This is a genomic window from bacterium (genome assembly GCA_035370465.1).
In the GTDB taxonomy this organism is placed as follows: Bacteria; Ratteibacteria; UBA8468; order B48-G9; family JAFGKM01; genus JAGGVW01.
Window position 1 is genome coordinate 1 of the sequence record DAOOVW010000003.1, and the last position, 53,398, is coordinate 53,398.

The 53,398-nt window shown below is 29.8% G+C and carries 48 protein-coding genes and 1 tRNA gene; 16 read left to right on the plus strand and 33 right to left on the minus strand.

Annotated features, from left to right (window positions below):
• Positions 1-156 precede the first annotated feature (156 nt).
• From PLW95_00700 to PLW95_00715, 4 genes are all read left to right on the plus strand, one after another.
• Entirely contained in the window at positions 157-1,221 is a 1,065-nt protein-coding gene (locus PLW95_00700; GenBank protein ID HOV21188.1) for a transglutaminase domain-containing protein, read from the plus strand.
• Positions 1,222-3,672, plus strand: a complete 2,451-nt coding sequence (locus PLW95_00705; GenBank protein HOV21189.1) for a hypothetical protein — start codon at positions 1,222-1,224, stop codon at positions 3,670-3,672.
• Positions 3,673-3,725: 53 nt separating this feature from the next.
• Complete coding sequence (gene hypB / locus PLW95_00710) at positions 3,726-4,382, plus strand: hydrogenase nickel incorporation protein HypB (GenBank protein HOV21190.1); 657 nt, start codon at positions 3,726-3,728, stop codon at positions 4,380-4,382.
• Positions 4,383-4,543: 161 nt separating this feature from the next.
• Complete coding sequence (locus PLW95_00715) at positions 4,544-5,941, plus strand: hypothetical protein (protein HOV21191.1); 1,398 nt, start codon at positions 4,544-4,546, stop codon at positions 5,939-5,941.
• A gap of 424 nt (positions 5,942-6,365) precedes the next feature.
• Here PLW95_00715 and PLW95_00720 read toward each other — a convergent pair whose 3' ends face one another.
• The 15 genes from PLW95_00720 to PLW95_00790 form a co-directional block, all read right to left on the minus strand.
• Positions 6,366-7,073 (minus strand): type I 3-dehydroquinate dehydratase, encoded by a 708-nt coding sequence (locus PLW95_00720; GenBank protein HOV21192.1) that lies wholly within the window; start codon positions 7,071-7,073, stop codon positions 6,366-6,368.
• 68 nt (positions 7,074-7,141) lie between these two features.
• Positions 7,142-7,378, minus strand: coding sequence for a hypothetical protein (locus PLW95_00725; GenBank protein HOV21193.1), 237 nt, complete (start codon positions 7,376-7,378; stop codon positions 7,142-7,144).
• A 201-nt stretch (positions 7,379-7,579) separates the two neighbouring features.
• Entirely contained in the window at positions 7,580-8,245 is a 666-nt protein-coding gene (locus tag PLW95_00730) for a histidinol phosphate phosphatase domain-containing protein (protein HOV21194.1), read from the minus strand.
• Complete coding sequence (locus PLW95_00735; GenBank protein HOV21195.1) at positions 8,238-8,615, minus strand: Asp23/Gls24 family envelope stress response protein; 378 nt, start codon at positions 8,613-8,615, stop codon at positions 8,238-8,240. The genes PLW95_00730 and PLW95_00735 overlap by 8 nt, the downstream gene beginning before the upstream one ends.
• A gap of 66 nt (positions 8,616-8,681) precedes the next feature.
• Positions 8,682-10,037 (minus strand): acetyl-CoA carboxylase biotin carboxylase subunit, encoded by a 1,356-nt coding sequence (gene accC, locus PLW95_00740; GenBank protein ID HOV21196.1) that lies wholly within the window; start codon positions 10,035-10,037, stop codon positions 8,682-8,684.
• Positions 10,034-10,459 carry an acetyl-CoA carboxylase biotin carboxyl carrier protein gene (gene accB / locus PLW95_00745; GenBank protein ID HOV21197.1) on the minus strand — a complete coding sequence of 142 codons (426 nt, stop codon included), beginning with the start codon at positions 10,457-10,459 and terminating at the stop codon, positions 10,034-10,036. The genes accC and accB overlap by 4 nt, the downstream gene beginning before the upstream one ends.
• 8 nt (positions 10,460-10,467) lie before the next feature.
• On the minus strand, positions 10,468-11,022 hold the full coding sequence (gene efp, locus PLW95_00750) for an elongation factor P (GenBank protein HOV21198.1): 555 nt from the start codon (positions 11,020-11,022) through the stop codon (positions 10,468-10,470).
• Between the two features lie 596 nt (positions 11,023-11,618).
• Positions 11,619-13,217 carry a TIGR03960 family B12-binding radical SAM protein gene (locus PLW95_00755; protein HOV21199.1) on the minus strand — a complete coding sequence of 533 codons (1,599 nt, stop codon included), beginning with the start codon at positions 13,215-13,217 and terminating at the stop codon, positions 11,619-11,621.
• Positions 13,217-14,302 carry a rod shape-determining protein RodA gene (gene rodA, locus PLW95_00760; GenBank protein ID HOV21200.1) on the minus strand — a complete coding sequence of 362 codons (1,086 nt, stop codon included), beginning with the start codon at positions 14,300-14,302 and terminating at the stop codon, positions 13,217-13,219. Before rodA ends, PLW95_00755 begins: the two co-directional genes overlap by 1 nt.
• Entirely contained in the window at positions 14,289-16,061 is a 1,773-nt protein-coding gene (gene mrdA / locus PLW95_00765; GenBank protein HOV21201.1) for a penicillin-binding protein 2, read from the minus strand. Before mrdA ends, rodA begins: the two co-directional genes overlap by 14 nt.
• Entirely contained in the window at positions 16,031-16,513 is a 483-nt protein-coding gene (locus PLW95_00770) for a hypothetical protein (protein ID HOV21202.1), read from the minus strand. The genes mrdA and PLW95_00770 overlap by 31 nt, the downstream gene beginning before the upstream one ends.
• Positions 16,491-17,162 carry a rod shape-determining protein MreC gene (gene mreC, locus PLW95_00775; protein ID HOV21203.1) on the minus strand — a complete coding sequence of 224 codons (672 nt, stop codon included), beginning with the start codon at positions 17,160-17,162 and terminating at the stop codon, positions 16,491-16,493. Before mreC ends, PLW95_00770 begins: the two co-directional genes overlap by 23 nt.
• Before the next feature lie 27 nt (positions 17,163-17,189).
• Complete coding sequence (locus tag PLW95_00780) at positions 17,190-18,218, minus strand: rod shape-determining protein (GenBank protein HOV21204.1); 1,029 nt, start codon at positions 18,216-18,218, stop codon at positions 17,190-17,192.
• A gap of 11 nt (positions 18,219-18,229) precedes the next feature.
• Positions 18,230-18,493 carry a translation elongation factor-like protein gene (locus PLW95_00785; GenBank protein ID HOV21205.1) on the minus strand — a complete coding sequence of 88 codons (264 nt, stop codon included), beginning with the start codon at positions 18,491-18,493 and terminating at the stop codon, positions 18,230-18,232.
• Positions 18,453-19,892 carry a response regulator gene (locus tag PLW95_00790; GenBank protein ID HOV21206.1) on the minus strand — a complete coding sequence of 480 codons (1,440 nt, stop codon included), beginning with the start codon at positions 19,890-19,892 and terminating at the stop codon, positions 18,453-18,455. Before PLW95_00790 ends, PLW95_00785 begins: the two co-directional genes overlap by 41 nt.
• 127 nt (positions 19,893-20,019) lie before the next feature.
• Here PLW95_00790 and lptB point away from each other — a divergent pair, with 127 nt between their 5' ends.
• The 6 genes from lptB to PLW95_00820 all read left to right on the plus strand — a co-directional run bounded on the left by lptB (position 20,020) and on the right by PLW95_00820 (position 25,973).
• Positions 20,020-20,736: an LPS export ABC transporter ATP-binding protein gene (gene lptB / locus PLW95_00795; GenBank protein ID HOV21207.1), complete on the plus strand. Its 717-nt coding sequence runs from the start codon at positions 20,020-20,022 to the stop codon at positions 20,734-20,736.
• Positions 20,733-21,437: an isoprenyl transferase gene (locus tag PLW95_00800; protein ID HOV21208.1), complete on the plus strand. Its 705-nt coding sequence runs from the start codon at positions 20,733-20,735 to the stop codon at positions 21,435-21,437. The genes lptB and PLW95_00800 overlap by 4 nt, the downstream gene beginning before the upstream one ends.
• A complete protein-coding gene (gene dxr, locus PLW95_00805) occupies positions 21,434-22,537 on the plus strand; it encodes a 1-deoxy-D-xylulose-5-phosphate reductoisomerase (protein HOV21209.1) in 1,104 nt (367 codons plus the stop codon). Before PLW95_00800 ends, dxr begins: the two co-directional genes overlap by 4 nt.
• A 4-nt stretch (positions 22,538-22,541) precedes the next feature.
• Positions 22,542-24,167: an ASKHA domain-containing protein gene (locus tag PLW95_00810; protein HOV21210.1), complete on the plus strand. Its 1,626-nt coding sequence runs from the start codon at positions 22,542-22,544 to the stop codon at positions 24,165-24,167.
• A 12-nt stretch (positions 24,168-24,179) separates the two neighbouring features.
• Positions 24,180-25,295, plus strand: coding sequence for a uroporphyrinogen decarboxylase family protein (locus PLW95_00815; protein ID HOV21211.1), 1,116 nt, complete (start codon positions 24,180-24,182; stop codon positions 25,293-25,295).
• 69 nt (positions 25,296-25,364) lie between these two features.
• Positions 25,365-25,973 carry an MBL fold metallo-hydrolase gene (locus tag PLW95_00820; GenBank protein ID HOV21212.1) on the plus strand — a complete coding sequence of 203 codons (609 nt, stop codon included), beginning with the start codon at positions 25,365-25,367 and terminating at the stop codon, positions 25,971-25,973.
• On the opposite strand, the gene PLW95_00825 is transcribed toward PLW95_00820, so the two are convergent.
• The 17 genes from PLW95_00825 to PLW95_00905 form a co-directional block, all read right to left on the minus strand.
• Positions 25,970-27,025 (minus strand): Gfo/Idh/MocA family oxidoreductase, encoded by a 1,056-nt coding sequence (locus PLW95_00825; GenBank protein HOV21213.1) that lies wholly within the window; start codon positions 27,023-27,025, stop codon positions 25,970-25,972. The genes PLW95_00820 and PLW95_00825 overlap by 4 nt on opposite strands.
• Positions 27,026-27,040: 15 nt before the next feature.
• Positions 27,041-29,128 carry an acetate--CoA ligase family protein gene (locus PLW95_00830; GenBank protein ID HOV21214.1) on the minus strand — a complete coding sequence of 696 codons (2,088 nt, stop codon included), beginning with the start codon at positions 29,126-29,128 and terminating at the stop codon, positions 27,041-27,043.
• A 362-nt stretch (positions 29,129-29,490) separates the two neighbouring features.
• Positions 29,491-31,701 carry a DUF4838 domain-containing protein gene (locus tag PLW95_00835; protein ID HOV21215.1) on the minus strand — a complete coding sequence of 737 codons (2,211 nt, stop codon included), beginning with the start codon at positions 31,699-31,701 and terminating at the stop codon, positions 29,491-29,493.
• Between the two features lie 17 nt (positions 31,702-31,718).
• Positions 31,719-34,823, minus strand: coding sequence for a DUF4838 domain-containing protein (locus tag PLW95_00840; protein HOV21216.1), 3,105 nt, complete (start codon positions 34,821-34,823; stop codon positions 31,719-31,721).
• A 742-nt stretch (positions 34,824-35,565) separates the two neighbouring features.
• On the minus strand, positions 35,566-36,495 hold the full coding sequence (locus PLW95_00845) for a ribose-phosphate pyrophosphokinase (protein ID HOV21217.1): 930 nt from the start codon (positions 36,493-36,495) through the stop codon (positions 35,566-35,568).
• On the minus strand, positions 36,480-37,235 hold the full coding sequence (locus PLW95_00850; protein ID HOV21218.1) for a sugar phosphate nucleotidyltransferase: 756 nt from the start codon (positions 37,233-37,235) through the stop codon (positions 36,480-36,482). The genes PLW95_00845 and PLW95_00850 overlap by 16 nt, the downstream gene beginning before the upstream one ends.
• 16 nt (positions 37,236-37,251) lie before the next feature.
• Positions 37,252-37,322: transfer RNA gene (locus tag PLW95_00855), tRNA-Gln, on the minus strand.
• A gap of 198 nt (positions 37,323-37,520) precedes the next feature.
• On the minus strand, positions 37,521-37,907 hold the full coding sequence (locus PLW95_00860) for a SpoVG family protein (GenBank protein ID HOV21219.1): 387 nt from the start codon (positions 37,905-37,907) through the stop codon (positions 37,521-37,523).
• On the minus strand, positions 37,861-38,784 hold the full coding sequence (gene ispE, locus PLW95_00865; GenBank protein ID HOV21220.1) for a 4-(cytidine 5'-diphospho)-2-C-methyl-D-erythritol kinase: 924 nt from the start codon (positions 38,782-38,784) through the stop codon (positions 37,861-37,863). Before ispE ends, PLW95_00860 begins: the two co-directional genes overlap by 47 nt.
• Positions 38,756-39,331 (minus strand): nucleotide exchange factor GrpE, encoded by a 576-nt coding sequence (locus tag PLW95_00870; protein HOV21221.1) that lies wholly within the window; start codon positions 39,329-39,331, stop codon positions 38,756-38,758. Before PLW95_00870 ends, ispE begins: the two co-directional genes overlap by 29 nt.
• 157 nt (positions 39,332-39,488) lie before the next feature.
• Positions 39,489-40,028 (minus strand): signal peptidase I, encoded by a 540-nt coding sequence (gene lepB, locus PLW95_00875; protein ID HOV21222.1) that lies wholly within the window; start codon positions 40,026-40,028, stop codon positions 39,489-39,491.
• A gap of 31 nt (positions 40,029-40,059) precedes the next feature.
• A complete protein-coding gene (locus PLW95_00880) occupies positions 40,060-41,157 on the minus strand; it encodes a glycosyltransferase (GenBank protein HOV21223.1) in 1,098 nt (365 codons plus the stop codon).
• Positions 41,147-41,764, minus strand: a complete 618-nt coding sequence (tsaB, locus tag PLW95_00885) for a tRNA (adenosine(37)-N6)-threonylcarbamoyltransferase complex dimerization subunit type 1 TsaB (protein HOV21224.1) — start codon at positions 41,762-41,764, stop codon at positions 41,147-41,149. The genes PLW95_00880 and tsaB overlap by 11 nt, the downstream gene beginning before the upstream one ends.
• 1 nt (position 41,765) lies before the next feature.
• Complete coding sequence (locus PLW95_00890) at positions 41,766-42,848, minus strand: DUF3108 domain-containing protein (protein HOV21225.1); 1,083 nt, start codon at positions 42,846-42,848, stop codon at positions 41,766-41,768.
• Between the two features lie 101 nt (positions 42,849-42,949).
• Positions 42,950-45,835 carry a transcription-repair coupling factor gene (gene mfd, locus PLW95_00895; protein ID HOV21226.1) on the minus strand — a complete coding sequence of 962 codons (2,886 nt, stop codon included), beginning with the start codon at positions 45,833-45,835 and terminating at the stop codon, positions 42,950-42,952.
• A gap of 14 nt (positions 45,836-45,849) precedes the next feature.
• On the minus strand, positions 45,850-46,398 hold the full coding sequence (locus PLW95_00900) for a macro domain-containing protein (GenBank protein ID HOV21227.1): 549 nt from the start codon (positions 46,396-46,398) through the stop codon (positions 45,850-45,852).
• 36 nt (positions 46,399-46,434) lie between these two features.
• The gene (locus PLW95_00905) at positions 46,435-46,908 is read right to left on the minus strand and encodes a GNAT family N-acetyltransferase (protein ID HOV21228.1); all 474 of its coding nucleotides are present in this window, start codon (positions 46,906-46,908) and stop codon (positions 46,435-46,437) included.
• 107 nt (positions 46,909-47,015) lie between these two features.
• Between PLW95_00905 and PLW95_00910 the strand changes: the two genes are divergently transcribed.
• Complete coding sequence (locus tag PLW95_00910) at positions 47,016-48,140, plus strand: aldo/keto reductase (GenBank protein HOV21229.1); 1,125 nt, start codon at positions 47,016-47,018, stop codon at positions 48,138-48,140.
• 123 nt (positions 48,141-48,263) lie between these two features.
• Positions 48,264-49,091 (plus strand): sugar phosphate isomerase/epimerase family protein, encoded by an 828-nt coding sequence (locus PLW95_00915; GenBank protein ID HOV21230.1) that lies wholly within the window; start codon positions 48,264-48,266, stop codon positions 49,089-49,091.
• 8 nt (positions 49,092-49,099) lie between these two features.
• On the opposite strand, the gene PLW95_00920 is transcribed toward PLW95_00915, so the two are convergent.
• Positions 49,100-49,546 (minus strand): YMGG-like glycine zipper-containing protein, encoded by a 447-nt coding sequence (locus PLW95_00920; protein ID HOV21231.1) that lies wholly within the window; start codon positions 49,544-49,546, stop codon positions 49,100-49,102.
• 113 nt (positions 49,547-49,659) lie between these two features.
• Here PLW95_00920 and PLW95_00925 point away from each other — a divergent pair, with 113 nt between their 5' ends.
• The 4 genes from PLW95_00925 to PLW95_00940 are packed head-to-tail and all read left to right on the plus strand — an operon-like array spanning position 49,660 to position 53,238.
• Positions 49,660-50,106 (plus strand): Mut7-C RNAse domain-containing protein, encoded by a 447-nt coding sequence (locus PLW95_00925; GenBank protein HOV21232.1) that lies wholly within the window; start codon positions 49,660-49,662, stop codon positions 50,104-50,106.
• Complete coding sequence (gene amrS, locus PLW95_00930) at positions 50,103-51,167, plus strand: AmmeMemoRadiSam system radical SAM enzyme (GenBank protein ID HOV21233.1); 1,065 nt, start codon at positions 50,103-50,105, stop codon at positions 51,165-51,167. Before PLW95_00925 ends, amrS begins: the two co-directional genes overlap by 4 nt.
• Positions 51,164-52,618 (plus strand): AmmeMemoRadiSam system protein B, encoded by a 1,455-nt coding sequence (gene amrB / locus PLW95_00935; protein ID HOV21234.1) that lies wholly within the window; start codon positions 51,164-51,166, stop codon positions 52,616-52,618. The genes amrS and amrB overlap by 4 nt, the downstream gene beginning before the upstream one ends.
• Positions 52,615-53,238 carry a sulfite exporter TauE/SafE family protein gene (locus tag PLW95_00940; protein HOV21235.1) on the plus strand — a complete coding sequence of 208 codons (624 nt, stop codon included), beginning with the start codon at positions 52,615-52,617 and terminating at the stop codon, positions 53,236-53,238. Before amrB ends, PLW95_00940 begins: the two co-directional genes overlap by 4 nt.
• Positions 53,239-53,398: the final 160 nt, after the last annotated feature.

Here is a 53,398-nt window from a genome sequence, read left to right on the forward strand (position 1 = left end):
GAGCCTCTCCCCGCAGGGGAGAGGGAAGAAAGGAAGGAAGGAGGGAAATAGGGGGAGGGATATAAAGACATATAAAAACCTTAAAAGACAAAGAAAGGCATTATAAAAGCTATAGCCAATTTTGGCAGAACCATTTTATACACAAGGAGAAAGAAAATGAAAACAAAAAATTTTATACTTATTCCAAGGAAATATTATGATATTTACTACGGAAGAGAAAATGTTGCAATTAAGTCAATAAAAGAACTACATGGCAATGACATTGGGATTAAAATTGTGTTATATTCACCAAATAACACTGTCTCCCATTTTTTATTTTCTACTGGGCAGAATGATTTTAGTAAACTCAAAAATAACACAATTACTGTGAAATTTATTGATAATGACCAAATTCAAGATGCTATATATAAAATAAAACCTATTTTTAAAGATAGTAAAGAAACTGAAATTTATACAATAAATATCAAATGCTATCCATCAAAATTTTATGCATCCCAGAAAATGACAGGGCATCCTCACATCATAGCACTTTATAATGACCCTATTCTTAATATTGGAACTGGTTCAGTAGATGACTGGTTGGTAACTCCTACTGAAGAAGAAAAAAAGTTTGCCTTGAACAAATGGGGTTCCTTAGTAGAGAATGAAAAAACAGATTATGAGAAAGCCAAAATTTTAGCCAAAACACTTATGCATGACCTTTGGCCACATTCTGGATTTCCTTCTGATGCAATGAATGTTCCTCCATTTGAGCAGTATAAAAGGATGGTATCAGGCAAAGATAAAGGATATTGCAGTAATTTTATGGCTATTTTTGTTCATGCCTGTAATTCACTTGGTATTCCTGCCCGGAGTTGTGGAATAAATGAAATTTATTTTAATCGTAATAATTCGGAAAAATGTAAAAAGATGAATATACAAATTCAAGGAGGCTCTTGTCATGGCACAACTGAGATTTTTGATAATGGTTTAAACCATTGGATATGGATGGATTTAAGGTATTATGCCTTAGGTGCCTGGATAGGTAATATAGGACCTCTTACTTTAGCAGAATTTCAGATATTTATAAATCAAAAACAAAGACGAGAAAAACTTAAACTTCTCATATATAATATGGAAAACAAAAGTGAAAAATTGCTACCTCTCAACAAATGCCCAAAACAGGAATTTAGTTGTTTTACTGGTTGGGATGTGAAACTAAATTATCAAAAAATGAAATAAATGGAAAATATACAAAAAAGCGAAAAAATTCAAGTTAGTTATGAAGATACAACACAACGGCAACATCTTTGCATACCAGCAATAGAAACATCTATGAGTAGAAGGTATCTATCAATTATGCAAAATTGGATCTCATTTGGTATGGAGTATTTTCACGATTGGCAAGTTTGTCCACACTGTGGACATTTTTTTGGTGGAGTGTTCTGGTATGGGATGGAAACAAGTTCCCCATTATTTGTCATTGCTGCGGTGGTTTCTTCTCCAGAATATAACCAAAAAGTAACAGGATATACAAAAAAGCAACTAATAAATGTAGCAGTTAAGGCACTGCGTTATCTGTGTTTCACACATGATACAGGTCCTCAAGATTGTGTAAGACCTGAAAAAGGGTTAGGAAATGCCACTCTTTTTGGAACAAAATGGGGAGAGAAAGGAAAGGGATTTTTCCCTGAAAGTCAGTGTGGTGTTACTTTATATAAGATAGTAATTTCTGCATTAATACTAAGGAAATGGATTGATAGAGAAACATGGATGATGATAGCAAAAATTTGTGCTGATTACTTGGAGCGTTTTGTAGATATGTCTCCTAAATCAGGAGTTTATTATGATACTCAAGCAGAAGAAAATACTTGGACTTCGTTAGGGCTGACTGCTGCAATGCTTTTTTTAGAAAATCATAAAGATGCAAAAAAATGGGAAGAATCTGCAAAACATTGGATGTTTTGTGCTGCTATTGTTCCTGATGACCTACATGATGATAGAAAAATAGACAAGATAGATAAGAAGAAAAGTATTAGAGAACTATGTAGTAAGAAAGTTACTTTTCTTCCAGATTTTATGGCAGAAAATCACGGTATAGTACATCCTAATTACACAGCATCTGTTATTTTAGGAGATATTATCAATCTATACCGTTTATTTGGAAGAAAAGAGCCCTCACACTGGTATTGGCACCGGCAGGAAGTATATGATAATTTGAAATTTCTCTCTGATAAGAATGGTATAGTTCATCCTGTGCAGGGGATGGATTGGCCTTATTTAACACCTTCTGGTTTACCAAGTGTTCATTGTTTTGCTCACTTATACCTGAAAGATAAAGAAGGGGCATATTTTGAAAATGCTGCATTAAATCTTGCAGAAAAAATAATAAAAGGTAATAAAGGAAGAATGTGGCATCCTGATATAGTTCAATATTGTCATAATATACAGGACCCTATGCTTTTATGGGAACACCAGATTTGTAATTTTGTTCCTCTTTATCTTGCTCATCGTATATGTGCAAAAGAAAAAATTATGAAAGTCCCTTCTCAAAAAATTATTTTTGCTAAATATGTTGGGGTTAGAAAATATCCTCATTCAGGATTTATTTTTCATAAACATAAAAATGGACAGACCTCATTTAGTTGGCGCAATCAGATTATGGCACTTCCTGTTACATCTGATGGTTTTTTGACAATTGCCCCCTCATTTAATTCTATATTGGGGAAAATAAAAGTTAAGGGATATACTGAACATTTTAAAGTTGAATATATACATATCAATGAAAAGGAAGATGGTTTTACAGCCATTATGAGGGTAATACTTAATGATGGATGTATCAAACAGGATATTATGCTTGCTTCATTGCCTGATGGTAAGTTTGTCTGTAAGGAGGTTTTTTGGGCATTGAAGGGCTGCACTGTGGAATATATTCAACAAGGATATATTGAAATAATGAATGAGAGATTTCCTGAACTTAAAATAAACTGCACAGGTTCTCGCAAGTTATATACTCCATCAGGAGTGTATAACTTTCCAAGTATGGTCAAACCAAATTCCAAATATGACAAAAAAGTAGAACTTAAAAGCCCCCCCTGGCTTAATCTTGATGATAGGATGGGTATTATTATTGCATCTGAGGGGCACCAGACACTTTACCATAATCGCCACTTTTTTAAACCATATCACGCTGTTACCGATGAACTCTTTTTGAATATGCATAACAAGAAAAATTTTTATAAAAAAAATAGTATAATTGCAGATATTTTATTCATGTTTATCCCTGGACAAAATCACAAGGATACCCCAAAACAATTATTTATCACACCTCTGTCTTGCTCTGAAGGTATTTGGGGAGCTCTTACAGATAATAATCTCATTGTAGGTAATTTAGATGTTTGTTCAGGTTCATATTCTATTGAATTTAAACGTCAAAAAACTATATCTGTTTTTCCCGGAATTACAAAAATAGAAAATGGAAAAGTATCTTATGAAGTTGATATAATTAAAGGGCAATCACTTTTCATGGAGTCATTATTTTCTATAGAAACCAACGGATTTTTTATAGTATCTGCGTTACCAGGAGGACTTGTTTATATAACAAACAATGGGCGAGCCAAAGAAATTCTTTCCTTGGACGGGGAAAAAATATCAGTTGATGCTGGTAAAACTATACTTCAAAAAAAAAGGTAGATAAGAATTAGTAATAACTTTTGAAGTAAAATTGAAAATTCGGAGAGAAATAAATGGGAATAAAAATAATAAAGATTGAAGAAAGTGTTTTTGCAGAAAATGATAAAATTGCACAGGAGAACTATAAATTATTAGAAAAAAAAGGAATTATTTCTTTTAATTTTATGGGCTCCCCTGGTAGTGGAAAAACAACCATAATTGAAGAGATGATAAAAAAATTAAAAGATAAGTATAAAATAGGTGTTATTGAAGGTGATATTGCCGGTTGTTTAGATAGTCAACGAGTTGAAAAACTTGGTATTCCTGTTGTTCAAATAAATACAGGTGGTGCATGCCATTTAGATGCAAATATGGTTAAAAAAGGGATTGAAAAATTACCCCTTGAAAATCTTAATATTATTTTTATTGAAAATGTTGGAAATCTTGTTTGTCCTGCTGAATTTAAATTAGGTAATAAAATTAATATAGTTGTTACAAGTACAACAGAAGGAAGTGATAAGCCAGTTAAGTACCCTTTGATGTTTAATATTTCTGAAATATGCCTACTGAATAAAATTGATATAGAAGATAATTATTTTGAAAAAGATACATTTTTAAAAAACTTAAAAAAGGTTAATCCTCATATTGTTGTTTTTGAAATTTCTGCAAGAAGAGGGGATAACTTTGAAAAATGGATTAATTTTTTTGAAAATAAACTCTTGAATAATTAAGTATTCCATTACTTTGTTAACGGATAACCTATTACCTTCAAAAAGTTTTTTCTCTTAATAAGGTTTACCCGTCTATCTTTGGAGAGGGGAAGGATGGGATGGATGTAGAAAGAGAAAGACAAGGTAATTTTGGCAGAACCCCGAAGGGGAAAGGAGAAAAAATGAAGAAATTATTTTGTGCAGTTGTTTTGAGTGTTTTATTTGTTTCTTATGGGTCTTGTGATTTGAAAGAGAAAGGAGTTTCTTTGACTATTTATAACCAGAATTTTGCTCTTGTTTCAGATGTAAGAGAAGGGAAAATTGAAAAAGGAGAGTCAATTCTTAAATTTACAGATATTGCATCTTTAATTGACCCAACAAGTGTTTCTTTTTCTTCATTAAATTATCCGGGGTTATTGAGTGTAATTGAACAGAATTTTGAATATGACCTGCTTAATCCTGATAAACTTTTAAACAAGTATATTGAAAAAAATATTCAGGTAATTACAAAAGATGGGCAATTGTATAGTGGACAACTTTTAAGTTTTAATAGTGGTCAATTGATAATCAAGTCAAAAGAAGAAAATGTATTTATGCTCAACAGAGAAAATATAAGGGATATAACTTTTGTTGAAATTCCAGAAGGTTTAATTTTAAAACCAACTCTTGTTCTTGAAATAAGAAATAATAAAGAGGTATCTCATATACTTCAACTTAAATATATTACTGATGGAATAAACTGGAAAGCAGATTATGTTGCAGAACTTTCACCAGATGATAAAAAAATGGATTTAACTGGCTGGGTAACAATTGATAATAGGTCAGGAGTAACATATAAAGATGCAAATTTGAAACTTGTTGCAGGAGATGTTAGAAAAATTTCTCAATACAGAGAATATGCAATGCCTGCTGGAAAAGTTCTTGCTGCACAGGCAGCTCCTCAATTTGTTGAAAGTCCATTTTTTGAATACCACCTCTATACTCTAACAAGACAAACAACTATTAAAAATAATCAAACAAAACAAATAACTTTTCTTTCCTCGGCCAATGTTCCTGTCAGGAAAAAGTTTATATATGATGGGGCGGCCAATAGATATTATCATTATGACAGTTGGCGTTCTGTCCCTTACAATGATAAAGTTGAGATTCATATTGTTTTTGAAAATAAGAAGGAAAATAATTTGGGTTTGCCCATACCAAAGGGAAGAGTTAGATTTTATAAAAAAGATACAGAAAATACTACTCAATTTATAGGAGAAGATAATATTGACCATACACCAGAAAATGAAAAAGTTGAACTTATAATTGGAAGTGCGTTTGATATAAAAGGTGAAAGGATAATTTTAGAGCATAATAAAATTTCAAGTAATATCTATAGTGATACATACCAGATAAAATTAAGGAATCACAAAAAAGAGAAAGTTGAAATAGAAGTGATTGAGCATTTATATGGTGATTGGGAAATTACTAAAGGTTCACAAAATTATGAAAAAGTTGATGCTAATACCATAAAATTTCTTGTTGAGGTACTTCCAGAAAAAGAATTTGTAATAAATTATACTTCTGTTTCCAAATTTTAACTTTCCTACCCCCTATTTTTTCTAAGGAGGGAGTAAGTAATTTTCCCCTTTTTCAAAGGGGGAAGTTTTTCTCCTTCCTTTATAAAAGCATGTCCGCCATAATACATGTCGGACAGGCTTTGTTAAAGGGGGAAGTATCTCTCCTTCCCTTATAAAGGGAAGGTAGGGATGGATTTTATTAAAATCTCCCCTTGCCCCTCTTTTCTAAAGAGGGGAATATAAAATCCCCCTCATCCCCACCTTCTCCCCAGTGGGGAGAAGGATGAAATCCCCCTACCCCCTTTTTCAAAGGGGGAAATAAAGCACCAAATCTGAGGCACAGAGTAAGCAACTTTAGTCGGTTTACTAAAGGGGGAACTTATGGGGAAGGGATAAGTCAAAGGGAGTGAGAGGGATTTGCCTTTCTTTTTTATTCTCCACTTCTTTATTTATCAGGTACTGGTTTGGAAATAAAATTTGAATATTCAAAATAAGAAATCTGCCCTGGAGCAACTTTGGTATTCAGAGAAACATAGGTAAAGAGTGAACCAAAAAAGATAGGAATAAACCGAACAAATGGATTTTCGTTCATTGGAATTATAATTAAAGGGATTTTTTTTGAGTAAGTATATGTAATTTTAATAAGGTCAAAAAGATTTTTTTCTGTTTTTATTAAAGTTGCAATTTTTACTATATCACCAACTTTATTTCCTTTTCTTACAATTTCTTTTAACTTTTTTTCATTCGGTGTTTTTTTAAAATTGTGGTATGAAACAATAACTTTTTTATTTTGACTTTCCACAATTTCAGTCACTTCTTTTAAAATTCTACTTTTAAGTTCTACATCAATAAAATCAACATAAGTAATTATTTTTTTAAAAATTTCAAGTCGTTCTTTGTCTTTTATATAATATGGGTTTTGTCCACTTTCTTTATACCATCTAATAGTTGCAATAATTTTTGTATTTAATTTCTCTTTAATTTTTAATATCCATTCAGGTAATTCATCTATTGTTTTTCTTTTTAAAAATTCATCAATTCTACATTCAACCAATGCAATATCTTTTAACTTTTCTATATCACTGTTTTCTTCATTTCCTGTTAATACCACACATATCTTCTTCTGTAAGTCACTGCCCAATAAATTTCCCATTTTTTCTTCCTTACTTATCTGAGTTGGTACGTTATCGTTTTCTAAATAATACAAAGGTAGGGATGGATTTAATAAAATTCCCTCAAAATCCCCCCTCCTCCGAGCTTTCTCACTCCGCCATAAATCTTGTCGGACAGGATAAGGGGAGAAGAAAATACATCCCCTCTCTCTTCCCCTCTCCCCACTGGGGAGAGGGTTGGGGTGAGGGGGAAATTTGAAATCCCTCTCTTTCCCCCTTTGTTAAAGGGGGAAGTATCAAAATCCCCTCTAATTCCCTTTAAAATCCCTCTTAATCTCTCCGCCAAAAAGCGCGTCGGACAGGCCTTTTATAAAGGGAGAAATTAAAAGGGGGAAATGACGCACCAACTCTAAGAAACAAGGTAAGCAACTTTAGTCGGTTTGTCAAAGGGGAGAACCCGGTTCTCATAGAGAACCATGTTCTTTTATCTTAACATTTGTCAAAATGGGGAACAAAGTATTCTTTTATTAACTGACACTTCCCCTTATTAGATTTCAAAACCAATATCAAGTTTGCTTTTTGCGAGAATATAACTATTTTGTAAAACAGTGTTCACATCTGAGACCTTTATACCAGCAGAAATTATTATCTTTTTTGCAAATTCATCATCTATTAAATTTTCTGGTGAATGAGTATCTGTATCTAAAATAATTGGGAAACCATATTCATACCATAATCTAACAATATGACCATTAGAAAGACAATGTCCTTTTCTTGCACTTATTTCAATATAAATTTTTTTTTCAGCAGCAAGAATTGCATCTTCTTCACTTAAAATCCCCGGGTGACCTAAAATGTCAATATCACTTTCTATCCCTTTTCTATTTGTTCCTTTGGAAACTGGTTCTACAATTGTTTCTCCATGAACTACTATAAGTTTTGCACCAATGTTTTTTGCAATTTGGACAAGAACAGGAATATCTATTGGGTTGACATGAGTAATTTCTACACCTGGTATTGTCTTTATTTTGTAATTTCTATTTATTCTATCACAAACTCTTACCAATGAGGAAACAACCATTTCAACATTCGAAAAATCAATATGGTCTGTAAAAGCAATAACTTTATATCCTTTTTCTTCTGCTCTTCTTGCAAGTTCAGATGGAAGTAGACAGCCATCTGATAGAATTGTATGAGTATGAAGGTCAATCATTTTCTCCCTCCTTTTCTGTTTTTTGTTTTCCACGGGAATAATGAACTCCATGAACAACAACATCAACTTTAATTACTTTCAAGCCAGTTATTCTTTCAACTTCTTCTTTTATTTTTTTCTGTATTTGATAGGTAATTTCAGGTATATCAACTCCATATTCAATAATAATACCGAGTTCAAAACTTACTTCATTTTCTCTTACTATAATTTTAATTCCAGCATCATGTGTTTTTCTAATTAATTGGGCAATTCCTCCTACTAAACTTGTTATAATTTTATAAACACCTGGCACTTCTTTTGCTGCAATTCCCGCAATTGTTCCTAATACCTCATTATCAATTCTTACACTTCCTAATTCACCATTTTCCATATTTTCTTCTCCATTTTAAACAATTTTACTATAATGACTTGGAATATTATTCCTTTTCAGTATGTTCTAACTTTTGTTTATTACTTTTTTTGCAATGTAATTTTCAAGATAGCCAACATAATATCTGCCGCTTAAAAAAACTGGGTTATCCATTATTTCTTTATAAAATGGAATTGTTGTTTTTACTCCCTCAATCACTGTTTCTTCAAGCGCTCTTTTCATCCTTCTAATTGCTTCATTTCTATCTCTTCCATAAGTTATAAGTTTCATCAATAGGGAGTCATAATAAGGTGGAACAATATATCCTTCAAAAATATGTGTATCAACACGAACACCAGGACCTGATGGTAGAAACAGTTTTTCAATTTTCCCTGGAGAAGGTAAAAAATTGTTTTCAGGGTCTTCAGCATTTATTCTACATTCTATTGAATGTGCCTGTATTCCAATATCCCTTTGCTTGAAAGATAATTTTTCTCCACTTGCAATTAAAATTTGACTTTTAACAAGGTCTATGCCCGATACTAACTCTGTAATTGGGTGCTCTACCTGAATTCTTGTATTCATTTCTATAAAGTATGGTTTTTTATCTTTATCAACAAGAAATTCAATGGTCCCAGCATTTAGATATTTTATATTTTTTGCAAGTTTATATGCATATTTTTGTAATTTTCTTCTTAATTTTATACCAATAACAGGAGAAGGACTTTCTTCAATTAATTTCTGATGTCTCCTTTGAATTGAACAATCTCTTTCCGGGAAAAGGTATATGTTTCCTTTTTTATCAGCAAGAAGTTGTATTTCAATATGTCTTGGTCTTTCAAGAAATTTCTCAATGTAAAGGCCTCCTTCCCCAAAAGAAATTTTTGATTCTTCATAGCAGGTGTTCCATAAATTTTCAAATTCATCTGCACTACTTACAATTCTCATACCTCTGCCTCCACCACCAGCAGATGCTTTAATTATTACAGGAAAACCAATTTTTTTTGCATGATGGAGTGCTTTATCATAATTAAATTCTTCATATCCAGGAATTATGGGAATTCTGCATTTTTTAGCGATTTTTCTTGCCAATGGTTTATCTCCCATGGTTTTTATGTTTTCAGCGGTGGGTCCAATAAAAGTTATTCCTGTTGCATTACATATATCAACGAACTGAATATTTTCTGACAGGAATCCATATCCAGGATGAACTGCATCTGCTTTTGTTATTTCAATGGCACTAATGATAGAAGGAATATTCAAATAACTTATTGAAGGTGAACTTCCTCCAATACAAATTTTTTCATCAGCAAATTTTACAGGATATGAATTCTTATCAACTTCTGAATATCCTATCACTGTTTTAAGTTCAAGTTCTTTACAACTTCTCAAAACCCTGAGAGCAATTTCTCCTCTATTTGCTACAAAAACCTTTTTTATCATTTTATTTCAATTACGAAAAGGACCTGACCAAACTCAACTGGTTTTCCATTTTCAACCAATATTTCTTTAATAGTTCCGTCAACATCTGCTTTTATTTCATTCATAACTTTCATTGCTTCAAGAATACAAAGAACATCTCCATTTTTTACTTCTTTTCCGACTTCAACAAAAGGTGGACTTTCAGGAGAAGGAGAGCGATAAAAAGTACCAACAAGGGGTGATTTAACATAAACAATATTTTCTATTTTTTGAGTTTGTTCTTCTGTTTTCTTTAAAATATCAGATGGATTTATTTCTTCTTTTGTTTCCCATTCACTTTTTTTACCAAGAATAAGATGAAAATCACCTTTTTTGATTTCAAGATAGTCAAGGTCATATTTTTTCATAAATTCAGCATAAACTTTTATTTCATCTGTTTTCATTTTATTATTTAAACTCTTGTTATGTATTCGCCTGTTCTTGTGTCAACTTTTATCGTATCTCCAATTTCAATAAATAAAGGCGTCTGAACAATTAAACCAGTTTCTACTTTAACTTTTTTTCTTCCACCTTGGACAGTATCTCCTTTATATCCGGGTTCTGCTTCAATAACTTTTAAATCAACAGTTGTTGGTAAGATAATGTCAATAATTTCTCCATCTAAAAAAGCACCGTATGTTTGTACATTTTCTATTAAAAACTTCTCTTTTTCTCCAACAATTTCTTTTGCCACAGGAAACTGCTCATAAGTATTACTATCCATAAAATAAAAAACATTTCCTTCTCTATAAAGGTAGGTTAAAGGAATTTCGTCAACGAAAACATCTCCAACTTCAAAATCAGACCTGAAAGTAAGTTCAACAGTTTTGTTTGTTTTCATATCTCTAACCTTGATAAATACCTTACCTCTACCTCTTGATTGAGTAAGATGACTATAAGAAAGTACTGAATAAATATTATCTTCATATTTAAATAAACTTCCTTCTCTTAAATCAATTACTTTCATATATTCTCCAATTTCTTTTGTAAGGGAAAGACAAAATTTTTAATCTCCCTCTTTCCCTGTTGTGCTATCTGAAAACTCCAAAATCTCTTTTCAAAATTTCCATAACCCGTTGTGCTATCTGAAATCCCACTTTATAAAGGGGGAGAATACTCTCCCTCCTTTAAAAAAAGGAGGGCAGGGGTGGATTTTAAAATCTCGCCCTTTCCAATGCTTACCCGTCTATCTTTGTAGAGGGAAGGCCGGCTCGCCCGTAGGGTCCACAGAATTTCTCTGGGCTATGCCCGAGGGGATGGATTTTTATTAACAATCCCCCTTCATCTCCGTTGTGCTATCTGGGAGACGATAACGCACCAACTCTGCTTGCTAAACTTTGCTACCTCAGTCGATTTGCTTAAAGGGGAGAATTAAAAGGGAAAATCAAACACCAACTTTGCCCTGCTATTCCCCGCCTTTTTTAGTCAGTTTAAAAAAGACAGAAGGGGGATTTAATCTTTTGCTCGTTATTTTTCAGCAATATAGTTGGCTGGTTATTTATTATTATAACTTAAATAGACAATAAAAACAATAAAAGGGGAAAAACTGATTTTATTATTTTTTTATAAAGATATGATTTTCCACGGAGTGCTTTCAATATAATTTGTGTATTTTTTCATATCAATTCCTGTTTCTTTAAAACTTTCAGTCCATTTTTCAAAATCAAAAAATTCATTCCAGTTTTCCATCTTACCACCTTTTTTCCAGACATTATAAATTACCTTTGATATTTTTTCATCTCCTCTTGCGAGAAAACATTCAACACAACTCATATTATATGGATGAAAATCAACCTTTACATATCTATTTTTTTTATGGCTTTCAGTTATAAAATTTTTCTTTTGTTCATATCCATCAAGAGATATAAATTTTTCTTTTTCAAATTCAGTATGTGGTTTTGGAATAAATGTATTGAAAGAGACATTTACTTTAATTATTTTAGAAATATCATTTATTAAATTAACTATTTCAGAAATATCTTTTTCTGTTTCATCAGGTAGCCCAATCATAAAGTAAAGTTTTATATGTCTCCAACCACTTTCTCTTGCTTCTTGGCATAATTCAATCAATTTTGTGTTTCCCATTTCTTTACCAATTTTATTTCTCAAATTTTCTGATGTTTCAGGAGCAAATGTTAAAGAACTTTTTTTTATTTCTTTTATTTTGCCTGCTAATTGGAAAGTAAATGTATCCAATCGTAATGAGGGAAAGGAAATTGAGACATTTCTTTTTTTAAATTCATCAACAAGTAAACTAACAATTTTTTCAATTTCAGGATGGTCTCCTGCTGAAAAAGAAAGAAGTGAAATTTCTTCATATCCTGTCTTTTCAAATGTCTCTTTTGCAATTTCAAGCACTTTTTCTGGACTTCTCTTTCTCACTGGTTTCCAGCATTTTCCTGCCTGACAGAACTTACAATTTCTATAACATCCTCTCATTATTTCAAGAGAAATTCTATCATGGATAATATCAGTCAGTGGGACAAGGTATTTTTTAGGGAAATAAGAATTTTCAAAGTCAAAAATAGTTGCTTTTTTAATATTATTTTTTGGAGACATAGGGACAAAAACACCTTCAATTTCTGAAAGGCATTTTAGAATTTTTTCTCTTTTTTCTCCTCTTAATTCCCTATATGTCTCAACTATTTTTTCCATTGCTTCTTCTCCTTCTCCTATTACGAAAACATCTATGAAGGGAATAATTGGAAATGGATTGAAAACACTATTGCCACCAGCAATAATAATTGGCTCATTATTACCTCTTTCTTTTGAGAAAATTGGGATTTTGCTTATATCTAAAAGGTTTAGAACATTTGTATAATTTAGTTCAGAAGATAAACTAAACCCCACAATATCAAAATCCATAACAGGCGTTTTTGTTTCAAGTGTAAAAAGGGGAATATCTTCTTTCTTTAAAATTTCTTCCATATCTTCTAATGGAGAAAAAAATCTTTCACAAATACAATCATCCCTTTCATTCAACATACCATATAAAATTCTGAATCCCAATGATGACATACCAATTGAATAAATATCTGGATAGGAAAGGGCAATTTTTACCTTTTCTTTTTCCCATTTTTTAATATAAACATTTATTTCTTTGCCTAAATAAGAAGCAGGATTTTTTACTTTTGATAATAATTGAGTAATTTTATTTTCCATTAAAATACAGACCAACTATCCTGAATATTTTTTAAAAAAATTATACATATCAAACAGGTAATAAGAGAAGAACCACCATAACTGATAAAAGGCAGCGGTATACCGACAATTGGGAAAAGTCCCATAGTCATTCCTATATTTATTGTAAATTGTGCAACAAACAGAGTTAATATTCCTGTTGCAAGAAGTTTCCCAAATTCATCTGTTGTAAAAGAAATAATCTCAATAATTTTTTTAAAAAAGAGATAATAAAGAAAAAGAAATATTAGAACTCCAATAAAACCAAATTCTTCTGCTAAAACACAAAAAATAAAATCAGTGTGATATTCTGGTAAGAAAGCAAGTTTTGTCTGTGTTCCTTTTAAAAATCCTTTACCTATAAGTCCCCCTGAACCAATTGTTATTTTTGATTGTAAGAGATTATATCCAGCACCAATTGGGTCTCTTCCAGGGTTTATAAAAGTAAGGATTCTTTCTTTCTGGTAGCCCTTCATACTAAACCATAAAATAGGACTTAAAAGTAAAACAATAAAAAATAAAGATAAAAATTGTTTTCTACTCATATCTGCCTGATACAAGATACCAAGAGAAATGAATATAAATATAAAAGCAGTTCCTAAATTTGGTTGTAAAAGAACAAGAATAAAAGGTATAAAGACAATCAAAAGAGATGTAAAAAAAACAGAAAATTTTCTAATATTTCTATTTTCTAAATATGCAGAAAGTGCAACTATCAAAACAAACTTGGCAAATTCAGATGGTTGAAAATATAGCCAACCCAAATTTATCCATCTTGAAGGTCCTTTTTCCCCGGTAGCAAGAACTATTAAAAGAAGAAATAAAATTATAAAATATAAAATGGGGGCAAACCTTTTTAATTCTCTATAATTAACTCCATTTAGGAAAATAATAATAATTGTTCCTAAAATAACCCATATACATTGTTTAACAAAAAAGCTCGACTTGAAGATAATTCCTTTTGAAGCACTATAAAGAAGAAGTAATCCAATAATAACAAGAATATAAGTCAAAATTACAATAAATGTACTATCATCCCTTTCTTTAAAATATCTAAATAATCCCATTTTCTATTTCCTCTGATTTCTCTATTGGATTTTTATTTTCTTCCTGGGTTTCTTCATTTGTTTCGCCATTTTCTTCAATTCTTCCTTTTTCAGGTATGAAGACCTCTTTTAAAATTTTTCCTGCTATTAATGCTGCTTCTGCGGAAGAAGCATGGTCAAGAAAAACAACTATTGCAATTTGAGGATTACTGCTTGGAGCATAACAAACAAATCCACCATAAGTTGGTAAATCACTTTCTCCCCCTGCTCTTTGAGCAGTACCTGTTTTCCCACTTACTTCAAATCCTTCAACATTTGCTAAATGTCCTGTCCCAAAAAGAACAACATTTCTTAATCCCTTTTTTAAAATTTCAAGTGTATCTGAACTTATAAAGACTGTTTTATTGATAAAAGGTGAACATTCTTTTAAAACATTTCCATCAGGTGAAACAATTTTTTTTACAATAAACGGCTCCCAGATATTACCTCCATTTGCAACTGTTGAAATTAAAGATAGAAGTTGAATTGGAGTTGTTAGAATTGGACCCTGTCCTATTGCTAAATTTAGTGGGTCTGTTTCCTTTTTTAAAGGAAGATGCCCGCTTTTTTCTCCTGGAAGGTCAATTCCTGTTTTTTCTCCTAAACCAAATTTACTTGCATATTCAAGCATTTTTTCAACTCCAACCTTCATTCCACATGTGCCAAAAAATATATTACAGGAAAAAGGTAAAGCGAGGTTTATATCAATTAACCCATGCCCCTCATCTTTCCAGCAATGAAAAACTCTATCTCTTATTTCCATTGCTCCTCTACATTCAATTCTGTCATATTCTTGAATTTCGCCTGTCTCCAATGCAGATATTTCTGTTATAATTTTAAAAATTGAGCCAGGTGGGTATTGACCTTTTATAACTCTATTCACAAGAGGATGACTTGCTAAATTAAAATATTTTTCTACTTCTCCTGGTTTAAAACCGGGTCTACTAACAAGAGCAAGAATTTCTCCATTTCTTGGGTCCATTGCGACTACACAACCACTTCTATTTCCTAATTGTTTATATGCACTTCTTTGAATAACACTATCAATAGTTAAAATTAAACTGTTCCCTGTTTTCCCTGCTTGTTTTTTAAGAACTTTTCTGTAATGTCCAAGAGCATCAACTTCTACCTGTATTCCGCTGGGACTTCCTCTTAAAAAGGTATCATAGTATCTTTCTACCCCGTCTTTTCCAATAGTATCTCCTATTTTATATCCTTTGTCTTTTAATGCATCTAATTCTTCTTTTGAAATTTCTCCTAAATATCCAACAACATGACATGTCTGGTCTTCAAGTGGATATTGTCTACCAATACTTTCCTGAGGGAAAATACCCGGTAAATTATCAATATTTTCTTCAATAAGAGAAACTTCCTCAATAGATAAATTCCTTTTTATTACTATTCTATCATAAGGATTTGTATATTTTTTTTTGAATTTTTCAATAAGAAAGTACTTATTAAAAGAAATTATATTTGATAAAATTTCTGCTTCTTTTTCAATATTTTTTATGTCAAAAGGGATAAATACAAGATTAAGAGTAGGTATATCTTTTGCAAGAATTTTTCCATTTCTATCATAAATAACTCCTCTTGGAGTTCCGATATTTATAGTTCTTATACAATTTTTAGCAGAAAGTTGTGAATAATATCCATATCTTACAACCTGAAGAAAAAAGCACCAGACACCCAAAATTATTACAAGAAATTTAACTAAATTGTAAAAAAGTCTTTCTTTTTCCATTTCAATATCTTTCCCAAATAAACAAAATATTCAACAATTACATTTAGTATAGCAAAAATTAATGAATATTTTAAGATTACCTGTTTATTCCACATAAATCCTTCCCCAATTTTCATTGGTAAAATTATAAAATACATTAGACTAAAAATAAAAACCAAAATATTTCTTATAAGAAAAGACCTTACCTTATAAAAAGAATTTATATATACAATAATAAGAAAAATTATACTACTAAAACCAGGAATTGATTTGTTAATTGTGTCATATATTATGCCTGAAACAAAAGATAAAAACAAAGAAATTTCAATATTCCCTTCCCACACAAGATTTAAAAGGAATATAAGTAAAAAACAAGGGACAACATTAGGGGAAAAATAAATTGAAAATATAATCTGAATTCCTACAACAACTAAAAAAACTTCAAAAATTCTAATTATGCCTTTCTTTTCCAATTAGTACCTCTTTAATATAAGAATACATACAGTATGGTTTAACATAAATTTTAAGAAATAATGAATTTGTCTGTTTTTCTATTTTTACAACTTTGCCAATTTTTATACCAGCAGGAAAACTTTTACTATAACCAGAAGTTAAGACCTCATCCCCAATTTTAATATTACTATCAGAAGAAATATATTTTAAAAGAACAAATGGAGTTGTTCCTCCTTCAATAATTCCGACTTCACCAGTTGAAAAAAGAACAGAACTTATTTTTGTTTTTGAATTAAAAATAGTAGAAACATAAGATACATTTTCTTCCACTCTTTCAACTTTACCAACAAGATTAAGGTCATCTGTTATAACAACCATCCCAGTTTCTACATTTTCCTTTTGCCCTTTATCAACAACAAGTTCACCAGGAAATAAACTTGGGATGAAATTTATAATTCTTCCAACAATAAATTCATTTAATTTTCCTTCTTCATTTAATTTAAGGATTTTTTTAAGTCGTTCATTTTCATTTATTATTTCTGAATAATTTATAATGTTTTTCTTGACCAAATTTTTGGAAAAATTTCTTGAAAAATATAATTTATTAATAAGAAATGAAAAATAAATTAAAATAAAAAATAATATTTCTTTTCTAAATCGCCATATCATAATTTTCTATTAGATGTTTTGTGTAATTTATTCTTGAGGGAAATGTTTAAAATATTTTTCTTCTTCAAGCATTTTACCTGTTCCTCTAACAACAGCAGTAAGAGGGTCATCAGCAACAATTACAGGAAGTTTTGTCTCCTGAGAAATAAGTTTATCAATTCCTTTTAATAATGCCCCCCCACCTGCAATTACAACTCCTCCTTCTTTAATTAAATCACTAGAAAGTTCTGGGGGTGTTTCTTCAAGAACATCCCTAACAGCATTTACTATTAAACTTAATGTGTCTTTTAATGCCTCTCTTATTTCCTCTGAGTTTATTTTTATCTGTTTGGGCAATCCCTCTACCAGACTTCTTCCATGAACATCCATTTCAAGTTCTTCATTAAGTTTATAAGCAGAACCAATTTGTATTTTAATTTCTTCTGCTGTTCTTTCCCCAATTAATAAATTATATTTTTTCTTTAAATATTCAATTATTGCTTCATCCATTTCATTGCCTGCAATTCTTAAACTTTTTGTAATTACAATACCCCCAAGTGATATAACTGCCATTTCAGTTGTCCCCCCACCTATATCAATTATTAAACTTCCACATGGTTCCTCAACAGGCAGTCCCACTCCTATTGCTGCTGCCATTGGTTCTTCAACAATTCTTACCATCCGCGCTCCTGCTTTTAAAGCGGTCTCTTTAACTGCTCTTCTTTCAACGCTTGTAATTCCAGAAGGAACTGAAATTACAATTCTTGGTGGAAGGACAAATTTATGTTTTGGTGTTTTTACTTTTGAAATGAAATATCTCAACATTGCTTCGCATCCATCAAAATCAGCAATTACTCCATCTTTCATTGGTTTCATTGCGACTATATTAGCAGGTGTTTTTCCAAGCATTTTTTTTGCTTCTCCACCAACAGCAACGAATTCTTTTGTGGTGGTATTCATTGCAACTATTGATGGTTCCATCAAGACAACTCCTTTTCCTCTGACATAAACACATGTATTTGCTGTTCCTAAATCAATACCTATATCATTTGAAAAAAAAGTCAGAAATTTTACCATATTTTCTCTCCTTACATTTCTTCTATAATTTTAAAAACTTCATCGCCATCTCTAACAATTTCATCTGTCTTTATTCCAATTTCATCACCAACTTTTGCAACTTCAACTTCCTGGTGTTCTATTTGTATTGAATTTACTTTTTGAGAAAAATCTGTTGTGTGTCCTTTTATATGTATCTCATCTCCCCTTTTTAACTGGTCGTTGGTAATTTTAATAGCAGCAACTCCAATTTTATTAAAATAATGTGTTATCTCCCCTATTTTCATCTCCTTCATTATTCACCTCCATTTTGTTCAATATATCAATAAAAACATTAACAAGTTCTCTATCAAATTGAGTACCTGCATTTGCCAATAGTTCACTTATTGCTTCCTCTTTACTTAGTGCTTTTCTGTATGGTCTATCTGCCCGCATAGCACTATAAGCATCAGCAATTGCCAAAATTTTAGCATATAAAGGGATTTTTTCTCCACTTAATCCTTCTGGATATCCCCTTCCATCAACTCTTTCATGATGATATAAACATGCTTCAACTTTTTCTTTATCCACATTTAATGGTCGCAAAATATTCACAGTTATTAAAGGATGCTTCTTTATAAAATATTTTTCTTCTGGTGTTAATGGTTCTTCTTTAGAAAGAATACCATTTTTTACTCCTAATTTTCCCAGGTCATGTAAAAAAGAAGATATTTTTAGTGTTTCTATTTCTTCATCACTTAATTCTAATCTCTTTCCAAGAAGTGTAGCATAATATGCAACCATTTCTGAGTGTTGTTTTGTGTATCCATCTTTTACTTCAAGTGATTTTATTAGACACTCTATTGTATTTAAAAAATATGAGCCCCTAATTGTTTCCAATAAAATAGAGTTTTCAATTCCTATTCCAATTTGCATTGAAAATAATTCAAGAAATTTTACCTCGTTTTTTTCAAAGATACCTATGTTTTTAGAAATTTCTATATCAAGCAATCCAACTTCTTTTTCTTTTCCTTTTATTCTAACAAAAGCACGAATTGTTTTAGTTTGTTCATCTAATTTAACTATTTCTGAACCAAAGATTTTATTTATTTCTTCTTTTGAATAACTCATTTTTTGTTTATTTGTCTTATCTGCAATATATTTATGTTTTCTTAAAATAAAATTGCTACTGCCTTTATCAATTAAATAGATTGAAATTCTTTCGGGTGAAAATGTTTTTAATAAAATGTCAGATATATTCTCAAGAAATGTATCAATGTCTGTAAGAAATCCAATATTTTTGTTCAACTCAAAAAGTGTCTCAAAAATTTTTAATCTTGATACTTCTTTTAATAAACTTCCAATTTCTATATTTTTTTTAATTGTTTTAAAAAATTGATTAATATCAAATGGATAAATCAAAAGGTCATTTGCACCTGAATTTATTGCTTTTACTGCATTTTTAATTTCTTCATCTATTACAACAATTGGTATTAAATTATTGAATTCCCTGACGTTTTTAATAAACTGGAATCCATCAATTTCGCTTATTTGTAAGTCAAGTAAAATAAGAGTAAATTCATTATTTTTAATTTTATCAATTGCTACAAAACCATTATTTGTTTCCTCAAAAATAAAATTTCTTTTTTCAAGTAAATCCCTGCATAATTTTTTTAAATTTTCCTTATCAGATATAATTAAAATTTTTTCATTCATTTTCTACCTCTCTTTGTTCATTTTATTTTAACAAGATAATGGAACAAAGTCAATATAATACCATTTACCCTATAATTTTTGAATTGTTTATTTTTTATACTGCTTCTTCTTATGGTAAAATTAAAAAATGCTTGAAACAAAAAATTTAAAAAAGAGTTTTGGGAGAAAAGTAGCCGTTAGAGATATTTCCATAAATGTTGGTAAAGGAGAAATTGTTGGACTTTTAGGTCCAAATGGGGCAGGAAAAACGACAACTTTTGAAATGGTACTTGGATTTTTAAAACCAGATAAAGGTAATATTTTTGTTGATGGGATAGATATAACAAACTTTTCTGTCTGGAAAAGAAGTCAATTGGGTATTTCTTATCTTCCACAGGAAATATCAATTTTTTCAAAATTAACAGTTGAAGAAAATTTCTATATAATTCTTGAATCATATTACAAAGATAAAAAAAAGATGAAGCAGGTTGTTGAAGAATATCTAAAAAAGATAGGGCTTTATGATATGAGGGAACAGCCAGCAGGAACTCTTTCAGGCGGAGAAAAAAGGCGACTTGAAATAGGAAGAAGTTTAAGTTTAAATCCCAAGTTTTTTCTTTTAGATGAGCCTTTTTCAGGAATTGACCCAAAAACTGTATCTGAACTTCAGGATATAGTTGTCAAATTAAAAAATTCAAATATTGGTATTTTACTTACAGACCATAATGTAAGAGAAGCACTAACAATAACAGATAGAGCATATATAATTTATCAGGGCAAAATACTTATTGAAGGAAAACCAGAAGAAATATTAAAACATCCAGAAGCAAGAGGTGTTTATTTTGGAGAGAAATTTCAGATATGAGAAAGAATTTAACGATATTACCGGTACATGTTGGAATTATAATGGATGGAAATGGAAGATGGGCTAATAAAAAAAATTTGCCAAGAATTTTTGGTCATAAAGAAGGGATTAAAGCAGTAAGAAGGGTGGTAAAGGCAGCAAAAAAATTTGAAATTAAATATCTTACATTATATTCCTTTTCAACAGAGAACTGGAAAAGACCGCAAGAAGAAGTTTCTTTTCTCCTTAAACTTATAGAAACAAGACTGATAAAAGAAGGAAATAATTTAAACAAAAATAATGTAAAAGTTGATTTTATTGGTAAGAAAGAAAAACTTCCTAAAAAACTTATTGAAATAATGGACAGGGTAAGAAATTTAACTAAAAAAAATACAGGACTTACTTTAATTTTTGCTATAAATTATGGAGGCAGACAGGAGATATTGGATGCAATAGAACAAATAATTAAACATGGGAATATAAAAAAGGTTGAAGAAGAAAATTTCCGGAATTTTCTTTATCTTCCTTCTCTTCCTGACCCTGACCTTATAGTAAGAACAGCAGGAGAAAAGCGAATAAGCAATTTTTTATTATGGCAATCAGCATATTCAGAGCTTTACTTTACAGATGTTCTCTGGCCTGATTTTGATGAAGAGGACTTTTATAAATGTCTTGTTTCTTACCAAAGAAGAAAAAGAAAATTTGGGGGGCTTGTTAAGTGAAAAGAGTTGTTATTTTTGGTTCAACAGGGACAATAGGAATAAATACACTTGAAGTTATAAATAGACAAAAAAATAAATTTAAAGTTGTCGCTCTTGCATGTAAAGAAAACAAAAAAATTCTTTCTCAACAAATTGAACAATTTTTACCTGAATTTGTTTATATTGAAGAAAGAGATACATCTTTTGAAAGGAAATTTAAAAATATAAAATTTTTTTATAAAGGAGAAATGTCTGAAATTTCAAAAGTTGATTCAGATATTTTCATTTTTGCTATACCTGGTATTGACAGTTTAGATACCTTTGTTGAGTGTCTGAAAAGGAGAAAAAAAATTGGACTTGCAACAAAAGAAATTCTTGTTGTTGCAGGTAGTATTATAAAAAATTTATTAAAAAAATACAAAAGTGAAATTCTCCCTATTGATAGTGAGCATAATGCAATTTTTCAGATTATAGAAAAAGAAAATAAAAAAGATATTAAAAAGATATACCTGACTGCATCAGGGGGACCTTTTTATAAAACAAAAATTAAAAGTCCATCTTTAAAACAGGTTCTTTCTCATCCTATATGGAAAATGGGCAAGAAAATAACAATTGATTCTGCAACAATGATGAATAAATGTTTTGAAATAATTGAAGCACATCATCTTTTTTCTTTACCATTTGAAAAAATTGGGGTTTTATTTCATCCTGAGGCAATAGTTCATGGGTTAGTAGAATTTATTGATGGAACAATAAAGGCAATTATGTATAAACCAGATATGAAAATTCCAATAAATTATGTTTTAAACTATCCTGAAAGAGAAGGAGAATCTCTTGAAATTCTACCATTAGATAAGATGAAAAAACTTACTTTTAGAGCTCCTTCTGGAAAAGAAAAATTTATAAAGTTTGCAAAAGAGTCAATAAAAATAAATGGCTCTTATCCTGTTGTTTTAAATACTGCAAACGAAGTGTCTGTTAGGTATTTTCTTGAAAATAAAATAAAATTTCAAGATATTTTAGGGACTATTGAAAAAATAATTAAAAAACAAAAAATACAAAAAAATATAACTATAAATGATATTTACAGAATTACAGAAGAAATAAAAAATTCTTATTAAAAAAATGGGAAAAATTTATTTTCCACAGTCAAAAATAGGTAAAAAAGGTTTTCCAATAGAGACTGAATTGACAATTCTTGATATTGCTCAAAGAAATAATATTCAATTATCTGCTGAATGTGGTGGACAAGGAAAATGCGGGAAATGTGTTGTAAGAATTGAGAAGGGGAAAAGAAATTTATCACCACTAAATCAAATTGAAGAAAAATTTTTCTTATCAGATAATGAGCGGCTTGCCTGCCAGACAAAAATAATAAAAGATAATGGAGATATAGTTGTCTACATAAAAGATTCTGGAAGGTATGAAATTTTAAAGTTTGGAATGGAGAGAAAAATTCCTATTTGTCCTCGTTTTTACAAAAAAAATGAAAATGTCTATAAAGAAGGAGAGATTATAGATGTTTATAGAGGAAATATTTTTGGATTGGCAATTGATGTTGGTACAACAACAGTTGTTTTTGATATTGTGAACCTTGAAAATGGTAATATTATAGCAACAGTTGCTAAAACAAATCCTCAAATTTCTTTTGGTAATGATGTTATTTCAAGAATTGAATATGTTTCTATTGATAAAAATCAAAAAAGATATTTAAATGATGAAGAAAAAAGAGAAAGAGTAAAAAAACTACAAAGAGTTATTATTGAGGCAATCAACAATTCAATTGATGAAATTTCGGGAAAATATGGAGAAAATTTTTCAGAAAAAATTTATAGTGTTGTTGTATCAGGAAATCCTACAATGAGAAATTTATTTTTTGGGATTGATGTCTCTTCCCTTGGAGTAAGTCCATATGAGCCAGTCCATAAGGAAGAAATAATTGTTATGCCAGAAGAAATTGGATTAAAAATAAACAAAAATGGAGATGTTTATGGGATTCCTCTTATTGGTGGACATGTTGGAGGAGATATTGTTGCAGATATTTTATCATCAGAAATTTATAAAAATGAAGAAATATCCATTATAGTTGATATAGGAACAAATGGAGAAGTAGTTATTGGAAATAAATATAAAATTATTTCTACTTCCGCAGCAGCAGGCGGTGCTTTTGAAGGTGGGAATATTTCCTTTGGAGTTGGAGCAATAGAAGGGGCAGTGAAAAAAATAGAAATAATTGATGGAAGAGTTTTTTATTCTACAATAGGAAATAAATATCCAATTGGTATATGTGGTTCTGGTTTTATTGATTTACTTGCAGAACTTTTAAAATATAATATTTTAAGTAAAAATGCAAAATTAAAACAGGACTTTTACATAACAGGAGAAATAAAAATTACACAGGCAGATATGTACCAACTTATAACTTCAAAATCAGCAATAAAAACAGCACAGGATATACTTATGAAATGTTATCCAGTTGAAAAAGAAAATTTAGGGAAAATTTACATTTCTGGCGGATTTGGGAATTTTATAAATGTAAAAAATGCAATGAAAATAGGACTTATTCCAGAAATTGAAGAAGAAAAAGTCATTAAAATTGGAAATGGTTCTCTTGAAGGGGCAAGAGAAATTTTGTTATGTGAGGAAAGAAAAAAAACTGCTGAAGAAATTGCAAGAAGCGTAGTTCATATAAAAACAAATGAAGTAGAAAAGAATTTTGATTATATACTGGCAGAAAACATGTATTTTTAACAAAGAGAGGTTATGAACTCAAGAGAAAGGATATTAAATGTTTTTGAAGGTAGAAAAGTTGACAGAATCCCTATTTCTTTATATGAATTTGATGGTAATTATGATAGTTGGATTTATAATTATCCTGAATATGTTGAGATTCTGAATTATGCAAAAGGGAAAACAGATAAGATGTATTTCTGGTTTCCAATAATAAATAGTCCATCTATTTTTTATGGACAAATAGACCTAAATGATATAAAAACAGAAGAATGGGAAGAAAATGACCAATTTCATACAAAAACAACAATAAGAACACCTCTTGGGGAAGTTTATACTCACTCAAGACAGGATAAAGGGATTCATACATCCTGGACAATTGAGAATTTATGTAAGAATATAAATGATGCTAAAAAAATTCTTTCTCTTCCATACATCCCTATGAAAGTTGATGTTTCATCTTTTTTTGAAAAAGACAAAAAATTAGGAGAAGAAGGAATTTTAATGGGTGATATTCCTGATGCTTTATGTTTGGTGGTTAGCCTTTTTGGTTTTAGTAGATTTTTAATGTTTTATATTGACAACCCGGATATTATTTTTAAACTCATAAATTTTTTTCAGGAAAGAATTTATAATTACTTAAAAGAACTTTTAGAAAATGGAGCAATAACAGTATATAGAATATGTGGTCCAGAATATGCTACTCCTCCTTATTTAAGCCCAAATGAATTTGATAAACTTGTAACTCCTTATGATAAGCAATTGTTCCAACTTCTTCACAAATATGGAGCAAAAGGGAGATTACATTCACACGGGAAAATAAAAAATGTTTTAAAGGCATTTTTAGAGATAGAAATAGATGCTACTGACCCTATTGAACCACTGCCAGATGGAGATATAACATTAAAAGAAGCAAGAAAAATTCTTGGAGAAAAAATTGTTTTGATAGGAAATATAGAAGAAAGATTATTGGAAATTGGAAGTAAAAAAGATATTGAAGATGCAGTTAAAAAAGCAATTAATGAAGTTGGAAATACACCATTTATTTTATGTCCAACAGCAATGCCATTAACAACTCCACTTGATAAAAAAATAAAAGAAAACATTATTCATTATATTGACTGCGGAGGGAAATATGGGAAATTATAAAATTGAAAAAATTTTATTGAGTGAAACTTTTTTGTTATCATTCAATCAAAATATAAAAGGAGGGAGAAAATGATTGAGAATATAAAGTGGTTAGGGCATTCATCTGTTTTAATAGAGAAAGAAGGTAAATATATTTATGTTGACCCATGGAAAATAAAAAAAGATGAACCAAAAGGTGATTTAGTTTTAATAACACATCCACATTATGACCATTGTAGTCCAGAAGATATAGATAAAATAAGGAAAGACCAAACAATTATTATAGGACCATCTGATGCAGTTGAAACAATAAATGGAAATACAAGAAAGATAAAACCGTATGAGGAAATTGAACTGCCTTATGTAAAAATAAAAGGTGTTCCTGCATATAATATAAATAAAAACTTCCATCCAAAAAGCAATAATTGGGTTGGATATATAATAAAATTTCCTGATAGTTCAATTTATATTACAGGTGATACTGACTTTATACCTGAAATGAAAGGAGTTAAGGTTGATATTGTCCTTTTGCCAATTGGGGGAACATATACAATGGATGCAGAACAGGCAGCAGAAGCAATCAACAATATGAATGTAAAAGTTGCAATACCAATTCATTATGGGAATATTGTAGGTAGTAAAAAAGATGCTGAAAAATTAACTTCTCTTGTAAAAAATGCAGAAGTAAAAATTCTTTAAAAGGAAACCTCTTTTCCACTTTCAGCACTTATATAAATTCCTTCAAGCATTTTTATTACCTCTAAGGATTGCTCTAATTTTACAGGTACCTCTTTATTTTCCTTTACACATTCAAAAAACTCCTTTATTTCCTGATGATGTGGTGGCTGAATATCTGACATCACATTATCAAATAATGGTTTTATATCCTGTAAAATACCATTTTTTTCTGTTGCAATTTTTCCATCAGGCCATAAAAATCCACTTTCTGTTCCAAATAAAGTTGTAGAAAAATCCTCCAATTTTTCCATATTTGCAAGAAAACTACATGTTAAGACCAAACTTCTTCCATCATCAAACCTTATAAATCCAGAAGCAAAGTCCTCTACATTATATGTCTCTCTATCCCACTCACCCCATAATCCTCTTATATCTTTTCTCTTTGCAAGTTTTGTATATGTAATTCCTTTTACTGAATGGACTTTTGGGCATCCGATAAACCAGTAAGTCAAATCAAGAATATGAACTCCGATATCAAACATAGGACCGCCGCCTGAAAGTTCTTTTTTAATAAATGTATCTCGGGCTGGTATTCCTCTTCTTCTTAATGCATTGGCAAAAGCAAAATAAATTTCTCCAAAAAAGCCATCATCAATTAGTTTTTTTGTCAAAACACTTTCTTTTCTAAATCTTTGATGTTGTGCTGCCATAAGTTTTTTATTTGATTTTTTTGCCTGTTCTATCATACCTTCCACTTCTTTTACACTTGTAGCAAGAGGTTTTTCACATATTACATGTTTTCCTGCTTTCAATGAATCAATTACTGCTGGATAATGCAGTTTATTTGGAGTACATACATCAACAATATCAATTTCCTGAATCTCAAGCAGTTTTTTATAATTATCAAAAATATATTTTATTCCTTCTTTTTCTGCTTGTTTTCTTGCTTTTTCTGAAACATCTGCTATCCCAATTACTTCAACATCTGATAACTTTTTCCAGCCAGGAAAATGAGTTGAACTTGCAATACCACCAAAACCAATAAATCCAACACAATACTTCCCATTTTTCATTTTTTCTCCTTTCCTTTAAGAGTCAAAACCAATTCTTACATCAACTGCAATTACTTCTTTTTCCTTAACAATTAAGGGATTTATATCCATTTCTTTTATTTCTGGAAAATCACTAACCAATTGTGATACCCTTAAAAGTGTTTCTTTGATTTTTTCTTTATCAACTGGTGGAATATTTCTGAAACCATTAAATAATTTACTTGCCTTTATATCATCAATCATATCAGAAACTTCATTTTCCATAAGCGGCACAAGAGAAAAAGAAACATCTTTAAAAAGTTCAACATAAATTCCACCAAGCCCAAACATTATTAAATGCCCAAATTGAGCATCTTTATTAACTCCAACTATTGTTTCAATTCCACCTTCTATATATTGTTGTATCTGTATTCCTTCAATTTTAGCATCTTTTTTATATTCTTTCACTGACCTTATTATGTCATTAAATGCTTTCTCAAACTCAGATTCTGTTTTTATCCCTACTTTTACTCCTCCAACTTCTGTTTTATGAATTATATCAGGAGAAACAAGTTTCATAACTACTGGGTATCCCATTTTTTTAAAGATATTTTTCCCGTCTTCTAAATTTTTAGCAATAAGAGAATTGATTGTATTTATACCATAGAGAGAAAGAATTTCTCGTCCTTCAATATCTCCTACAACTTTTATTTTTGCCTTTTTGAAATTATCCAATTTTTCTTTTACCTTTTCTTTATTTACTTTGTAAGTTATAATTTTTTCTTCTTTCTTTTCCAAATATTTTCTGTAATTTACCATCCCTTTAAGAGAAGATACAGCCCTTTCAGGAAAAGGATAATTTGGAATTTTTCCCTCACTTAATCTTATAATTCCTGGCTCTATTCTTTTTCCTCCCATAAAACATCCTACAACTGTCTTGTTAAAACCTTTTGAGACATCAATAATTTTATCTGCTGTTTCTTTTGGTTCAGTTACAACCTGTGGAGTGAGGATACATATAACTGCCTCTACATTTTTATCAGATATAACAACATTAAGTGCTTTTCCATAATTTTCTGCCATTACATCACCTAAACAGTCAACTGGATTATTTATATTAGAAGATGGGGGTAGAAATTCCTTTAACTTTTCTTTTGTTGTATCTGAAATTTGTGCAAGTTTAAGTCCATTTTTTTCTATTGCATCAACAGCCATTACAGAAGGACCTCCTGCATTAGTTACAACTGCAATTCTATCCCCCTTTATAAGTGGTTGATATGAAAAAGCAATTGCGTAATCAAAAAGTTCTTCAACTGAATATGCTCTTATAACACCACTTTTTTTGAAAGATGCTTCAAAAGCAATATCAGAGCCAGCAATACTTCCTGTATGAGAACTAACTGCTTTACTTCCCATTTCAGTTATTCCGGATTTAACAATTATAATTGGTTTCTTTTTTGAGACATCTCTTGCAACTTCAATAAATTTTCTGCCTTCTTCTATCCCTTCTAAATAAAGTAAAATAACATTTGTGTCGGGGTCATCAGATAGCTCTTCAATAAGGTCAATTTCTGAAATGTCTGCTTTATTCCCGAAACTTACAAATTTAGAAAGTCCAATATTTTCTTTTATTGCCCAGTCAAGAACTGCTGTTCCAAGAGCGCCTGATTGAGTTATAAAGGCGATTTTCCCCTTTTGTGGCATATCAAAAGCGAAAGAAGCATTAAGATCATTTGTAGTATCTATAATGCCTAAACAATTTGGTCCAATAAGGCGCATATTGTATTTTTTAATAATTTTTTCTAATTCTTCCTCTCTTTTTCTCCCCTCTTCTCCTGCTTCTTTAAAACCAGCACTAATTACAATTAATCCCTTAACGCCTTTTTCTCCACATTCTTTTGCTACATCACAGACGAATTTTGCAGGAACAACAATTACTACAAGTTCAACTTTTTCTTTTATTTCAGAAATGCTTTTATAACATTCCAGTCCAAGAATTTTACCTGATTTTGGATTTACAGGAAAAATTTTACCTCTGTACCCCCCATCAATTATATTTTTTAATATTTTATAACCAAGTTTTTCTGGATTTGTTGAAACACCAACCAGAGCAATACTTTCGGGCATAAAAAATTGTTTTAACATAATAACCCCCATTATTAAGCATTACTTAATTTTTTTTGTTATACTTAATTTTATTTATTTTAGAAATTATATCTTTTTAATAGAGGAAAGTCAAATTTTCGAATTGAGACATAATAAATCTACTCCAAAAGGTATGTTAGACAAGACAAAAAAGAATCTACTGGAAAAATAGGATTTAAATAGCACCTTCGGATAAAATAAGAAAAAACCGGAGGTGCAAATGAAAAAGGAATTAAAAATGGGAATAAGGAAGAAAATAAGTAAAAAAATAGCATAGAGGTATCAGAGAGGGAGGAAGAAAAAGAAAGAGAAATGGAAATAGAAAAAGAAGAGAAAAATAAACAATGTGTTGGAGTAGATTTTTATTTGACACAACAGTCTCTGTTCAAATCGCTATTTAAAATTGCTGATGAATATGATTTTGGATTAAAATAACCTTTTACACCTGGAAATGAAGTAATTTCCCACTTTTTAATTTTTCTATTACGAACTATCAGGAAATATACTTTATTTCCTTCAATACCTACTTCTTTTTTAGGTATTCTGAAATTAATTACCCATCTATCTGGAAATTTCTTTGTTTCTGTTTGATAATTACCTTGCCATGACCAATTCCATCTATTAGTTAATAAATCACATTCAGAAGCACATTTAAAATTATCTGGATTTATAAGAAAATGATAACAGGTTTTTGCATCCTGTGAAGAAGCAATAAAAATTTCTATACAATCGCTTCCATATACTGCTCCTACATCATTTCCTTTGTGAATTGTCAAATTTTCCATTTCTTCTTCTTGGCATTCAATTATAAATACAATTTCTTTATTGTCTGAATATACTTTTACAAGTGTCTGGTTTTTTTCTGGTGGAATAAGTGTTATTTTATCAACTAAAACTAATGTTGAAGGATCTTTTTGGAGAGGAGTTTCAATGTTCATCTGAGAAAGAGGGAAACTTTTTATTTCACTTTGTGAGTGATATTTTTCTCTTTCTTCAAAAATATGTATCCAGTAATCAAAAAGTTCTTTTTCTTTGTTAACTCGTTGATAATATTCTGGGAAATTCTTACTTTCCTTTAATGCATTTTCTATATTACCAAGGCATTCTTTTTGGATTTCCTTTGTGAACATCTTCTTAAAATCATCTGTTTTCTTTGTAAAACATCCATCCATTTCTTTTAGTCCTTTTTCTAAACAGTCCAGATAACGACGCATTGAAGAATCAGCAGGACCAAAATTTTTCTGACAATAATCATTTAAAGTATTATCTAAATTAGTATTAATATTCCAGAGATACATCGCTGTTACATAAATAGGAAGATGAAATGTTTCCCATGCTTTACTTTCAACTCCTGGTACTTCACTTAAAAAACCATCCAATCCCAATTGATGGTAATATTTTATATCCTGGGCAACTACCTGCCAGATAGGAGCAGGTAAAAAATCCCAGTTATAAGTATAATAGTCATAAATATATATGTGTTTAATTTTCCTTCTTAATTGTTTTATCCGCTCAAAAATTGGCTTGTTTATAGGACAATTAGGGTCTCCAATAGAGTGTTTATAACATCTCCAAATAGTGCAAGAAACGATAAGATTATCAGGTAAAACATCTTTTACTTGATAAAAGTCAGAAAAGTTACTATAAGAATAATGTCCAACTAAAACATCAGGATATACTTCTTTTACCTTATTTGCAATATCATTAATAAAATCAGCAACTCTTCCATTTACAGAACCCTTTTTTCTATCTTCCTGTGTATCTAAATTTTTACAGTTTTCACATTCACACCAGCCATAACCATCATTAGGAGGAATACCAACGATAGAGATATCCGGATGTTCTTTAATATATTTTAAAATATTCTGGATAAACTCTGTCCTCATCTGCTGATTAGAAAGACATAATTGTCCTCCTTCTGACTGTTTTACTCTTTTTCCTCCTATTAAAGCAAAATATTCTGGATGTTGTTCAAAATATCTATTATCTGGTATCCAGAAACTATAACTATGAACGGTCGTATCTGGTTTTAAACCCCATTTTGGTAATTCTTCTTTAAGAATATCTACTTCGTTATGATGAGTAAGTTTACTATTCATTTTTAAATGAAACATCCATTCTGCTACTTTTTCATCATAATGATGCTTACCGGCACAAATATGTAGACATCTATAAGGAAAAGAAGGTGAGAATGTTTGATTTGTTTCATCTAATTTTATTGGTAAGATAATTTCTTCCAAAGCAGGAGAGTCAGGACGAAAATATCTCACTCCAAATAATTCTAAAAGATAAATTATTCCACATCTAATTCCTTCCTCATCACATCCTGAAATTTTTATTTCTCTTTTGGAAGGAGAGATATTCAGACAAAAAGAACCTTCTTGAACTATTCCTTTTTCTGGATAAGAAAGAATAATATTTAAATCTTCAGGTGAGAGACTGTTAACTTCTTCAAGTCCACATTTTTTAAAAAATGTTTTTAATTCTAATATAGCAGTTTCTGTCTGTATTATTCCATTACCAGAAGGAAAAAAAATATTTATTTTATATTTATCATTTTTACCTATTTTCATTTGTTCTTTGACACTACCTAAAAAAAAACAGGGTCATAAACTTTTATTAATGAAATATCATCAAACCAGATACATTCATCTTGTTTCTGAACAGGAGCACCAAAAAGCAAAACACAGGAAGTAATATCTTCAGGAGCAATAAAAAAGAATTCAACCTTTTGCCATTTACTTTCTCTTTCTTTAGGATAGGAGATTGAAATTCTTGGTGCTTTTCCTTTTCCCTGGTCCGCCCATCCATTTTTATCCATCCACCTTATTGTCATTGAACCCCCTTTATCAGGGGGGTCCTGTTTAACCCAGAAACTTAATAAATATCCTGCTTTTGGAGTAACTTTAATACCTGCCTGAAAACATCCTGATATCTGGTTTTCTCTAATTGAAATTGAATATTTCCCCGTATGTGCTTGTGTTGGGTCCCAATAAAATCTTGTGACTGATTGTTGAAAATTCCATGTTGTCCACCCTTTTAATCTTTTATCTAATTTCTTCCAATCAAATTTCTCTAATTCTTCTTCAGAAAAAACTTCTTCTTGCTTTGTTTCCTCTCCTGGCTCAAAACTTCCATTGAGAACTAAATTCTGTTTACTCTCAGGAGATTGCTTGATAAATATCTGTGAAAGTGCAATACTTTTTATTTCATTATCTTTATTTTCCTCTGCTACTTTTTTCCAAAATGATTGTATATCTTCCTGGCTATTTCCTTTTTTCTCAAAATACTCCGTTATTTTTGTAAATATTTTATATGTTTCATTTTCAAAATATGGTTTTATAATTAAAGTTTGTTGACTTTTAAAACTTTCAAGGTTTGTATTTACAAAAATATTTTTTTCTTCCTCAGTGGTCATTTGATAGTTCTCTATTGATTCAATTGCTTTAAACCCCATTTTTGCTTTATTTATAATATCTTCTATTTTTTCATCTTTTTTAATCTCTTCTATATTCTGCATATCTTTCATTGTAAGATAACTCTCCAAATAAAATTCACTTAACCTCCATATTTTTTCAAATAAATCTATCCTTTTTTTTACTATTTCATCTTTTAATAATTCTTTTGCTTTGTTAAGTTTATTATTAAGATATTCAAGGTCATCCCAGATATATTCATCAAGTTGTTTCAAACTTTGCCAATCAGCTATTGGATGTAATGGGTCTTTTTTTCTACCATAAATTTCTTCAATTCTGTCAAAAAATTCTCTCATCGGTTTATTTGCTTCTCCATAAAAATTTAAAAAATAATCATCTAAAAGTTTATCAATATCAGCATCTATATCCCATGCAAGTTCATTTAAAACATACTGACGAGGTCCATCATATAACCAAACTTGCGTAAATGTCTCAAACCATCCACCTTTTAAATTTACACTTTTATATGCTTCTTTCCATGCTTTTCCCATTATATGGGGATAATGACGAGGAACTATATAGCCACCCCCATAAAGATAATCGTATATCCCGATGTTTTTTGCTCCTGCATTGCTCCATCCCTCTAATAATTTCATATTTTCTCTTAATCCACTCGCTACTTCTACATAAATATTCGGTTCTAATTTTATATTTTCAGGAACTGGAGAGGCGCCTCCATAAGCAATAAAACTTACCAATTTATCTGGAAATTGTTTCTGCGCTAATTTTGCTATTTGATTGTAAAAAGGAATATATTGATTTTTAAATTTCCTTTTTAGTTCTAAACAATCTGGACATTGACAATCTCCTCCACCATCATTTACACCTACTGGAATACCGAGCATTTGTGGATTTTTTTCAAAGTATTCGTTAGACCATTCAATTGCAATTTCTGGTAAATCAGGATTACTAACACATGGCTGCCAGGTCCCACCTGAATTTTTTGGAGGGATAAATCTTTTCCCTTCTATCATTGGATAATATTCTGGATGACTTTCAGAATATTTTTCAGGTGAATAAATATGATAAAGATTATGAGATGCTAAAAATGTTGTTCTCCATGAACGAGAAAAATTCCCATTTCCTCCGTAAAAACCGGCATTTGTATATGTAATAAAAGATGGTTCTTCCTTAATATCTATTTTTAATGGTAAATTTATTATTTCTTTTTTAGAAATTATTTCTCCTAATTCCCCTGGCATAAAATACCTATATCCACAAAACCTCTTTAAAAAATCATAAATAGCATATGATGTCCCTCCCAAATACTTACCTGCAATTACCAAACTATCTGGATTGCTTATTATATAATATCCATATGGATGAAGTTTATCAAAATCAAGTCCTATTTCATTTACATAATTAGTTCTTCCAACATATATCTTGAAATTTTCTTTTATATCTTCTGCTTTTTCTGTTTCTAATATAACTTTAATATTCCCAGAAGTAATTTTATTTAGATAATTACATAAAGTCCTTGCAATAGATATACTTGAAGAATCTGATATAATTATAACTTCTTTCTTTTTACCTGCCACAGATATGATTTCTGTTTTCTGCCCTTTACTACTTTTTATTATTTCTTCTATAGGTGGCTCGTTTTTTAATATTGAAGAAACAATTTTTTTAACCATTAAAAGTAAACTACTGCTTTCCGGGTCATCTTTCCAATCTTGTTTGTAATATGACATAACTACTGGTGAAAAATATATAAAAGTCCCTTTTCCGTATTGATTGATAAAAACTTTCCCAATGCTCTCTGTTCCTATTATTACTCTCCCAGCTGTAATATCTGTCAAACCCGGCTCTGACCCAAACCAACTATACTCTTGTTTCGCAAAATGATTTACAATCGGATTCTCAGGAGAAATAATTTTAGCAGACACTTTCCCATATTGATAAGTTGTTGCTCCTATCCAATCTGCCCATGAAGAAAATTTTCTGTTGTCTGATGGAACCCAATTACCAATAGTTATTGTTGTTATTAAAATATGACCACCTTCTTTTAGATATTTTTTAACTACTTCATTATCTTCCTCTGTTAACGGTTTTGGTCTATCCTGACTTAATATAATAAATTTGTAATTCTTAAATTCTTTTACTGGAATATAACCATCTTCTTCTTTTAAAATATCTGACTTTACTTCACACTCTTTCTCCAAAAATTCTTTCCATGTTTTTGAACGCCAGCCACAAATACCTATTTCTGATTCAGCCATCAAAAAAGTCGGCAAAAATAAAAACACTAATAAGCCTAAAATAGTTTTTGCTCTTTTCATATATACCTTGTATGATGAAGTTAGATTTTTTAGAGGAGTTATTTATAGTAATTATACTTCTTGTGAACTCTATTACTTCACATACCATAATCACCTCCTAATTCTCTAACTTTATTATAAACCCTAAAAAAATTTTTTTCAAGAGACCGGCATTTCTCAAAAATAATTCTACTAAAATATCCTATACAAAAGCAGCACTTTTGTTTTAATTTTTTCTCCCTTTGTTATACACCTAAAAAAATGTATAATGTAAATTATGAATAATAAAAATAGTTTAGCGATTGTTAGAAGACGAGAAATTAAAGAAGTGTATATTTCCGAAGGATCTCTCGGGTGTAGACCCTACGGGCGAGCATGTGGAAATGTCACATTTTTATTTGGTAAAAAATGTCACATAATCATGTGGTAATATATCTTGTTGACAAAAAAAAATTTATGTGTTTTAATATTAAAAATAATATAGGGAGAATATGAAAGGGGGTGAAGACAATGGTGATAAAGAAAAAAGCCGCAAGTAAAAAAGGTTGTAGTAAAAAAACAACAAAGAAAACAACAGGTAAAAAAGTGGCTAAGAAGAAAAAATGAGAAGAAAAAAAAGAAAATTGAGATGGCGTTCTAAAAAAGCAAATCATAGAAAGAAACCAACAATGGGATAAAAAATAGGAATGGAAAGCAATTGAACTTAAATAAATAATGAACTAATTGATGTTTCTAAGTGGATTCTTTTAATTGCTTCTCCAAGTAAAGAAGACACACTTAAAATTTTAAATTTAGGTGGTAAAGATAAGTGTGGTATTGTGTTGGTTATTATAATTTCTTTTAAGTTTGAGTTATTTAATTTTTCTATTGTATCTTCTGAAAAAACCGCATGTGAAGCACATCCGTAAACCTCAATAGCACCACCTTTAATCAATATGTCTGCTGCTTCAATTATTGTATTACCTGTTGAAATCATATCATCTACAATAATTACTTTTTTACCTTTTACTTCTCCTATAACATGAGTTACCTCAACTTTATCAGGACTTTCTCTTCTTTTATCCACAATTGCCAATGAAGCATCTAATCTTTTTGCAAAAGCCCTTGCCATTTTTACTCCTCCAACATCGGGAGCAACAACAACCAACTTATCAAATACTTTTTCTTCTAAATAACTAATTACAATAGGAGCAGCAAAAAGATGGTCAACAGGTATATCAAAAAATCCCTGTATTTGTGGAGCATGTAAATCCATAGTAAGAATTCTATTAGCACCTGCCGATACAATAAGATTTGCAATAAGTTTTGCTGTTATGGGAACTCTCGGTTGGTCTTTCCTATCCTGTCTTGCATATCCAAAATATGGTAAAACAGCAGTAATTCTTTTAGAAGATGCTCTTCTTAAAGCATCAAGAATAATAAGCAGTTCCATAAGATTTTCATTTACAGGTGGACAGGTTGATTGGATTACAAAAACATCTTTTCCTCTTACATTTTCCTCAATTTTTACACAAATTTCTCCATCTTTAAATCTATAAATGTTAATTTTCCCTATTTCTTTATTCAGATATTTACATATATTTTCGGCTAAATTTTTATTTGAATTTCCTGAAAAAATTAAACAACTGTCCATTTTTCACTCCTTTTTAAAAGTTTTTCTGCTTTTTGGAGTTCCTCTATTGTATTTATACCCATCACTTCCTCAGGTGTATATATTGTAAAAGAACGGATTTTTACTCCCTGACAAGCAAGAATTTTAATAACATCAGTAAGATAATATTCCCCTTTAACAGGGTCTTTTTTGAGTTTTTCTAATGTATCAAAAAGAAGTTGTTTTTTAAATATGTATATCCCAGAATTGATTTCTTTTATTTCTTTTTGTTGGGGAGTAGCATTAACTTCTTCAACTATCCCGGTAATTTTCCCTTCTTTATTTCTTATAATTCTTCCATAACCAGTTGGATTATCAATAGAAACTGTAATTATAGAACACATTGCTTTGCTATTTTCAAAATCATTTATAAAATTTTTTAATGTATCATAAGAAATAAATGGAACATCACCATATAGAATAAGAATATTCCCATCAAAATTTTCTAAAAGGGGCATTGCTTTCTTAACAGCATCTCCTGTTCCAAGAGGAACAACTTGTTCAGCAAATTTTACATTTTCTCCTTCAAGTTGTTTTATAACCTCTTCTTTTTTAAAGCCAACAACTATTATAACTTCATCTGGAAAAAGTTTTTTTACTGTTTCCATAAGATAAGAAAGCATTGGTTTGCCTAATATATTCTTTACAACTTTTTGTTTTTCACCGCCCAACCTTTTTCCAGAACCAGCAGCAAGTATTACCACTGCAAGATTTGAAGCCATTTGGTATCTCCTTGAACTGCCCGGCGAGGATTTGAACCTCGAAACTCGGCTCCAAAGGCCGATGTGTTACCATTACACCACCGGGCAAAAATTAAATAACATATAGTGAAAACCGTTATATAAACAAAAAATTAAAAATATGTAAAACGAAAATGTAAAATTTAAGACAAAGAAAATAATTTTAAAGTTTAAAACTCTAAACGAGTATTTTATATCCACCAAAAGAGTGCCAAATTCCTGAAAAAGCACTTTACAATTTCAATTTTACATTATTAAGTTTGAATTTTAACTTCTATTGTTTTTTGTCGGATTTGCCTTTTCCTTCTCATATTCTTCAAGCACTTTCTTCTGGATATAATCTCTAAACTCGCTTTTTATTGGATGAGCAAGGTCTTTATGTTGTCGGGAAGGTGAAAGACGCTGTTCCTCAACAGGATTTAAGGCAGAACCACAAGAACCACAAAACTTATTACCTACGGGATTTTTAAATCCACATTTAGGACATGGCCTCTGAATTTTCTTACTTGGCATTGCAACAAAAAGCCCTTTTTTACCCTCAATAACTCTTATATCTCTTATTACAAATTGGTTATCAAAGGTAACAGAGGCATATGCTCTTAATCTACTACTCGGATTTGTAACGAGCGAAATTCTGGTTTCGGTTATTTCCATTTATTTCCTCCTTTATCTTTGAGTTGTTAAAGCATTCAATTATAAAAAAATCCCAGCCAACAGCAACATCACCTAATTTTATTGTTTCTGCCTCTCTTTTCTCTCTAAAAATAGAAAATAAACTTCCACCACTTCCCGAGAGAAAAAATTTTCTTCCCGACATTTTTTCAATTTCTTTCATCACCTCCTTTCCTTCTTCCCATATTTCAAAACAGGGCTTTTCTAATCTGTTATACATTATGCTTTCTGCTTTTTCAAATTCTCTTTCTCTTAATAAGCCGACAAGAATTTTAATTTTTTTTAATCCATTTGTCAAATTACCAAATTCCCTTTTTTTATCTAATTGTTCGTACACATCCTTAGTTGATATTCTGATAGGTGGAACAAGTAATAAGAAATAATAAGTTGGAATATAATTTTTCACTGGCTTTACAATCTCACCATATCCACTTACTATTGATAAATTTTTATAAATAAAGAAAGGAACATCTGAACCAACATTAAGAGCAATTTTTAGCATCTCTTTTTCTGAAATATCCAAATTGAACATTTGAATAACATTTTCAAGAACAACAGCAGCGTTTGAACTACCACCACCAAGTCCACTACCAGGAGGTATTCTTTTCCATATATCTATTTTAACTGGAATGTCTGTTTTGAATTTTGTTTCCAATAAATCCAATGTTTTTTTAACTGTATTATCAACAGGAATTTCCCATTTAGAATGGAAAATAATTTCTGTTTTTTTTGATTTTTCAATTTCTACAATATCTGAAAGAGAAATAGGGGTAATTAAAGAAACAATAGGATGAAACTTTTCTTTCTTTTCTCCTACTTCAAGAAATAAATTAATTTTTGCCGGTGCAAGAACTTTCATCTGTTTTTGGTTTTTTTGCAACTTTTACAAGTGATGGCTTTAAAATTTTGTCGTGATAAACATAGCCAGGTTGTTCTTCCTTTACAATTTCCCCATCTTCAAATTCATTTGTTTCTACAACGCCAATTGCTTCATGTATATGCGGGTCAAATTTTTTACCTTTTGTCACTATTTTTCTAACACCATTTTCCTCAAGAAATTTTGTAAATTCCTTTTTTAAAAGTTCAACTCCTTTATGAATTGCTTCATTAGATGGATTTGTTTCCATTTGTTTTAAGATATTTTCAAATATATTGTCAAATTGAAGTAATTGTCTCAAAAGATTTTCAGCCCCATACTTATAAATTTCCTGTTTTTCTTTTTCAACTCTTTTTCTATAATTATCAAACTCAGCCAGAACTCGTAAATATCTATCCTTTAATTCGTCAATATCTTTTTTTAATTTCTCATTTTCTTTTTTAATTTCCTTTGTTTTTTTTAACGATTCTTTCAATTTCATCAAATCCTTCTCTTTTATATATACTATTCCTTCTTTCTTATTTTCCATTTTACATACACCTCTTATTATAATATAAAATGATAACTAAAAATGTAAAAAGTTTTTATCTTTTGTTTTGCTTCATTTTGAATCCGCCACACTACATAGTCGGATGCTCTAAAATACGCATTTTACATTTTTGTTTTACACTTTTCCAATATTTATTCTACCTTATAAAACCCATTCTCCATGGTGGCCAATATATAAAAAGGGCTTTTCCCACCAGGTCCTTTTCTGCTACAAATCCCCAATATCTACTGTCACTACTGTTAATACTATTATCCCCGAGTACATAATATGACCCTGGAGGAACTTCTGTTTCTTTCGCAACCCCATAATATCCATCACTATAATAATACCTGCAACTAATCCTCGGTTCTGTTACTTCCTTGCCATTTATATATATTTTACCTTCTTTTATAAGTACTCTTTCACCAGGAAGAGCAATCGCTCTTTTTACATAATCTGTTGTATGAGTTTCTTTAATATGTTTAAAAATTACTACCTCACCTCTTTGGGGTTTTCTAATTTTATAAATTATATCATTTGATATAAGTCGGTCACCAACCATTAAAGTAGGGACCATAGAAGTAGTTGGAATTTTGAAATTTCCAACAAAAAATATTCTAACAAAAACAGCAATAACAATAGCCCAGAATAACGATTTAAACCAATCAGTTGTTTCTTTTTTTATATCTTTTTTCATTTTAGTCATATATTTTACCCTTTGTCTTTATTCATTTCAATAAATTAATATATAATTCTGAATATCTTTCTACCATTTTATCAATAGTAAACTCCTTTTTTATTTTTTCCTTTGCATTTATTCCAATTATTTCTTTTAAATTTTTATCTTCTAAAAGTTGCTTTATTTTATTAACTAATTCTTCAGAATTTCTATCTTTTACCACAAATCCATCTTTCCCATTTTGAATAATATAAGGTACATCTCCTACTGAAAAAGAAACAACGGGAATTCCAAAACTCATTGCTTCAAGGACACTTAACGGACATCCTTCCCATTGAGAAGTCAAAACAAAAATATCAATAGCCGAATATACCCTTTCAATTTCTTTTACAAAACCAGCAAAGACAAATTTATCCTTTACTCCAAATACCTCTGTAAGATGTTTTAAATATACTTTAAGCGGTCCTTCTCCGGCAATTAAAAATTTCACATCAGGAAAATTTTCTGAAATAACTTTACATATTTTTATAAAAATTTCCTGTCCTTTTACTTTTCTTAAATTACCAACATTACCAATAACAATACTATTTTCACTGAAACCAAATGAACTTTTTGAAAATGTTCTTTTTTCTGTTGGGTATTTGACACCATTTGGAATAACTACAATTTTTTTTTCATTTATTTTCCCTTTTTCAACAAGGTATTTTTTCCCGGAAAAAGAGTTTGAAATAATAATGGTTGATAATTTTGAAGTTAATCTATCTATTTTCCAGTGATACCATTTTCTCCATTTATCTACACTTCTTTGAGAAGAAATAATAATTTTTATACCTGCAATCTTACCTAAAATTCTTCCAATTAAATTTGAAATAAAAAGAAATGATTGACAGATATCTGGATTTATTTTTTTGATTTTTTTATATACAATAAAAATAGAAAGTGGCTCTTTTTTTAAATCATAAATATAAGCAAATATATTTCTTTTTTTAATTTCATCTGTAAAAGTACCTTCTCCTCTTAAACAAATGATGTATATATCAAATTTTTTTTTATTCAGATTATCTATAAGTAAAAGCAATGACTTCTCAGTTCCTCCAATTTCTGAACTATTTAGCAGGTATAATATTTTGATTTTTTTATCTTCCATAATATGGTTCAAGAGGAGGTGACTTTATACCTCTTTTGATTTTTTCATATGCAAGGAAAGCATTATAACTTGCCAGAGGATAAACTGGAAACTTAAAAACATCTTTTTTATAATTATTCAAAAAAATGTTCACACCTGGACCAATAGGAATATAATCTTCTTTTTTTAAAATATTTTTAACTATTTTTTTTGAAAATGTTTTTATTGGGAATGATTTCTTAAAGTTAAATTTACAGTTATATTTTGAAATATAAAAATTTTCTCTGTATGCATTAACAACACAAATAAGTTTGCATCTAAAATCCTTCAAAATAAAAAAAAGTGAATCAGGTAATGAAACAGCATATATTTTCTCTTTTTTACCACAGGCAATCCCTTTTACAAAAGATATCCCTGTCCTTATACCAGTCCAGGAACCAGGTCCTATTGAGACAATAAAATAATCAAAATCACTTGTTTTTATCTCACAATTAATATTTTCAAGATTTTCTACCAAGCAACTCGCTATATCATCACTTTTAAAAGTAATTTCTTTCAATAAATTAAAATTTTCAACAACTGCTATACTCCCTATTGAAGAAGTTGTCTCAATGGATAATAATTTCATTTTAATCAACAGAATTTAATATTCTGGATATTAAAGCCCTATCTAATTTCTCCTTAGGATTGATTTTTGCCTTTGAAATAAGTGAAAGTTTGGCTGTACCTAAGGTAACTCTCCCTTCTAAATAAACAGGGACTCTTTCTTTATCAGTTGTAAGCCATATATTCATTTTACCTTTTCTAAAAACTCCTTCATCACTTTCTGCTATTGGTTCAAGGAGGTATATTTCCTTATTCCCAAGAAGAGGTACATCTTTTGTCATTTTATCTTTTCTTGTAATTGTTAAATTCCAGATTTTTTCCATTGCAACAGGATATTGGAATTTCTGGTAACTCTCAAAATCAGCACTCCTCAAAACATAAAAAATAAACATTCCATCATATAAATTTCCATTAAATTTTACTTTTTGTGTTTTATTTGAATAAACAGCCCCTTTTTTTAATTTTTTCACATTCCAGGTGTATTCACTCTTATTAAAATTAAAAAATATCTCTGTGGTTCTTTCCTTTTCCCCATTTTTTACATAAGAATAAAAATAATATGGTTTTAATGTTTTTTTATCTATGAAAGAATCAACTCTATTATATCCATATCCACTCTTTGCCATACTTCCTTCCGGGACAGTAATCCCCACAATATGATAGAACTCACCATTATTATTTTTCTCCTCTTTACAAATAATTATTCCCTTCCCAACATTAACAAAATTCCATTTTGCAGAATAAAGAAGATATTCTCCTGACCATGAAGTAAAATAATTTAACAATTCAATAAATTTCCCATCCTGTTTTTTTTCTTTTTCATCAGGTATTACAGGATTAGGTAATTTCTGCTCTTTTTTTGCAATAAGAGACCTTTCATCTTCTAATTTCTTTTCTTCTTGTGATAAATTTATTTCTGGCTGAATTATTGTTTCTTCTTGCACATTTTCTTCTATGGTTAAAGAAATTTCATCTGTTGATAAAGGTGCTTCTTCAGGTGGATAATTAACATCAGGGATTTCTTCAAGAGTTACCTCTTTGTTTTTTTTGCCAGTACATCCTGCCAAAAATACGAAAATAGCCAGATAAATAATGATTTTTTTCATTTTTTTAGACCACCCTTTATGATTTTCTATTATAATAACACATTTTGGAAATTTTTTAAATAAAAATTCTCAATAAAAGAAAAATTTAAAGTCAATATGCTTTATATCTCTATCTCTGAATAATTTATACTATTTTTCTTAGATATTAATGTTTTTATTTTTTCTGGTAAATAACCAAATTTATCTTCTATTTCTTCAATAAACTTACTCTTTTCTTCTTCTGTTTTTATTTCACTTAATTTTTTATATATGTAGAATCTAAATGATGGGAAGGGTGCAAAATCATCTGGCAAAATAAATGGAAATTCAACCTCTTCTGGTTGCTTTACTTCCTGCCCTTTTATTTCTCCCATTACTTCTCTCCAGAACCTGCAATAAAGGTTAAATCCAACCATGTCAATAAATCCATGTTGTTGCTTCCCTAAAATATTTCCTGCTCCTCTAATTTCAAGGTCTTTTAAAGCAATTTTATATCCACTACCAGGACTATTTAATTTCTGTAATGCATCTATTCTCTTTCTTAAATTTTCGTTTAATGGAATATGTTTCGGAATAAAAAAGTAAGCATAAGCGCGCCATTTATATCTTCCTACTCTACCTCTCAATTGATAAAGGTCAGAAAGTCCATATCTTGTTATATCATCAACTATTAAAGTATTTGCTCCTGGTATATCAAGCCCATTTTCAACAATACTTGTTGCAACAAGAACATCTATTTCTCCCTTTGAGAAAGACCTCATAATTTCTGAAAGTTTCTCTGGTTTTAATTTCCCATGAGCAACTTCAACTTTACTTTCAGGGACAAGTTTCTTAATTTTCTCTTTTACTTTTTCAATATCATATACATAGTTATGAAGATAAAATGTTTGTCCTCCTCTTTCCATTTCTTTTTTTATTGCCTGCTTTACTATTCCTTCATTATATATTCCAGCATATGTTATAACTGATAATCTCCCTTCTGGTGGTGTTTCAATTAAACTTATGTCTTTCAATCCACTCAAAGACATATAAAGTGTCCTTGGAATAGGAGTTGCTGTTAAAGTTAAAACATCAACTTTTCTGAACATCGCTTTTATTTTTTCTTTATGAACAACACCAAATTTTTGCTCTTCATCAATTATCAGAAGTCCAATATCTTTAAATTTCACATCCTGCTGTAAGAGTCGGTGTGTCCCGATAATTATATCTATTTTTCCTTCTTTCAATTTATTTATTATTTCTTTTTGTTTTTTTTCAGATACAAGACGGGATAGTTGCTCAATTATCACAGGGAAATCAACAAATCTCTCAGAAAAAGTTAAATAATGCTGAAGACAAAGAACAGTTGTTGGAACTAAAACAACTACCTGTTTTCCACTTAATACGGATTTGAAAGCACACCTCATTGCTACTTCTGTTTTTCCATATCCAGAATCACCACAAATAAGTCGGTCAGTTATTTTCTCACTTTCCATATCTTTTTTAACTTCTTCTATTGCTTTTAATTGATCTTCTGTTTCTTTATAAATAAAACTTTCTTCAAATTCATTTTCCATTTTATCGTTAGAAACAAAATTAAATCCTCTTTCTTTTTTTCTTTCTACATAAAGGGTATAAAGGTCTGATGCAAGGTCTCTAATTGAATTTTTAACTTTTTCCCTTATGTTAATCCAATTTTTACTGCCTAATTTTGATAATTGTGGTTTCTTATCTCCAACATATTTATTAACAAACTGTATTTGTTCAATGGGTATATAAAGTTTATCTCCACCATCATATTCACCTACAATAAATTCTTTCTTCTCCCCATCAAATTCCATCTTTTCCATTCCAACAAATTTTCCTATTCCTTCATTATAGTGAACAATATAATCCCCTTTTTTAATTTCTTCCCATTCTGTAATATTTTGGAAATTGCGTTTTTTAAATGGGGTGTATTTTACTTTATATCTTCCAAAAATTTCATCATTGCTTATATAAGTAATATTTTCTTCTGGAATTGAGAAACTGTATGATAAATTACCTTTTAAAAATTCAATATTTGATATATCAATATTTCTCTCAATAAGTATTTCTTTAAGACGCTGGTTCTGAGATTCTGTTTGTGAGAAAATACTTATATTTTCACCAGGATAAGTGTTCCAGATAAATTGAGAACTGATTTTAAACCTATCACCAGCAGGAAAAACATTAAAATAAAATATATTTTTATTCCTTAAAAAAGTTAATTTTTCACCAACTATATTTGATTTTTCTATTATATCCTGAATTTCTCCATTTTTTTCAATAAATTTCTCTCCTCTAATTATGAAATTTATTCCATTAACCTGGGAAATAAAACTCTCCTGTCTTTCACCAACAAAAAATTCGCTCAGAGGTAATATAGAACATTTTTCAATTTTCTCAAAAGAACTTTGATTTGAAGGATTAAATTTTCTTATTGAATTTATACGATTTCCAATAAACTCAACTCTTAAAGGGAAATCAGAAAAAGGAGGATAAAAATCAACAATTCCACCTCTTGTACTAAATGTTCCTTGAATTTCCACAACTTCTTCTTTATCATATCCAAATTTTACAAGAATCTCTATAAAATCATCTCTTCTTATATTTTCTCCTTTTTCAACTTCTATTTTTTTAAAATTTGAGAAAGGAGGAATTTTATTTAAAATTGCAGGGAAATATGTAATTATAAGTGACTTTTTATTCTCTATTATTTCAATAATACTTTTTACTCTTTCAATATTAACTTCTGAAATTTCATCTTCTACTTTTTCATATTCAGGGAAAAAAATTACTTCTTTCTCATCTATAAAATTTAAAATATCAGAATAAAATATCATTGCTTCTTTTTCATCAGGAAGAATAACAAGAAAGTTTGAATTTGAAAATTTGAAAATATTTGATATAAGAAAAGAGAAAAAAGAGAGATTGTTCCCTACAATAGAAAAAAGGTCTCTTTTCTCAATTAACCCCAGTATGCTATTTACCTTTTCCATCAGTTTCATTTCTCGTCCTCTTGCTAAAATTTTCCAGTTGACCAGATATTTCCAAAATCAAGTGTCTCTTTAAAAATTTTGTAAGTTGTTTCATCAAAAAGAACAAATCTAATTTTTTTTATTGATTTTAACTTAGGAATTTCCTCAATAACACTTTTAATAGAAACAATCGCTGCTTCTTTTGTTGGATAACCAAAAACTCCTGTTGATATTGCAGGAAAAGCAATTGACTTTAAATTTTTTCCATCAGCAATTTTTAAACAATTTTTATAACATTCAGCAAGTTTGGCAGCAGGACCTTTCTCCTGTAAGTAAACAGGACCAAGAGTATGTATAACATAAGAATTTGGTAAATTATAACCAAATGTTATTACTGCCTCCCCTGTTTTTATAGGAGCAAGTTTCCTACATTCTTCATAGAGTTTTGGCCCTGCTTTTTTATGAATTGCACCTGCAATACCTCCCCCAGGAGAAAGATATGCATTTGCAGCATTAACAATAACATCAATATCTGCCTGTTCAGTAATATCCCCTCTTATAACTTCAATTTCAACATCACCTATTTTCACAATTCACCTCCTTTGTACCTTTTTTGACACTAATTATTATTAAAGTTTCTGAGTATAAAAGATACTTTTAACTAATTTTTGAAACCCATGTTTTATGTACATTTTTTGAGCAGGTATATTTATTTCAAGAGTTGAAACAATTGCAGTCTCCATCCCCTCTTTTCTCATTTCTTCAAGAACTTTTTTATGAAGAGAAGACCCAATACCTTTTCCTCGAAATTCTGGTAAAACACCATTACTTCCAACTTCACCAATTTTCCTCTCAAAATCAAGGGTATAAGTTGAATACCCTATAATTTTCCCATTAACTTCTCCAACAAACACCCAATCAATATGACTTTTACAGAAATTTTCAACTTCTCTTTTTTTATATTGATACCATTCTTTTCCAGCAATTTTCCCATATTTTTTTTCAAGAAGTTCTGCTATTGTATAGCCATCCCATACTTTTTCAGTCATTTTCACAATTTCTTCAATATCTTCACTTCTTGCTTTTCTTATTTTTATTTGCATATTCGCCTCGCCTTGTTATAATTATTTTACCTTTTATTACTTAAAAATTCACTTGATAAAAAATTTTAATTATTTACTAAAAAACTTTATAGGAGGAGAAGATAGTTATGATTTACAGAAAATTTGGGAAAACTGGAATTAATGTTTCAATTCTCGGTTTCGGTGCTATGAGATTACCAATGATTGAAAAAAATGGAGAAAAACATGTAAATGAAGAATATTCAATTGAAATTATACAGAAATCATTTTCTTATGGGGTAAATTATATTGATTCTGCTTATGGATATTGTTCAGGAGAGAGTGAAATAGTTGTTGGAAAAGCACTGAAAGGGTGGAGAGAAAAAATATATGTATCAACAAAAGTTCCTACTTATAATATTGAAAAAAGAGATGATTATAGAAGATTTCTTGAGGAACAACTAAAAAAATTAGATGTTGATTATATTGATTTTTATCATTTCCACTTACTTGATAATACAAAATTTGAAGAAAAAGTTATTAAATTAAAACTTATAGATGAAGCAGAAAAAGCAAAAGAAGAAGGACTTATAAAACATATATCTTTTTCCTTTCACGACAAACCAGAAATTATGAAAAAGATAATTGATACAAACTTTTTTGAAACAGTTTTATGCCAGTATAATATCCTTGATAGAAGTAATGAAGAGGCAATTGAATATGCAAGAAAGAAAGGAGTTGGAGTTGCAGTTATGGGCCCTGTTGGAGGTGGTCGACTTGAAAAAGCAGATGAACTTGTTAAATTTTTTAAAAATAAATATCATTCAAGTCCTGAAATTGCTTTAAAATTTGTTTTTTCAAATGAAAATGTCTCAATTGCTTTATCAGGAATGAATACAATTGAAATAGTAGAAGAAAATTGTAATATTGCGTCAGGTGGGAAATTTCTTGCTCAACAGGATAAAAAATTACTTGAAAAATGGATAGAAGAAAGAAAAAGAAAAAAAGAAATTCCATGTACTAATTGTAAGTATTGTATGCCATGCCCTTTTGGTGTAGCAATTCCAGATATCTTTAATATAATGAACTATTATAAAATTTATGGACTATTTGATTATGCAAAAAAAGCATATAACAATATTGGAAAATGGGAAAAAGATGAGAGGAAAAAAGCAAATGCCTGCGTGGAATGTGGGCAATGTGAGGAGAAATGCCCTCAGAAACTTGAAATAAGAAAATTACTTAAAGAAATACACAATACCCTTTTTAATTGACAGATTTACCATATTATTTCATAATATAATTATGAAGAAGTTGAGATACATAGGTAACACCTGCCAGTTTTTTGAAAAGTTTAGGGATTTATATAAAAGCAACAATAAAAAAAGGAGGAAAAAATGAAATTTTCAGGAATAAGTGATGAAGCAGGACAGTCAATTGAAATGCAGATAAAAGCACATAAGGAATTAGGGTGGAAATATATGGAGTTGAGAAATGTTGATGGAGAAAATTTGACAATGGTGAGTGATGAGAAATTTGAAGATGTTTATAGAAAAGTTAATGAAAATGGTCTTCTTGTTTCCTGTTTTGCAAGTGGTATTGCAAACTGGTCAACTAAAATTTCTGGTGATTTTACTAAGGATGTTGATGAACTTAAAAGAGCAATACCAAGAATGAAAAAGTTCAATACAAAATTCATAAGAGTTATGTCCTGGCCCAATGATAAAGATAATCCATGGGAAGAAAAAAAATGGGGAGAAGAGGTTATAAAAAGAATGAAACAACTTTCTAAAATTGCAGAAGATGGTGGAGTAATTCTTGCTCATGAGAATTGTAGTGGTTGGGGAGGTCTATCTCCTGAAAATTCAATAAGATTATTAAAAGAGGTTAGTTCCCCTGCTTTTGTCCTCCTGTTTGATACAGGAAATGTTATTCCCCATGCAAATATGGATACATGGGATTTTTACATTAAAATTAAGCCATATATAAAATATGTCCATGTTAAGGATTATAAAGCAGATAAGAGTGGAGCGACTTTCCCAGGAGAGGGCTCTTCAAAAGTAAAAGAAATTCTTACTGACCTTAAAAATTCAGGATATGATGGGTTCGTTTCAATTGAACCACATATTGCAAGTATAGTTCATGAAGGAAAAGTTGGAGACCCTGAATTAACTTACAGGTCATATATTGAATATGGTAGAAAATTAATGCAACTTATTAAATAAAATAATTTTTACACTTTTACTTTTCTTGTCTCTGTGGATATTAATTTACCATCTCTGAGATATTGAATGGTAACTGTTCTTTCATTTCCTTCAAGTTTACCAGGTGTTGCAATAATTTCTTCTGTAATACCATTTTCTGTTGTCCTTGAATATTTTACAGTTGTATTTAAAGTTGCTGCTTCTTTTGCTGCACGCGAAACAATATCTTCTTTTGTCTCTACAACATTGTTCTTATCCATTGAATCTCCAATTAATGCACCTGCTATAGCACCAGTAGCACCTCCAATGATAGCCCCTCTCCATGGTTTATTTGAATCTATGATAGCACCTAAAATTCCTCCACTAATTGCTCCTATCCCTGCTCCCTTTTTACCTTTCTCAGAAGACCATTCCACGCTTGCACATCCACTCAATAACATACCAGCAATAAGCAATACAGCAATTCCTCTCTTCATTTTTACCTCCTTGTGAAAATATGGTATCGTCTCTACAAATTTATTCTACTTTTTCTATTACATTTGTCAACAGTTTTCTTTCTGTACTCAAACAGGTAAAATAATAATAAAAAATGAAATTCATTGCTGATGGTATGTTAGGAGGTTTAGCAAGGTGGTTGAGATTTATTGGATATGATACATTATATTTCAATACATCACGGAAAATTGATTTTATCAGACAGGCAAAAAAAGAAGGAAGAATTGTTCTAACAAAAGATAGAAAATTATGTAGGGACTTTCCTGGACTTGTATATTTTGTAAATGGAGAAAATACATTAGAACAGTTTAAAGATGTTATTAAAAATTTTAAAATCAGAATAAAAGAAAAGGATATATTTTCTCTTTGTTCAATCTGTAATAAGAAACTTGAAAGAATAGAAAAAGAAAAAATAAAAGGGCAGATTCCAGAATATATTTATCTCACAAAAGAAAAATTCTCAATATGTCCTGATTGTGGAAGAATTTATTGGGATGGAGACCATTGTAAGAGAATAAAAAAAGTAATAAAAGAAATATGAAAAAAATTATTTTGATTTTTTCTTTACTTTCTATTGTTCTTATTTCCTCTCCAAAAGAAGCATTATTTTATAAAAAAATTGAAGGTAATTTTGTTCAGTGTTTTTTATGCCCAAGAAAATGTGTTATAAAGACAGGTGAATATGGTTTTTGCAGAGCAAGAAAAAACATAGACGGGACTCTTTATTCAATGGGATATTCAAACCCATGTTCTGTTGCAATAGACCCAATGGAGAAAAAACCATTTTTTCATTTTTTGCCAGGAACAGATACATTTTCTATTGCATCTGCTGGATGTTCATTAAGATGTAAGTTCTGCCAAAACTGGCAAATATCTCAATACTCTCCCGAAGAAACAAAAAATTTCAATCTTCCACCAGAAAAAGTTGTTGAATATGCTAAAAAAAATAATTGCTTATCAATTGCCTATACTTATTCAGAGCCAGTGAACTTTTATGAATATATGTTTGATACATCAAAAATTGCAAAACAAAATAAAATTAAAAATATTGTCCATACTTCTGGTTTTATAAATGCACAACCACTTGAACAATTATGTCCTTATATTGATGCAGTAAATGTTGACCTTAAAGGATTTAATGAAGAATATTATAGAAACATCTGTCAGGGCGATTTACAGACAATTTTAAATACATTGAAAATTTTCAAAAAACATAAAATATGGATAGAAATTACAAATCTTATTTTGCCTGGATATAATGATAAACCAGAAGAAATTGAGAAAATGTGCATATGGATAAAAGAAAATTTAGGTGATTATGTTCCTTTGCATTTTTCAAGGTTTTATCCTATGTATCAGATGAAATTTTTACCTTCAACCCCTGTTTCTACATTAGAAGAAGCATATAAGATTGCAAAAAAAGTTGGCTTGAAATATGTCTACATTGGAAATGTTCCTGGAACAAAATATGAAAATACATATTGTCCATATTGTGATAAACTTTTAATAAAAAGAGTTGGTTTTTCTGTTCTTGAAAATAACATTGTAAATAGTAAGTGTAAATATTGTGGTAAAAAAATTGAAGGTGTGTGGGAAAAATGAAAAAATTTATTTTATTTTTTGTTTTAATTCCATTTTTACTTTATTCTGAAAATGTAAGAAAACCGAATTTTGCAGGTAGTTTCTATCCCGAAAATACTGATTCTTTATCAAAAATGATAAATAATTTTCTAAAAAATGTTGATAATAAGAAGATAAAAGTGGAAAAAGATAAAATTATTGGTGTTATTGCTCCACATGCTGGCTATATTTATTCAGGGCAGGTAGCGGCATATTCATTTAAAACACTTGAAGATATGACAAATAAAACATTTATAATTATTGGGAGAAGTCATCATGCCTATTTTAAAGAAGTTATAATTGAAGATAGGGATTTCTGGCAGACACCTCTTGGAAAAGTTGAAATAGATAAGTCACTTTTTGAAGAACTTTATGCCCAAAAACAATTTCATATAAATCATAATTTATTGGATATTGACCATGCAATTGAAGTAGAAATTCCTTTTCTGCAAAAAGCATGTAAAAATTTCAAAATTTTCCCAATTTTGCTTGGAGACCTTGATAATGAAAATATAAATAAAATTTCTAGCATTATTTACAATGTTATTAAAAAAAGAAAGGATATAATTTTTGTTGTGAGTTCTGACCTTTCTCATTATTACCCAGAAAACATTGCAGAAGAAAAAGATAATTTATTATTTAAATATCTTAAAACAAAGGATACAAATTTAATTTATAATAAATTAAAGGAAAGAAAAGAAGTTGAAGCATGTGGAGATGCTGCAATTCTTTTATTGATGAAAATAGCAGAAAAAATTGGTTCTTACAGAATAGATGTTTTAAGTCATTCAAATTCAGGAAAAATTACTGGTGAGAAAGAAAGAGTTGTTGGTTATGGTTCAATAATTATTTTAAAAAGTGAAAAAAAGGAGGAGAATATGCTTACAAAAGAACAAAAAGAAAAACTTTTAAAAATAGCAAGACAAACACTTGAATTTTATTTAAAAAATAAGCCATTGCCTGAAATAAAAGAAACAACCCCTGTTTTAAATGAGAAAAGAGGTGTTTTTGTTACATTAAAGAAAAGAGGGAATTTGAGAGGTTGTATTGGTTATATTTATCCTGTTGTACCTCTTATTGAAGGGGTAAGAAAAATGGCAATTGAGTCAGCGACAGGAGACCCAAGATTTTCACCTGTAACATATGAAGAACTACAAGATGTTGAAATAGAAATTTCTGTTTTAACTGTCCCAAAAAGAGTAAAAAGTTCAGATGAAATAGTTTTAGGTAGAGATGGAGTTATAGTTAAAAGAGGATTTAATCAGGGTGTTTTTTTACCACAGGTAGCAGATGAAACAGGATGGAGTAAAGAGGAATTTTTAAGTCAACTTTGCTGGCAGAAAGCAGGTCTTTCTCCAGATGCATGGAAAGACCCAGAAACAGAACTTTACACTTTCCAAGCAGAAGTTTTCAGTGAAAGTGAATTTAAATGAAATTACATGGTAATTTTTTCCTTTCAGGTATCATTTTTGGGTTTTCCTTTTGTCTCATAAACTGTGGGCTTTTACTTTTTCCTGTTGTTGGAGAAGGAAGTCATAACTACAAACAGGGATTATTGAAAGGCATTCTTTTTAATTTCGGTAAGATATTTTCTTATTCTTTTTATGGTGGAATTGCCTCTTATTCGCATTTTCTTTTAAAAACATTTATTGAAAGTAAGTATTCATTTATTGTCGGTGGTATTTTTCTTATTATTTATGGTATATGGTTCTTCTTAAAAACAGGTGGAAAATATGTAGTGGCAGGAAAATTTCAAAAAATAAATTTACATATTTTTCTTTTAGGACTGATTTATGGCTTAGTTCCCTGTGGTCCTTTAATTGGATTCTTTTTATATGTTTTTTATGTCAGTAAAGGAATATTATTTGGAGTGATTTCTGGATTTCTTTTTGGATTAGGAGCAATTTTTGGACCTCTTACCCTTTGTATTTTCATCCCATATATCTGGAAATTTTTATATAGAAGTTCATTTAAGATATTTTTAAGATTGATTTCGTCTTTTATTTTTATATTCTGGGGTGTTAACCTAATTTTATTATCTCTTTCTCATTAGGAAATTAAATTTCCCAATATAACCGCGGGGGTTAAATTCTCTAATATGTGAAGAGACTGTTGTGTCAAATAAAAATCTACTCGAAATACTAATTCGTTGAGACATTAAAAATCTACTCCAACACATTGTTTATTTTTCTCTTCTTTTTCTATTTCCATTT

Excerpts from the sequence above, each read along its gene's own strand:
- PLW95_00925 (HOV21232.1), top strand. The coding sequence starts at position 49,660 with ATGAAATTCATTGCTGATGGTATGTTAGGAGGTTTAGCAAGGTGGTTG.
- accB (HOV21197.1), bottom strand. The coding sequence starts at position 10,459 with ATGAAAACAGATGAAATAAAAGTTTATGCTGAATTTATGAAAAAATAT.
- mrdA (HOV21201.1), bottom strand. The coding sequence starts at position 16,061 with ATGGAAAAAGAAAGACTTTTTTACAATTTAGTTAAATTTCTTGTAATA.
- PLW95_00820 (HOV21212.1), top strand. The coding sequence starts at position 25,365 with ATGATTGAGAATATAAAGTGGTTAGGGCATTCATCTGTTTTAATAGAG.
- PLW95_00845 (HOV21217.1), bottom strand. The coding sequence starts at position 36,495 with ATGGACAGTTGTTTAATTTTTTCAGGAAATTCAAATAAAAATTTAGCC.
- PLW95_00835 (HOV21215.1), bottom strand. The coding sequence starts at position 31,701 with ATGAAAATAGGTAAAAATGATAAATATAAAATAAATATTTTTTTTCCT.
- PLW95_00755 (HOV21199.1), bottom strand. The coding sequence starts at position 13,217 with ATGGAAAATAAAATTACTCAATTATTATCAAAAGTAAAAAATCCTGCT.
- PLW95_00700 (HOV21188.1), top strand. The coding sequence starts at position 157 with ATGAAAACAAAAAATTTTATACTTATTCCAAGGAAATATTATGATATT.
- PLW95_00730 (HOV21194.1), bottom strand. The coding sequence starts at position 8,245 with ATGATTGACCTTCATACTCATACAATTCTATCAGATGGCTGTCTACTT.
- tsaB (HOV21224.1), bottom strand. The coding sequence starts at position 41,764 with ATGAAATTATTATCCATTGAGACAACTTCTTCAATAGGGAGTATAGCA.
- PLW95_00840 (HOV21216.1), bottom strand. The coding sequence starts at position 34,823 with ATGGCTGAATCAGAAATAGGTATTTGTGGCTGGCGTTCAAAAACATGG.
- PLW95_00815 (HOV21211.1), top strand. The coding sequence starts at position 24,180 with ATGAACTCAAGAGAAAGGATATTAAATGTTTTTGAAGGTAGAAAAGTT.
- PLW95_00910 (HOV21229.1), top strand. The coding sequence starts at position 47,016 with ATGATTTACAGAAAATTTGGGAAAACTGGAATTAATGTTTCAATTCTC.
- lepB (HOV21222.1), bottom strand. The coding sequence starts at position 40,028 with ATGAAAAAAGATATAAAAAAAGAAACAACTGATTGGTTTAAATCGTTA.
- PLW95_00940 (HOV21235.1), top strand. The coding sequence starts at position 52,615 with ATGAAATTACATGGTAATTTTTTCCTTTCAGGTATCATTTTTGGGTTT.
- PLW95_00920 (HOV21231.1), bottom strand. The coding sequence starts at position 49,546 with ATGAAGAGAGGAATTGCTGTATTGCTTATTGCTGGTATGTTATTGAGT.
- PLW95_00870 (HOV21221.1), bottom strand. The coding sequence starts at position 39,331 with ATGGAAAATAAGAAAGAAGGAATAGTATATATAAAAGAGAAGGATTTG.
- amrS (HOV21233.1), top strand. The coding sequence starts at position 50,103 with ATGAAAAAAATTATTTTGATTTTTTCTTTACTTTCTATTGTTCTTATT.
- PLW95_00715 (HOV21191.1), top strand. The coding sequence starts at position 4,544 with ATGAAGAAATTATTTTGTGCAGTTGTTTTGAGTGTTTTATTTGTTTCT.
- PLW95_00850 (HOV21218.1), bottom strand. The coding sequence starts at position 37,235 with ATGGCTTCAAATCTTGCAGTGGTAATACTTGCTGCTGGTTCTGGAAAA.
- PLW95_00705 (HOV21189.1), top strand. The coding sequence starts at position 1,222 with ATGGAAAATATACAAAAAAGCGAAAAAATTCAAGTTAGTTATGAAGAT.
- hypB (HOV21190.1), top strand. The coding sequence starts at position 3,726 with ATGGGAATAAAAATAATAAAGATTGAAGAAAGTGTTTTTGCAGAAAAT.
- lptB (HOV21207.1), top strand. The coding sequence starts at position 20,020 with ATGCTTGAAACAAAAAATTTAAAAAAGAGTTTTGGGAGAAAAGTAGCC.
- efp (HOV21198.1), bottom strand. The coding sequence starts at position 11,022 with ATGAAAGTAATTGATTTAAGAGAAGGAAGTTTATTTAAATATGAAGAT.
- PLW95_00905 (HOV21228.1), bottom strand. The coding sequence starts at position 46,908 with ATGCAAATAAAAATAAGAAAAGCAAGAAGTGAAGATATTGAAGAAATT.
- amrB (HOV21234.1), top strand. The coding sequence starts at position 51,164 with ATGAAAAAATTTATTTTATTTTTTGTTTTAATTCCATTTTTACTTTAT.
- mreC (HOV21203.1), bottom strand. The coding sequence starts at position 17,162 with ATGATATGGCGATTTAGAAAAGAAATATTATTTTTTATTTTAATTTAT.
- PLW95_00810 (HOV21210.1), top strand. The coding sequence starts at position 22,542 with ATGGGAAAAATTTATTTTCCACAGTCAAAAATAGGTAAAAAAGGTTTT.
- ispE (HOV21220.1), bottom strand. The coding sequence starts at position 38,784 with ATGAAAGTTCTTGCACCGGCAAAAATTAATTTATTTCTTGAAGTAGGA.
- PLW95_00860 (HOV21219.1), bottom strand. The coding sequence starts at position 37,907 with ATGGAAATAACCGAAACCAGAATTTCGCTCGTTACAAATCCGAGTAGT.
- PLW95_00800 (HOV21208.1), top strand. The coding sequence starts at position 20,733 with ATGAGAAAGAATTTAACGATATTACCGGTACATGTTGGAATTATAATG.
- accC (HOV21196.1), bottom strand. The coding sequence starts at position 10,037 with ATGATAAAAAAGGTTTTTGTAGCAAATAGAGGAGAAATTGCTCTCAGG.
- PLW95_00915 (HOV21230.1), top strand. The coding sequence starts at position 48,264 with ATGAAATTTTCAGGAATAAGTGATGAAGCAGGACAGTCAATTGAAATG.
- PLW95_00780 (HOV21204.1), bottom strand. The coding sequence starts at position 18,218 with ATGGTAAAATTTCTGACTTTTTTTTCAAATGATATAGGTATTGATTTA.
- PLW95_00785 (HOV21205.1), bottom strand. The coding sequence starts at position 18,493 with ATGAAGGAGATGAAAATAGGGGAGATAACACATTATTTTAATAAAATT.
- PLW95_00720 (HOV21192.1), bottom strand. The coding sequence starts at position 7,073 with ATGGGAAATTTATTGGGCAGTGACTTACAGAAGAAGATATGTGTGGTA.
- rodA (HOV21200.1), bottom strand. The coding sequence starts at position 14,302 with ATGGGATTATTTAGATATTTTAAAGAAAGGGATGATAGTACATTTATT.
- PLW95_00880 (HOV21223.1), bottom strand. The coding sequence starts at position 41,157 with ATGGAAGATAAAAAAATCAAAATATTATACCTGCTAAATAGTTCAGAA.
- PLW95_00890 (HOV21225.1), bottom strand. The coding sequence starts at position 42,848 with ATGAAAAAAATCATTATTTATCTGGCTATTTTCGTATTTTTGGCAGGA.
- PLW95_00825 (HOV21213.1), bottom strand. The coding sequence starts at position 27,025 with ATGAAAAATGGGAAGTATTGTGTTGGATTTATTGGTTTTGGTGGTATT.
- PLW95_00790 (HOV21206.1), bottom strand. The coding sequence starts at position 19,892 with ATGAATGAAAAAATTTTAATTATATCTGATAAGGAAAATTTAAAAAAA.
- mfd (HOV21226.1), bottom strand. The coding sequence starts at position 45,835 with ATGAAACTGATGGAAAAGGTAAATAGCATACTGGGGTTAATTGAGAAA.
- PLW95_00830 (HOV21214.1), bottom strand. The coding sequence starts at position 29,128 with ATGTTAAAACAATTTTTTATGCCCGAAAGTATTGCTCTGGTTGGTGTT.
- PLW95_00735 (HOV21195.1), bottom strand. The coding sequence starts at position 8,615 with ATGGAAAATGGTGAATTAGGAAGTGTAAGAATTGATAATGAGGTATTA.